The 56,600-nt window shown below is 68.8% G+C and carries 53 protein-coding genes and 2 pseudogenes (2 of these 55 running past the window's edge); 35 read left to right on the top strand and 20 right to left on the bottom strand.

All coding sequences use genetic code 11. The features are described 5' to 3' along the window. The 14 genes in view from BLV72_RS38230 to BLV72_RS38165 are tightly spaced (at most 13 nt apart) and all read left to right on the top strand, a layout consistent with a single transcriptional unit that may run on beyond the window. Positions 1-477: the end of a heparinase II/III family protein gene (locus tag BLV72_RS38230; RefSeq protein WP_093468143.1), read on the top strand. 1,500 nt of this gene lie to the left of the window's left edge; 477 of the gene's 1,977 nt are visible here — the last part of the coding sequence; its start codon lies off the left edge, out of view; the stop codon is at positions 475-477. A 7-nt stretch (positions 478-484) separates the two neighbouring features. Next, positions 485-2,002: a right-handed parallel beta-helix repeat-containing protein gene (locus BLV72_RS38225; RefSeq protein WP_093468141.1), complete on the top strand. Its 1,518-nt coding sequence runs from the start codon at positions 485-487 to the stop codon at positions 2,000-2,002. Position 2,003: 1 nt separating this feature from the next. Beyond that, a complete protein-coding gene (locus BLV72_RS38220; RefSeq protein ID WP_093468140.1) occupies positions 2,004-3,245 on the top strand; it encodes a hypothetical protein in 1,242 nt (413 codons plus the stop codon). A gap of 2 nt (positions 3,246-3,247) precedes the next feature. Next, positions 3,248-4,489 carry a glycosyltransferase gene (locus BLV72_RS38215; RefSeq protein WP_093468138.1) on the top strand — a complete coding sequence of 414 codons (1,242 nt, stop codon included), beginning with the start codon at positions 3,248-3,250 and terminating at the stop codon, positions 4,487-4,489. After that, on the top strand, positions 4,486-5,787 hold the full coding sequence (locus BLV72_RS38210) for a class I SAM-dependent methyltransferase (protein WP_093468137.1): 1,302 nt from the start codon (positions 4,486-4,488) through the stop codon (positions 5,785-5,787). Before BLV72_RS38215 ends, BLV72_RS38210 begins: the two co-directional genes overlap by 4 nt. Before the next feature lie 13 nt (positions 5,788-5,800). Further along, complete coding sequence (locus BLV72_RS38205) at positions 5,801-6,595, top strand: glycosyltransferase family protein (protein ID WP_093468135.1); 795 nt, start codon at positions 5,801-5,803, stop codon at positions 6,593-6,595. Continuing rightward, complete coding sequence (locus tag BLV72_RS38200) at positions 6,592-7,239, top strand: PIG-L deacetylase family protein (RefSeq protein ID WP_093470791.1); 648 nt, start codon at positions 6,592-6,594, stop codon at positions 7,237-7,239. Before BLV72_RS38205 ends, BLV72_RS38200 begins: the two co-directional genes overlap by 4 nt. A gap of 3 nt (positions 7,240-7,242) precedes the next feature. Continuing rightward, positions 7,243-8,268 (top strand): NAD-dependent epimerase/dehydratase family protein, encoded by a 1,026-nt coding sequence (locus BLV72_RS38195; RefSeq protein ID WP_093468134.1) that lies wholly within the window; start codon positions 7,243-7,245, stop codon positions 8,266-8,268. Beyond that, positions 8,256-9,539 (top strand): DUF4910 domain-containing protein, encoded by a 1,284-nt coding sequence (locus BLV72_RS38190; RefSeq protein WP_093468132.1) that lies wholly within the window; start codon positions 8,256-8,258, stop codon positions 9,537-9,539. The genes BLV72_RS38195 and BLV72_RS38190 overlap by 13 nt, the downstream gene beginning before the upstream one ends. A gap of 5 nt (positions 9,540-9,544) precedes the next feature. Next, entirely contained in the window at positions 9,545-10,843 is a 1,299-nt protein-coding gene (locus BLV72_RS38185) for an MATE family efflux transporter (protein WP_093468131.1), read from the top strand. Then, positions 10,840-11,787, top strand: coding sequence for a glycosyltransferase family 2 protein (locus BLV72_RS38180; protein ID WP_093468129.1), 948 nt, complete (start codon positions 10,840-10,842; stop codon positions 11,785-11,787). Before BLV72_RS38185 ends, BLV72_RS38180 begins: the two co-directional genes overlap by 4 nt. Then, positions 11,784-13,016, top strand: a complete 1,233-nt coding sequence (locus BLV72_RS38175) for a polysaccharide pyruvyl transferase family protein (protein ID WP_093468128.1) — start codon at positions 11,784-11,786, stop codon at positions 13,014-13,016. The genes BLV72_RS38180 and BLV72_RS38175 overlap by 4 nt, the downstream gene beginning before the upstream one ends. Next, positions 13,013-13,564 carry a dTDP-4-dehydrorhamnose 3,5-epimerase family protein gene (locus tag BLV72_RS38170; protein WP_093468126.1) on the top strand — a complete coding sequence of 184 codons (552 nt, stop codon included), beginning with the start codon at positions 13,013-13,015 and terminating at the stop codon, positions 13,562-13,564. Before BLV72_RS38175 ends, BLV72_RS38170 begins: the two co-directional genes overlap by 4 nt. Positions 13,565-13,571: 7 nt before the next feature. After that, positions 13,572-14,897: a glutamate-1-semialdehyde 2,1-aminomutase gene (locus tag BLV72_RS38165; protein WP_093468125.1), complete on the top strand. Its 1,326-nt coding sequence runs from the start codon at positions 13,572-13,574 to the stop codon at positions 14,895-14,897. Between the two features lie 7 nt (positions 14,898-14,904). Here the strand turns inward: BLV72_RS38165 and BLV72_RS38160 are convergent, their stop codons facing one another. Both BLV72_RS38160 and BLV72_RS38155 read right to left on the bottom strand, forming a co-directional pair. After that, positions 14,905-15,588 carry a phosphatase PAP2 family protein gene (locus tag BLV72_RS38160; RefSeq protein WP_093468123.1) on the bottom strand — a complete coding sequence of 228 codons (684 nt, stop codon included), beginning with the start codon at positions 15,586-15,588 and terminating at the stop codon, positions 14,905-14,907. Between the two features lie 162 nt (positions 15,589-15,750). Next, positions 15,751-16,683, bottom strand: a complete 933-nt coding sequence (locus tag BLV72_RS38155; RefSeq protein WP_093468122.1) for a zinc-dependent alcohol dehydrogenase — start codon at positions 16,681-16,683, stop codon at positions 15,751-15,753. 85 nt (positions 16,684-16,768) lie between these two features. Here BLV72_RS38155 and BLV72_RS38150 point away from each other — a divergent pair, with 85 nt between their 5' ends. From BLV72_RS38150 to BLV72_RS38140, 4 genes are all read left to right on the top strand, one after another. Beyond that, positions 16,769-17,554 carry a TetR/AcrR family transcriptional regulator gene (locus BLV72_RS38150; protein WP_244321223.1) on the top strand — a complete coding sequence of 262 codons (786 nt, stop codon included), beginning with the start codon at positions 16,769-16,771 and terminating at the stop codon, positions 17,552-17,554. 178 nt (positions 17,555-17,732) lie between these two features. Next, on the top strand, positions 17,733-18,326 hold the full coding sequence (locus BLV72_RS50590; RefSeq protein ID WP_280143036.1) for a serine/threonine-protein kinase: 594 nt from the start codon (positions 17,733-17,735) through the stop codon (positions 18,324-18,326). Further along, positions 18,284-21,157 carry a tetratricopeptide repeat protein gene (locus BLV72_RS50585; protein WP_280143035.1) on the top strand — a complete coding sequence of 958 codons (2,874 nt, stop codon included), beginning with the start codon at positions 18,284-18,286 and terminating at the stop codon, positions 21,155-21,157. Before BLV72_RS50590 ends, BLV72_RS50585 begins: the two co-directional genes overlap by 43 nt. A gap of 151 nt (positions 21,158-21,308) precedes the next feature. Further along, the gene (locus BLV72_RS38140) at positions 21,309-22,676 is read left to right on the top strand and encodes a protein kinase domain-containing protein (protein ID WP_093468120.1); all 1,368 of its coding nucleotides are present in this window, start codon (positions 21,309-21,311) and stop codon (positions 22,674-22,676) included. 248 nt (positions 22,677-22,924) lie between these two features. On the opposite strand, the gene BLV72_RS38135 is transcribed toward BLV72_RS38140, so the two are convergent. Next, a complete protein-coding gene (locus tag BLV72_RS38135) occupies positions 22,925-23,497 on the bottom strand; it encodes a helix-turn-helix domain-containing protein (RefSeq protein WP_244321222.1) in 573 nt (190 codons plus the stop codon). A 340-nt stretch (positions 23,498-23,837) separates the two neighbouring features. Between BLV72_RS38135 and BLV72_RS38130 the strand changes: the two genes are divergently transcribed. Together BLV72_RS38130 and BLV72_RS38125 are read left to right on the top strand one after the other, a co-directional pair. Then, positions 23,838-24,671 (top strand): alpha/beta fold hydrolase, encoded by an 834-nt coding sequence (locus BLV72_RS38130; protein ID WP_244321490.1) that lies wholly within the window; start codon positions 23,838-23,840, stop codon positions 24,669-24,671. 33 nt (positions 24,672-24,704) lie between these two features. Then, positions 24,705-25,010 carry a hypothetical protein gene (locus tag BLV72_RS38125; protein WP_208905859.1) on the top strand — a complete coding sequence of 102 codons (306 nt, stop codon included), beginning with the start codon at positions 24,705-24,707 and terminating at the stop codon, positions 25,008-25,010. Positions 25,011-25,111: 101 nt separating this feature from the next. Here the strand turns inward: BLV72_RS38125 and BLV72_RS48400 are convergent, their stop codons facing one another. From BLV72_RS48400 to BLV72_RS38110, 3 genes are all read right to left on the bottom strand, one after another. Further along, positions 25,112-25,276, bottom strand: a complete 165-nt coding sequence (locus tag BLV72_RS48400) for a hypothetical protein (RefSeq protein ID WP_167746277.1) — start codon at positions 25,274-25,276, stop codon at positions 25,112-25,114. A gap of 401 nt (positions 25,277-25,677) precedes the next feature. Continuing rightward, complete coding sequence (locus BLV72_RS38115) at positions 25,678-27,147, bottom strand: FG-GAP and VCBS repeat-containing protein (protein WP_244321221.1); 1,470 nt, start codon at positions 27,145-27,147, stop codon at positions 25,678-25,680. A gap of 354 nt (positions 27,148-27,501) precedes the next feature. Beyond that, a complete protein-coding gene (locus tag BLV72_RS38110; RefSeq protein WP_208905858.1) occupies positions 27,502-28,062 on the bottom strand; it encodes a TetR/AcrR family transcriptional regulator C-terminal domain-containing protein in 561 nt (186 codons plus the stop codon). A 78-nt stretch (positions 28,063-28,140) separates the two neighbouring features. Here BLV72_RS38110 and BLV72_RS38105 point away from each other — a divergent pair, with 78 nt between their 5' ends. The 3 genes from BLV72_RS38105 (at position 28,141) to BLV72_RS38095 (ending at position 30,278) form a co-directional block, all read left to right on the top strand. Beyond that, entirely contained in the window at positions 28,141-29,391 is a 1,251-nt protein-coding gene (locus BLV72_RS38105) for an FAD-dependent monooxygenase (protein WP_093470788.1), read from the top strand. Positions 29,392-29,660: 269 nt separating this feature from the next. Then, a complete protein-coding gene (locus tag BLV72_RS38100; protein WP_093468112.1) occupies positions 29,661-29,873 on the top strand; it encodes a hypothetical protein in 213 nt (70 codons plus the stop codon). A gap of 63 nt (positions 29,874-29,936) precedes the next feature. Beyond that, complete coding sequence (locus BLV72_RS38095; protein ID WP_143059843.1) at positions 29,937-30,278, top strand: hypothetical protein; 342 nt, start codon at positions 29,937-29,939, stop codon at positions 30,276-30,278. Positions 30,279-30,372: 94 nt separating this feature from the next. Here the strand turns inward: BLV72_RS38095 and BLV72_RS38090 are convergent, their stop codons facing one another. Continuing rightward, entirely contained in the window at positions 30,373-30,996 is a 624-nt protein-coding gene (locus BLV72_RS38090; RefSeq protein WP_093468109.1) for an NADPH-dependent F420 reductase, read from the bottom strand. Positions 30,997-31,028: 32 nt separating this feature from the next. After that, complete coding sequence (locus BLV72_RS38085) at positions 31,029-31,763, bottom strand: SDR family NAD(P)-dependent oxidoreductase (RefSeq protein WP_093459765.1); 735 nt, start codon at positions 31,761-31,763, stop codon at positions 31,029-31,031. Between the two features lie 144 nt (positions 31,764-31,907). On the opposite strand from BLV72_RS38085, the gene BLV72_RS38080 reads away from it, so the two are divergent. Further along, the gene (locus BLV72_RS38080; RefSeq protein WP_093468107.1) at positions 31,908-32,543 is read left to right on the top strand and encodes a TetR/AcrR family transcriptional regulator; all 636 of its coding nucleotides are present in this window, start codon (positions 31,908-31,910) and stop codon (positions 32,541-32,543) included. 159 nt (positions 32,544-32,702) lie between these two features. Here the strand turns inward: BLV72_RS38080 and BLV72_RS38075 are convergent, their stop codons facing one another. Continuing rightward, positions 32,703-33,611 (bottom strand): LLM class flavin-dependent oxidoreductase, encoded by a 909-nt coding sequence (locus tag BLV72_RS38075; protein WP_093468106.1) that lies wholly within the window; start codon positions 33,609-33,611, stop codon positions 32,703-32,705. A 140-nt stretch (positions 33,612-33,751) separates the two neighbouring features. Next, positions 33,752-34,489 carry an SDR family oxidoreductase gene (locus BLV72_RS38070; protein ID WP_093468105.1) on the bottom strand — a complete coding sequence of 246 codons (738 nt, stop codon included), beginning with the start codon at positions 34,487-34,489 and terminating at the stop codon, positions 33,752-33,754. A gap of 127 nt (positions 34,490-34,616) precedes the next feature. Here BLV72_RS38070 and BLV72_RS38065 point away from each other — a divergent pair, with 127 nt between their 5' ends. From BLV72_RS38065 to BLV72_RS38055, 3 genes and pseudogenes are all read left to right on the top strand, one after another. Continuing rightward, entirely contained in the window at positions 34,617-35,081 is a 465-nt protein-coding gene (locus tag BLV72_RS38065) for a MarR family winged helix-turn-helix transcriptional regulator (protein ID WP_093468103.1), read from the top strand. Positions 35,082-35,203: 122 nt separating this feature from the next. After that, positions 35,204-35,461, top strand: a pseudogene (locus BLV72_RS38060) (transposase); the annotation flags it as partial. A gap of 169 nt (positions 35,462-35,630) precedes the next feature. Next, positions 35,631-36,044 (top strand): integrase core domain-containing protein, encoded by a 414-nt coding sequence (locus BLV72_RS38055; protein WP_244321220.1) that lies wholly within the window; start codon positions 35,631-35,633, stop codon positions 36,042-36,044. 54 nt (positions 36,045-36,098) lie between these two features. On the opposite strand, the gene BLV72_RS38050 is transcribed toward BLV72_RS38055, so the two are convergent. Beyond that, positions 36,099-36,410: an ATP-binding protein gene (locus BLV72_RS38050; RefSeq protein ID WP_244321489.1), complete on the bottom strand. Its 312-nt coding sequence runs from the start codon at positions 36,408-36,410 to the stop codon at positions 36,099-36,101. Positions 36,411-37,089: 679 nt separating this feature from the next. On the opposite strand from BLV72_RS38050, the gene BLV72_RS38045 reads away from it, so the two are divergent. From BLV72_RS38045 to BLV72_RS38035, 3 genes and pseudogenes are all read left to right on the top strand, one after another. Then, on the top strand, positions 37,090-37,773 hold the full coding sequence (locus BLV72_RS38045; RefSeq protein ID WP_093468099.1) for a FadR/GntR family transcriptional regulator: 684 nt from the start codon (positions 37,090-37,092) through the stop codon (positions 37,771-37,773). Beyond that, positions 37,770-39,053, top strand: a complete 1,284-nt coding sequence (locus BLV72_RS38040; protein ID WP_093468097.1) for an MFS transporter — start codon at positions 37,770-37,772, stop codon at positions 39,051-39,053. Before BLV72_RS38045 ends, BLV72_RS38040 begins: the two co-directional genes overlap by 4 nt. A gap of 176 nt (positions 39,054-39,229) precedes the next feature. Then, positions 39,230-39,594: pseudogene (locus BLV72_RS38035) on the top strand (acyl-CoA dehydrogenase family protein); the annotation flags it as partial. 149 nt (positions 39,595-39,743) lie between these two features. Here the strand turns inward: BLV72_RS38035 and BLV72_RS38030 are convergent. The 5 genes from BLV72_RS38030 to BLV72_RS38010 all read right to left on the bottom strand — a co-directional run bounded on the left by BLV72_RS38030 (position 39,744) and on the right by BLV72_RS38010 (position 46,955). Continuing rightward, entirely contained in the window at positions 39,744-40,406 is a 663-nt protein-coding gene (locus tag BLV72_RS38030; protein ID WP_093470787.1) for an adenylate kinase, read from the bottom strand. A 469-nt stretch (positions 40,407-40,875) separates the two neighbouring features. After that, on the bottom strand, positions 40,876-43,218 hold the full coding sequence (locus BLV72_RS38025; RefSeq protein ID WP_093468096.1) for a transketolase-like TK C-terminal-containing protein: 2,343 nt from the start codon (positions 43,216-43,218) through the stop codon (positions 40,876-40,878). A 171-nt stretch (positions 43,219-43,389) separates the two neighbouring features. Then, complete coding sequence (locus BLV72_RS52240; RefSeq protein WP_093468094.1) at positions 43,390-43,947, bottom strand: NUDIX domain-containing protein; 558 nt, start codon at positions 43,945-43,947, stop codon at positions 43,390-43,392. A gap of 160 nt (positions 43,948-44,107) precedes the next feature. Beyond that, positions 44,108-45,673 carry an acyl--CoA ligase family protein gene (locus tag BLV72_RS38015; RefSeq protein WP_093468093.1) on the bottom strand — a complete coding sequence of 522 codons (1,566 nt, stop codon included), beginning with the start codon at positions 45,671-45,673 and terminating at the stop codon, positions 44,108-44,110. Positions 45,674-45,773: 100 nt separating this feature from the next. Then, positions 45,774-46,955: an LLM class flavin-dependent oxidoreductase gene (locus BLV72_RS38010; RefSeq protein ID WP_093468091.1), complete on the bottom strand. Its 1,182-nt coding sequence runs from the start codon at positions 46,953-46,955 to the stop codon at positions 45,774-45,776. A 318-nt stretch (positions 46,956-47,273) separates the two neighbouring features. Here BLV72_RS38010 and BLV72_RS48395 point away from each other — a divergent pair, with 318 nt between their 5' ends. The 4 genes from BLV72_RS48395 (at position 47,274) to BLV72_RS37990 (ending at position 50,652) form a co-directional block, all read left to right on the top strand. Continuing rightward, a complete protein-coding gene (locus tag BLV72_RS48395) occupies positions 47,274-47,444 on the top strand; it encodes a hypothetical protein (protein WP_020867429.1) in 171 nt (56 codons plus the stop codon). Further along, positions 47,383-47,937 (top strand): flavin reductase family protein, encoded by a 555-nt coding sequence (locus BLV72_RS38005; RefSeq protein WP_342030703.1) that lies wholly within the window; start codon positions 47,383-47,385, stop codon positions 47,935-47,937. The genes BLV72_RS48395 and BLV72_RS38005 overlap by 62 nt, the downstream gene beginning before the upstream one ends. A gap of 121 nt (positions 47,938-48,058) precedes the next feature. Further along, on the top strand, positions 48,059-48,412 hold the full coding sequence (locus BLV72_RS38000) for a VOC family protein (RefSeq protein ID WP_208905857.1): 354 nt from the start codon (positions 48,059-48,061) through the stop codon (positions 48,410-48,412). Positions 48,413-48,993: 581 nt separating this feature from the next. Continuing rightward, positions 48,994-50,652, top strand: coding sequence for a sodium:solute symporter family transporter (locus tag BLV72_RS37990; protein ID WP_244321218.1), 1,659 nt, complete (start codon positions 48,994-48,996; stop codon positions 50,650-50,652). Positions 50,653-50,747: 95 nt separating this feature from the next. On the opposite strand, the gene BLV72_RS37985 is transcribed toward BLV72_RS37990, so the two are convergent. The 4 genes from BLV72_RS37985 to BLV72_RS37965 all read right to left on the bottom strand — a co-directional run bounded on the left by BLV72_RS37985 (position 50,748) and on the right by BLV72_RS37965 (position 56,163). Continuing rightward, complete coding sequence (locus BLV72_RS37985) at positions 50,748-52,046, bottom strand: MFS transporter (RefSeq protein ID WP_093468084.1); 1,299 nt, start codon at positions 52,044-52,046, stop codon at positions 50,748-50,750. Positions 52,047-52,557: 511 nt separating this feature from the next. After that, on the bottom strand, positions 52,558-54,387 hold the full coding sequence (locus BLV72_RS37980; protein WP_167746481.1) for an AMP-dependent synthetase/ligase: 1,830 nt from the start codon (positions 54,385-54,387) through the stop codon (positions 52,558-52,560). Between the two features lie 391 nt (positions 54,388-54,778). Next, on the bottom strand, positions 54,779-55,327 hold the full coding sequence (locus tag BLV72_RS37970; RefSeq protein WP_208905856.1) for a TetR/AcrR family transcriptional regulator: 549 nt from the start codon (positions 55,325-55,327) through the stop codon (positions 54,779-54,781). 68 nt (positions 55,328-55,395) lie between these two features. Beyond that, on the bottom strand, positions 55,396-56,163 hold the full coding sequence (locus tag BLV72_RS37965; RefSeq protein ID WP_093468081.1) for a creatininase family protein: 768 nt from the start codon (positions 56,161-56,163) through the stop codon (positions 55,396-55,398). A 197-nt stretch (positions 56,164-56,360) separates the two neighbouring features. On the opposite strand from BLV72_RS37965, the gene BLV72_RS37960 reads away from it, so the two are divergent. Then, on the top strand, positions 56,361-56,600 hold the start of the coding sequence (locus BLV72_RS37960; protein ID WP_093468079.1) for an LLM class flavin-dependent oxidoreductase. The gene runs 942 nt beyond the window's last position; only the first 240 of its 1,182 coding nucleotides appear in the window; the start codon lies at positions 56,361-56,363; its stop codon lies off the right edge, out of view.

The following is a 56,600-nucleotide window of genomic DNA, read 5'->3' as shown; positions in this document are numbered from 1 at the left end:
CCGTTCCTGTGGACCCGGCATGCCCGCAGCCGCGTCCTGACCGCGGACACCTCGGACGCCTCCGACGGGGGGACGGCCCGCTGGTGTGCCGAGCACGACGGTTACCAGCGGTCCGTGCACCGCCGCCGGGTGGAACTGGCCACCGCGCGGCAGGAGTTGACGGTGGTCGACGAGGTGCGCGGTCCGCGCCGGAACGTACGCCTGGCGTTCCACCTCGGCCCGGCGATCGTCGCGGACCTGGTGGGGAACCGGGCAGTGCTCACCTGGACCCGGGACGGCGAGGGGCGTTCCGCGGTGCTCGACCTGCCCGGGCAGCTGTCCTGGCGGGCGCATCGCGGCGAGACCGACCCGCCGCTGGGCTGGTACTCCGCCGGATTCGGGCGCAAGGAGCCCGCCACCACGCTGGTCGGCACCGGCTTCGCCGACGGCACAGCGCTGTTGGGGGAGTTCACCACCGTGCTCAGGTTCCACGGCTAGGGGGCGCGTGGGGATCAAGAGGCGGCACTGTGCGTGGGCGGCACCGCTGGCGCTCGCCCTGCTGGCGGCGACCGGCTGTGAGAGCACGCCGGACGCCCGGGCGAAGCCGACCGCTGTGCCGTCCACGTCCGTGGCCCGGGTGTGCGCCCAGCCCGCGGCCGGGCCGGCGAAGCCGCCGGCGGGCGCGGTGACGGTCGACCCCGCGGTCGCCGGTGACCTGGCCGCGAAGACCAAGAGCAGCCCTCGGAACACCACGTTCTGGCTTCGACCGGGCAAGCACAGGCTCGAGTCGGACCGCTACGCCCAGGTCATCCCCAAGGAGGGGGACCGCTACCTCGGTGCGCCGGGCGCGGTGCTCGACGGCCGGAAGAAGAACCAGTACGCGTTCGGCGGTACCGCCCGCGACGTCACCATCCGCTACCTGACCGTGCGGGGTTTCGTCGCGCCGCACGACGAGGGCGTGGTCAACCATGACTCGGCCGACGGGTGGGTGATCGAGCACACGACGATCCGGAACAACTCAGGTGCCGGGCTGATGGCCGGTGCCCGCCAGCGGGTCCGCGCCAGCTGCCTGCGCGACAACGGTCAGTACGGCATGAACGCGTACAAGGCCAAAGGCCGTATCAGCGGCCTGGTGGTCGAGGGCAACGAGATCGTGGGCAACAACACCGGCGACTGGGAGCGGCGGCGGGAGGGCTGCGGCTGCACCGGAGGCATCAAGTTCTGGGCCGTCGACGGCGCCGACATCCGCGGCAACTGGGTACACGACAACCGCGGAACAGGGTTGTGGGCGGACACCAACAACAACGACTTCCGCATCGAGAACAACGTGCTCGAGGCCAACGACGGTGCCGCGCTGATCTACGAGACCAGCTACAACGCGGTCATCCGGAAGAACACGATCCGGCGGAACAACTGGGTCGAGGGCCGCAGGTACGCCGACCGCGGCGACACCTTCCCGTATCCGACCATCTACCTGTCCGAGTCCGGCGGCGAACCACGGATCCGAGCCCGCACGGACAACATCGAGATCTACCGGAACGTGCTGGAGAACAACTGGTCGGGGATCACCCTGTGGGAAAACGCCGACCGGTTCTGCAACAGCCCGGCCAACACCTCCTCGGGTGACTGCACGTTACTGGTGAAGGACACCGGCCGCTGCGCACAGCCGGCGATCGCCACCGCACCGCTCTACGCCGACTGCCGGTGGAAGACCCAGCGGGTGGACATCCACAAGAACCGCTTCGTGCTGGACAGGTCCGTCGTCGACTGCACGGGGAAGTGCGACCGCATGGCGGTGCTGGCCAACTACGGCACCTATCCGGACTGGTCGCCGTACCAGGGTGAGCGGGTGGCCGAGGCGATCACCCGCAAGCAGCACAACCGCTGGCACGACAACGTCTACCTCGGACCATGGAAATTCGTCGCCCACGACCCGAGCCGGATACTCGACTCCTGGCAGTGGCAGGGCACGCCGTACCAGCAGGACGCGGGCAGCACCTTCCGTGCACGGGACGGTGGTTGAGATGAGCATCGACCACGCGTCGCGCACCTCGAAGATCGTCGGGACAGTCTGGGGGCTGCTGGTCCTCAATACGCTCGGCTCCGCCGGGGCGAAGACCATCATCCCGCTGCCCCGCTCCCTCATCCAGATGGTCACCATGGGTGCGCTGGTCGCCGCGTTCGCGCTGGCGCTCGCGGTCAATCTCCGGCTGCGCATCCGACCCGGCGCCTGCTTGTTCCTGCTCACCCTGCTGCTGGTGCCGAGCGTGATCTCCAGTGCGGACCTGGAGTCCGGGTTCGGTGCGCTGTTCCGCTGCGCCCGGCTGGCTCTCTTCGTCGGCACGCTGTGGCTGCTCAGCCGCTGGTGGGACGGCAGTCTGACCTTCGCCCGCTACCACATCCGGATGTACTTCGCGGTGCTCGGGTCGGTGGCCGCCGGACTGGTCGTCTCACCGGGCGCGGCCATGCCCGAGCTCTACGGCGGGCGGCTGGTCGGCGCGTTGTGGCCGCTCACCCCGCCGCAGATCGGACAGTACGCCGCGGTGATCATCGGGCTCACCGTGCTGCTCCTACTGGGCCGCCGGACCGACAAGGCAAGCGCCGCGGTGGTCATCGTGCCGTCACTCGTCCTGCTCGCGTTGACCCATACCCGGACGGCCACGCTCGGCCTGTTCATCGGGTTGGCCTTGGCGATCGGCTCGCTCATCCTGACCAGCGCCGCCGCCCGCCGGTTCTTCGCCTGGGCGGTGCTGTGCGCCGCGGTGGCCGCGGTGGCGTTCGCCTCCGCGCTGCAAGCGTGGTTCCTGCGCGGACAGAGCAAGGAGAACTTCTCCAATCTCACCGGCCGGGCCAAGGTCTGGGACGCCCTGCTGGCCGCGCCCCGGTCGGCCTCGGAGAAGTTGTTCGGCGTGGGCCTGGGCGACAAGTCGTTCGGCGGGTTGCCGATCGACAACAGCTGGCTGGCCGTTTACCACGAGCAGGGTCTGATCGGCGTCACCGTCGTCTCGGCGATCATCCTCGTGCTGGGCGGCGTCGCGTTGCTGCGGCCACCGTCGCTGCAGAGGGCCTGCGCGATCTTCCTGATCAGCTACTGCGCCATCGCCTCGTACACCGAGGCCGGTCTTGGCGACGCCTCGCCGTATCTGCTGCATCTGGCCCTGGCCGCCTCGCTGTTGGCGGCACCCGCCGCGGCGGCTCCCCCATCGACGCCCGAACTCCCCCGACGGCACATCCCTCGCTGGGCCCGTAGATCGGAGGTTCCTTGAGCATGCACGTCCTCGTGGTGCACAACCGCTACGCCTCGGCGCAACCGAGCGGGGAGAACAAGGTCGTCGACCAGGAGGTGGCGCTGCTGCGCGAGGCCGGCCACCGGGTCGGGGTGTTCGAGCGGCGCAGCGACGACGTCGCCGCCCGGTCCCTCCTCGGCAAGGCCGCGGTGCCGCTGCTGGTGCCGTGGAACCCGGCGGTCCGCGCGGAACTCGCCGCCCGGCTGCGCGCCGAGCGGCCGGACGTGGTGCACGTCCACAACGTCTTCCCGCTCCTGTCGCCCGCGGTGCTCGCCGCCTGCGCCGACGTCGGCGTGCCCGCCGTCGCCACGCTGCACAACTACACCCAGGTCTGCCCGCCCGGCACGCTGCAACGGGACGGCCGGCCGTGCACCGAGTGCGTCGGATCGGCGCCGGTGCCCGCCGTCCGGCACGGCTGCTACCGGAACTCCCGCCTTGCGACGGTGCCGCTCGCGGTCAGCCTGTCGGTCAACCGGCGGCGGTGGTGGTCCGGCGTGGAGCGGTTCTTCTGCATCTCCGCGGCGCAGCGCGACGTCCTGGTGCGGTCCGGCATGCCGGCCGAGCGGCTGACGGTGAAGCACAACTTCGTGCCGGAGCCGGGCACTTGCCGCGTAGGCGGCGGAGAACAGCTGCTCTATCTCGGCCGGCTCGCGGAGGCCAAGGGCGTGCGGCTGCTCATGGCCGCGTGGGACGAGATCGCGGCGAGCGGCGGTGTGGGCGTCCCGCTCGTGATCGCCGGCACGGGGCCACTGGAGCCAGAGGTGACCGCCTGGGCCACGGGCCGGGACGATGTGCGCTACGTCGGCCTGTTGGACCCGGCGGAGTGCCGGAAGGCCATCGCGCGCTCGGTCGCCGTGGTGGCTCCCTCGACGTGGCTGGAGGCGTTCGGCCTGGTGGTCGTGGAGGCGATGGCGGCCGGGGTCCCGACCGTCGCCGCCGGTCACGGCGCCTTCGTCGAACTCGTCGAGGACGGGGTGACCGGGCTGCTGCACCGGCCGGGCGAGTCCGCCTCGCTCGCGTCCGGCATCCGCCGGATCACGACCGAGTCGGCCCTGGGCCGGGAGCTGGGCCAGGCGGCCCGGCGCCGTTATGAGCAGGGTTTCAGCCCGGCCGTCGGGCTGGAGCGCCTGGTGGAGGGGTACCGCACCGCGATCGCGGGTCGGTCAGCACTGGCTCACGGCGGGGACACCCGCGCGAGCAGGGGGGATGGGGACAGTAGATGACACGATGCCGACTCTGCGGCTCGGAAGCGATGGCGAGCGTCGTCGACCTCGGGGCGACGCCACCATGTGAGAGCTTTCTCGCCGCGGACCAACTGGATCAACCGGAGCCGGCGTACCCGCTGCACCTGCGGGTCTGCACGGACTGCTGGCTGGCGCAGATCCCGCCGCTGATCACGCCGGAGGAGACGTTCAAGGAGTACGCGTACTTCTCCTCCTACTCGACCTCCTGGGTGGAGCACGCGCGCACCTTCGTCGCCGACGCCGTGCGGCGGCTTCCGCTCGGCCCCGACGCCTTCGTGGTCGAAGTGGCGAGCAACGACGGGTACTTGCTGAGGCATGTGGTGGACCGCGGGATCCGCTGCCTGGGCATCGAGCCGTCGGTGAACGTCGGCGCCGCGGCGCGCGAGGCGGGTGTGCCCACGCTCACGGAGTTCCTGGACCCGGCCACCGGCTCGGGCGTCCGCGCCGACCACGGCCCGGCGAACCTGGTCGTGGCCAACAACGTGTACGCGCACATCCCCGACGTGGTCGGGTTCACCCGAGGTCTGCGCGCCCTGGTCGCCGACGACGGCTGGGTCTCCATCGAGGTGCAGCACCTGCTGACCCTGATCGAGGAGAACCAGTACGACACGATCTACCACGAGCACTTCCAGTACTACACGGTCGCTTCCGCGATCCGGGCCCTCGCGAGTGGCGGACTCGCACTCGTGGACGTCGAGTTGCTGCCCACGCACGGCGGCTCCATCCGGCTGTGGGCCCGGCCCGCCGAAGTGGCCGGTGAGCCGACCAATGGGGTATCCCCTGCTCCGGGGGCCCCTCCCGGCCGAAGGCTGGGGGAGGAGCCGAGAGCTTGGGGAAGGGTGGCGGACGTGCTGGCCCGGGAGAAGGCCGCCGGGCTGGGGGAGTTGTCAGGGTACGCCGAGTTCTCCGCCCGGGTCGCCAAGGTACGCCGCGACCTCCTCAAGTTCCTCGTCGAGGCCGCCGAGCGCGGCGAGACGGTCGTCGGCTACGGCGCCCCGGGCAAGGGCAACACCCTGCTCAACCACTGTGGCATCCGGCCCGACCTGCTCGCGTACACGGTCGACCGCAACCCCTACAAGCACGGGAGGTTCACCCCGGGCACCCGCATCCCGATCCTGCCGCCCGATCGGATAGCCGCCGACCGGCCCGACTACGTCCTCGTCCTCCCGTGGAACCTGCGGGCCGAGCTGATCGAGCAACTTTCTTTCATCCACGAGTGGGGAGGCCGGCTGGTCTTCCCCATCCCGGAACTGAGCATTGTCGAGGTCGCGTCTTGAAAGAGGTCACAGCATGAAGGTCGTCCTGTTCTGCGGCGGTTACGGGATGCGCATGCGGAGCGGTGCCGCGGACGACGTGCCCAAGCCGATGGCGATGGTCGGGCCCAGGCCGCTGATCTGGCACGTCATGCGCTACTACGCGCACTTCGGGCACACGGAGTTCATCCTGTGCCTCGGGTACGGGGCCCACCACATCAAGAACTTCTTCCTCAACTACGAGGAGACGACGTCCAACGACTTCGTGCTGCGGGGCGGGCGGACCGAGCTGCTGTCCACCGACATAGCCCAGTGGACGATCACGTTCGCGCAGACCGGCATCGAGTCACCGATCGGGGAGCGGCTGCGCCGGGTGCGGCACCACCTGGACGGGGACGAGATGTTCCTCGCCAACTACGCCGACGTGCTCACCGACGCCCCGCTGCCGGAGATGATCGAGAACTTCGACCGGCGTGACGCCGGTGCCTCGATGATGGTGGTGCCGCCGCAGTCGTCGTTCCACTGCGTGGACCTGGGCGAGGACGGCCTGGTGGGGGGCATCACCGCGGTGAGCGACATGCCGCTGTGGGAGAACGGCGGCTACTTCGTGCTCCGCCAGGAGGTCTTCGACCACATACCGGAGAACGGGGACCTGGTCGCCGACGGATGCGCCCAACTGGCCAAGCGGGGACGGCTGGTGGCGCATCGGCACCGCGGCTTCTGGAAGCCGACCGACACGGTGAAGGAGCGGGCCGCGCTCGACTCCGCCTACGCCCGGGGCGAGCGCCCGTGGGCCGTGTGGGAGCGCGACGGGGCGGGGGTGAGCGCGTGATCCGGCTCGGGGCCGGGCGCCTGGACCGGATCGTCGCGGTGGGCGCGCACTGCGACGACATCGCCATCGGCGCCGGCGGCACGCTCCTGACGCTGTGCGGCGCGCGGCCGGGCATCCGCGTCGACGCGCTGGTGCTCTCCGGCGGCGGCACCGACCGGGAGCAGGAGGAGCAGGCCGCACTCGCCGCCTTCTGCCCGGGCGCCGACCTGCGGCTGACCGTGCTCAAGCTGCCGGACGGGCGGATGCCCGCGCACTGGGAGGAGGCCAAGGCCGCGGTCGAGGAGCTGCGCGCGCGGACCGAGCCGGACCTGGTCCTCGCCCCGCGTACCGATGACTTGCACCAGGACCACCGCGGCCTGGCGCGGCTGCTGCCCACCGCGTTCCGCGACCACCTCGTGCTCGGCTACGAGATCGTCAAGTGGGACGGCGATCTCGGCCGTCCGGCGGCGTACCAGCCGCTGTCGCCGGAGATCGCCGAACAGAAGGTGCGGCTGCTGCAGGAGCACTACCCCTCGCAGCGGCACCGGCCCTGGTACGACCGGGAGGCCTTCCTGGGCCTTGCCCGGATCCGCGGCATCGAATGCCACGCCCGCTATGCCGAGGCGTTCGCCGTCACCAAACTCACGCTCGAGCTGGGGGACTGAAACGTGCGCGTACTGCTGACCGGACACCAGGGCTATCTGGGCACCGTGATGGCCCCGGTCCTCAGCTCCGCCGGACACGAGGTCGTCGGCCTCGACGCCGGCCTGTTCGCCGACTGCGTGCTGGGCGAGCCGCCCGCGGACCCGCCGGGGCACCGGGTGGACCTGCGCGACATCACGGCCGAACACGTGGCCGGGGTGGACGCCGTGATCCACCTGGCCGCGCTCTCCAACGACCCGCTGGGCTCGCTCGCGCCGCAGCTCACCTACGACATCAACCACCACGCGTCGGTACGGCTCGCCCGGCTGGCCAAAGACGCCGGAGTGCGGCGCTTCCTGTACGCGTCGACCTGCTCGGTCTACGGCGCGTCAGGGGGTGACGACCTGGTGACCGAGGACGCCCCGCTGCGCCCGGTGACGCCGTACGCGGAGTCCAAGGTGCGGGTGGAGGACGATCTGCACGCGTTGGCCGACGACGACTTCGGCCCGGTGTTCATGCGCAACGCCACCGCCTTCGGCTACTCACCCCGGCTGCGCGCCGACATCGTGCTGAACAACCTGGTGGGCCACGCGCTCCTGTCCGGCGAGGTCCTTGTGCTCTCCGACGGCACCCCGTGGCGCCCACTGGTGCACGCCGCCGACATCGCACGGGCCTTCGCGGCCGCGCTGACCGCGCCGCGGGAAGCGGTGCACGACCGGGCGTTCAACATCGGCAGTGAGACCAACAACGTCACGGTCGCCGAGATCGCCGCGCAGGTCGCCGAGGCGGTGTCCGGCGCGAAGGTGGTGATCACCGGGGAGACCGGTGCCGATCCGCGGTCGTACCGGGTGGACTTCTCCCGGTTCCGCGCCGCGATACCCGGCTTCGACTGCGAGTGGACGGTGAAGCAGGGCGCGCTCGAACTCGCCGACGCCTACCGGAAGCACGGGCTGACCCGGGAGGACTTCGAGCAGCGCTTCACCCGCCTCGCCGTGCTGCGCGCGGCGTCCGACGCCGGCACCGTCGACGACACCCTCCGGTGGCGCCGGTGACCGAGGTGAGCGAGGAGATGTACACGCTGGTGGAGCGGATGTACCCGCTGTGCCGGAGCATCACCGGCGACGGTGTGCGCGCCACCCTGGACATCGTCGGGGAGTACATCCCGCTGCAGGTGCACGAAGTGCCGACCGGGACGCAGGTGCTCGACTGGACGGTGCCGCAGGAGTGGAACATCCGGGACGCGTACATCGCCGACACCGCCGGCCGCCGGGTCGTCGACTTCGCCGCGTCCAGCCTGCACGTGCTCGGCTACAGCGTGCCGGTGTCGAAGACCATGCCGCTGGCCGAGCTCCGCGCGCACCTGCACACGCTGCCGGACCACCCGACCTGGGTGCCGTACCGCACCAGTTACTACCGGCCGGAATGGGGGTTCTGCCTGGCCCAGGAGACCCTGGACGCGCTGCCGGACGGCGAGTACGAGGTCCGCATCGACTCCACACTCGAAGACGGCCACCTCACCTACGCCGAGCATGTGGTCCCCGGGCAGGTCCCCGACGAGGTGATCGTCTCCTGCCACGTCTGCCACCCGTCGCTGGCCAACGACAACCTGGCCGGCATCGCGGTGGCGACGTTCCTGGCCCGGGCGCTGGCGCGGGAAACGCCGTACCACACCTACCGGTTCATCTACGCGCCCGGCACCATCGGGGCGATCACCTGGCTGGCCCGCAACGCGGAGCGGGTGGAGCGCGTCAAGCACGGGCTGGTGCTGGCCTGCGCCGGCGACCCGGGCCGGCTGACGTACAAGCGGAGCAGGCGCGGCGACGCCGAGATCGACCGGGTGCTGGGGCATGTGCTGGCCGCCTCCGAACGGCCGCACCACATCACCGAGTTCACTCCGTACGGCTACGACGAGCGGCAATACTGCTCGCCCGGGTTCAATCTCGGCGTGGGCTCGCTCACCCGGACTCCGTACGCCGGCTACCCCGAGTACCACACCTCGGCGGACAACCTGGACTTCGTCTCCCCGGAGGCGATGGCGGACACCCTCGCGGTCTGCCGCGAGGCGTTCGCCGTCCTCGACCGCAACCGGCGGTACCTCAACCTCAGCCCCTACGGCGAACCGCAACTGGGCCGGCGCGGGTTGTACGACGCGCTCGGCGGCCGCAGCGACACCAAACAGGCCCAGATGGCCATGCTCTGGGTGCTCAACCTCTCCGACGGCGAGCACAGTCTGCTGGACGTCGCCGAGCGGTCCGGGCTCCCGTTCGACACCGTCGCCGACGCGGCCGGCGCTCTGCACGGCGCCGGACTGATCAAGGCATGAGGCCGATGACCACCGAGGGGGAGAATCCGCGGAAAGCGGCCCCACCGGCCCGGTCCGCCAAGCGGGCCCTCGTCGGCCGGCTGTCCTGGGGACTGGCCGACCAGGCGGCCTCCAGCGTGAGCAACTTCGTGGTGGGCATCTATGTGGCCCGCTCGCTGGGGGTGACCGCGTTCGGCGTGTTCAGCCTGGCCTGGGTGACCTACGGCGTGGTGCTCAACGTCTCCCGCGGCCTTGCCACCGACCCGCTCGTGGTGCGCTTCAGCGGCGTGTCGGACGCGTCCTGGCGCGGGGCGGTGGCCCGGTCGACGGGTACCGCACTCGGCGTCGGTGCGGCCATCGGCGCGGTGTGTCTGGTGGCCGGGCTCGGCCTCGGCGGCCGCGTGGGGCCCGCGTTCGCCGCCCTTGGCGTCATGTTGCCGGGGCTGCTGCTCCAGGACGCCTGGCGGTTCGCGTTCTTCGCCGCCGGCACCGGGCGGAAGGCGTTCGTCAACGACGTCGTGTGGGGTGTCGCGCTCGTCCCGGCCATGGTGGTGGCGGCCCGTGTGGGCAGCGTGGCCGCCTATCTGCTCGCCTGGGGCGCGTCCGCCACGGTGGCCGCGGGGTACGGCTACCTGCAGTCCGGCATCCGGCCCCGGCTGACCGACGCGCGCGGCTGGCTTCGCGAGCAGCGCGATCTCGGCTACCGGTACCTGGTCGAGAACGTCAGCCTCAGCGGCGCCGGCCAGGTGCGGGCGTACGGGCTCGGCGTGATCGTCGGGGTCGGCGCGGTGGGTACGGTGCGGGGCGCCGAGCTCCTGCTCGGCCCGTTCCTGGCGGTGCTCATGGGGCTTTCGCTGGTCACCGTCCCGGAGGCGGCACGGGTGCTGCGGCAGGCCCCGCATCGACTGGGCAGGTTCTGCTTCCTCCTCGGCGGGGGGCAGGCCGCCGGAGCGCTGTTCTGGGGCTCGGCGCTGCTGCTGATGCCGGGCCGGCTCGGCGAGCTGGTGCTCGGCGGCGTCTGGCACTCCTCCTCGCAGCTCATCGTGCAGATCACCCTCAGTGTCGCGGGAGCGGGCCTCGGCACCGGCGCGGCGGCCGGGCTGCGCGCGCTCGGCGCGGCCCGGCGCAGCCTGCGCTGCCAGCTGTTCGCCTCCGCCTGCTATGTCGGCGGCGGGCTCGGCGGGGCGGCCGTCGCCGGCACGGCCGGATCGGCCTGGGGCGTCGCCGCCGCGACCGTCAGCGGCTCGGCCGTGTGGTGGCTGCAGCTGCGGTCCGCCCTGCGCGAGCGCCACCACTCCCCCATCCCCGAAGTGAGGACCGCATGACCGACCGACCCAGGCTGAGCATCGGCCTGCCCGTGTACAACGGCGAGGAGTACCTCGCCGAGTCGCTCGACGCCCTGCTCGGCCAGACCTACGAGGACTTCGAGCTGGTCATCTCCGACAACGCCTCGACCGACGGGACCCAGGGCATCTGCCGCGAGTACGCTGCGCGGGACTCACGCATCCGGTACCTCCGGCTGCCCCGGAACATCGGCGCCACGCCGAACCACAACCGTGTGTTCGCCGAATGCCGCGGCGAGCTGTTCAAGTGGGCCTCGCACGACGACCTGTACGGCCGCGACCTGCTGCGGCGCTGCGTGGAGGCGCTGGACGAGCGGCCGGAGGTCATCCTCGCGCACGCCGACCAGGCGGTCATCGACGGCGACGGCCGGCTGAAGGTCCCCTATGAGTACACGCTCGCCACCGACTCGCCCCACCCGCCGGAGCGCTTCCGGAGTCTGCTGTTCGAGCCGGGTGGCGACGACTTCTACGGGGTGATGCGGGCCGACATGCTGCGCCGGGTGAAGCCGATGGACAGCTACCACCACGCGGACCGCACGTTCGTCGCCGAGATCACCCTGCACGGGCGCTTCCACCAGGTGCCGGAGCTGCTGTACTTCCGCCGCGACCACCCCACCCGCGCCGAGCGGGCGAACCCGTCCAAACGCTCCCGGTGCGTCAACCTGGACCCGCGCCGGGCGGGCCCGCTGCACCCGACACCCCGGCTGCTCGCCGAGTACATCTGGGGCTTCGCCTCGGCGATCCGGCGGGCGCCGTTGTCCCCGGCCGACCGGCGCGCGTGCTACCGCCACCTGACCGCGTGGATGACCAGCCGGGTCCGGCCGGGCACCGGCGAGCGGGTCGAGGACCGCGCCCCGGTCGACCCGGCCCTGCGCACGGTCTCCGTCGACGCCCTCGTCGCCGGCCGCGAGGGGAGGCAGGCATGACGTCCGCGGACGGAACTCCGGTGCGCGTCGGGCTGTTCGGCCTGCTCGGCTCCGGCAACCTCGGCAACGACGGTTCGCTGGAGGCCGTCCTCGGGTACCTCCGCGCCGAGCACCCGGAGGCGGTCGTGGACGCGCTGTGCGGCGGGCCCGAGTCCGTGACGACCCGGTTCCGGATCCCCGCGACACGGTTGCACTGGTACCGCGGGGAGTACCGGACCGCGTCCCGTGCGGGCGCGATCGCGGGGAAGGGCCTGGGCAAACTCGTCGACGTCTTCCGCACCGCCGCCTGGGTGCGTCGGCACGACGTGGTGATCGTGCCGGGCATGGGTGTCCTGGAGGCCACACTGCCGCTGCGGCCGTGGGGCTTCCCGTACTCGCTGTTCCTGCTCTGCGCGACCGGCCGGCTGCTGGGCACCCGGGTCGCGCTGGTCGGCGTCGGCGCCGCCGAGATCGGCAACCGGCCCACCCGGGCCCTGGTGCGCTGGTCGGCGCGGCTGGCCGCGTACCGCTCGTACCGGGATGCCCAGTCCCGTGACGCGATGCGGGCGATGGGCGTGGACACCGCGCGCGACGAGGTCTACCCGGACCTCGCGTTCGCCCTGCCGACGCCGCGGGTGAGCACGCCCACCGGCTCGCCGGGTCCCGTCTGCCTCGGTGTCATGGACTTCCACGGTGGCAACGACGACCGCGCTCGGGCCGATGAGATATACCGGCGCTACCTCGACGGGACGATCCGGTTCGTCCGTGCCCTGGTCGAGGAGGGCAGGCCGGTCCGGCTGCTCACCGGAGACGAGTGCGATGCGTCGGTGGTCACCGCGATCCTCGACGCGGTTGACTCATCGCTGGTCACCGCTGCCGAGCCGACCTCACTGGCCGACCTGATGAAGGAGATGGCGGCCGCCGACACCGTGGTGGCGGTCCGGTACCACAACCTGATCTGCGCGCTGAAGACCGGCACGCCGGTGCTCGCCCTCAGCTATGCGGCGAAGAGCGACGCGCTCATGGACCGGATGGGCCTCGGCGCGTACTGTCACCCGGCACGCGAGGTCGATGCCGACCGGCTGCTCGAACAGTTCCGGGACCTGGAGAAGCACGCGGCGGAGCTACGGCAGACCCTCACCGAGCGAAACCGGGTCGCCGCACAGCAACTCGCCCATCAATTCATTGCCTTGACCACGACCCTGTTCCCGGCGCCCGCCCACGCCCACGCCCACCAGGAGGCTCCATGAAAGCGATCGAAGTCCCGGCGATCACGGGTGCGTACCTGTTCGAGCCGACTCCGTACGCCGACGAACGCGGCTTCTTCTGCCGCACCTTCGACACCGACGTGGTCCGCTCGGTGGGCCTCGACCCGGACGCCTTCGTCCAGGACAGCCTGTCCCGCTCGGTCCGGGGCGTCCTGCGCGGCCTGCACCTGCGCTCCGGCGCCGGCGAGGCCAAGCTGGTGCGGTGCTCGTACGGGAAGATCTTCGACGTCGTCGTGGACCTGCGGCCGGACTCGCCGACGTACCTGGGCCGGGCCTTCTTCGAGCTGTCCGGCGAGACGCAGACGACCCTGTACATCCCGGCGGGGTGCGCGCACGGTTTCCAGGCGCTGACCGAAACCGCCGACACCTCCTACCGGATCGATCGCCCGCACGATCCGGCCGAGGACGTGACGATCGCCTTCGACGACCCGGAGCTCGCCATTCCCTGGCCGCTGCCGATCACATCCATGTCCCAGCGGGACCGGGAGGCGCCGAGCCTCGCCGAGGTCCTGAAGCACCGGGAAAGTTGAGGTCCCCGTGGACACCGAAGAGCTGCACCTGCCCCTGTCCCGGACGGCGAACGAACGGTTGCACGCCATGGTCCCCGGGGGCGCGCACACCTACGCCAAGGGCGACGACCAGTACCCCGAGGACCTGGCTCCGGTCATCAGCCACGGCCGCGGTGCCCACGTGTGGGACATCGACGGCAACCGCTACCTCGAGTACGGCTCCGGCCTGCGATCGGTCAGCCTCGGCCACGCCCACCCCCGCGTGACCGAGGCGGTGCGGCGGGAACTCGACCGCGGCAGCAACTTCGTCCGGCCGTCCATCGTGGAGGTCGAGGCCGCGGAACGCTTCCTGGCCACGGTGCCGACGGCCGAGATGGTGAAGTTCGCGAAGAACGGCTCCGACGCCACCACCGCCGCGGTGCGCCTCGCCCGCGCCACCACCGGGCGCCCGCGGGTGGCCATCTGCGCCGACCATCCGTTCTTCTCCGTCGACGACTGGTTCATCGGCACCACGCCGATGTCCGCCGGTGTTCCGGCGGCGACCAACGAGCTCACCGTGGCCTTCCCTTACGGGGACCTGGCCGCCACGGAGGAGCTGCTCACCCGGTACCAGGACGAGGTCGCCTGCCTGATCCTCGAACCCGCCACTCACACCGAGCCGCCGCCCGGATACCTCGCCGGACTGCGCGAACTGGCCGACCGGCACGGCTGCGTACTGATCTTCGATGAGATGATCACCGGCTTCCGCTGGTCCGAGGCGGGCGCCCAGGGCCTGTACGGCGTCGTCCCCGACCTCTCCACGTTCGGCAAGGCGCTGGGCAACGGATGCGCCGTCTCCGCGCTGGCCGGGCGCCGCGACCTGATGGAGCGGGGCGGACTGCGTCACTCCGGCGAGCGGGTGTTCCTGCTGTCCACCACGCATGGCGCGGAAACCCACTCCCTGGCAGCCGCGATGGCCGTGCAGACCACCTATGTCGAGGAGGACATCACCGCCCAACTGCACGCCATCGGCGAGCGGTTGGCCGCCGGTGTCCGGGAGGCCGCGGCCGCCATGGGCGTCGGCGACCACCTCGTCATCCGGGGCCGAGCCAGCAACCTGGTCTTCGCCACCCTCGACGAGAACCGGCAGCCGTCGCAGCAGTACCGCACCCTGTTCCTGCGCCGACTCCTCGCGGGCGGGGTGCTGGCCCCGTCGTTCGTGGTGAGCAGCGCGCTCGGCGACGCCGACATCGATCACACCGTCGAGGTGGTGGCCCGGGCGTGTGCGGTGTACCGGAAGGCACTGGAGGCCGCTGACCCCACCCCCTGGCTGGCCGGACGACCGGTGAAGCCCGTATTCCGCCGCCTGGTGTGACATGACGTCAGCGAGGCTCCCGCCGACCGGCGTCGGCCATCCGATCGACCAGCCGGTCGGCCATCCGGTCGACCAGCCACGCGGTCGCCGGTATCACCGCCAGCGCGGTGCACCAGCCGCCGAGGACGTCGGTCGGGTAGTGCGCGCCCAGGGCGACCTGCGCCCAGCCCATGGCGGCGCCTGCGATCAGCGCCGCGGCGAGCACGAGTGACGCGCCGGCCGTCCTGCCGAGGCCGAGCCGGCCGGTCGCGAGCAGCGCCACCACGAGGGCGAGCGCGGTGAGGAAGGCGGTGTGCCCGCTCGGGTAGGAAAGGTTGTCGGCGCCGTGGATGGTGCGTCCCACCAGGGACTTGAGCAGAGTCGCGGTCCCCACGGTCATGCTGACGCCGACCACGACGAGCACCGCCGCGCGAGGACGCCGAAGCAGCAAACAGCCCGTCACGGTGGCCACGACCAGCGCCGCCGCTCCCACCGGCTCCCCCAGGAAGTCCGTGGCCAGAGCGACATGCCGCCACGGCGACCCCGTACCGTCCACCGCCGCCCAGATCCGCGTGTCCACCGTGCCGGGCCTGCTGTCGCCGGCATACCGGACCCCGAGCACGACGACCACCAGCGCGGCGAGGGCCGCGATCGGCCCGAGCCACACGCGCAGCGACGGGGGCAGCACCGCAGGCGCCGACCGGCCGGTCACCCGCCCACCGCGTCCTGTCGACCCGCTCCCGCCAGGCGATCCAACGCGAGCCCCCCGTCGTGTCCGACCCACCCTCAAGCCGCCGTCATCCTAACCAACGATCCGGTCGCGGCGACCGCCGTCGGATTCGGTGTGCTTGCGCCTGCTGCGAGCGGACCGCCGTCAGGGGTGAAGGACGACCTTGATGGCTCCGGAGGCCCGGTCACCGGCCACGCGGAAGGCCTCCGCGGCTTCGTCGAGGGGGAAGCGGTGGGTGATCACGGTCTGCGCGATCGCGGGGTTGCCGGCGAGCAGCGCCGCGGCCTGTTCGGTGTCGCGGACGCCGTCGTGTCGGCCGTAGGCGATGGAGTGGACGTAGGCGAGTTCCTTGACCAGGCTGACGACGCCCGGGATGGGAATGGTGTGCTGGTATACGCCCAGCAGCACGACGCGCCCGCCGGGGCGGGCCAGCTCGGCGCACCGGGCGAGACCGGTCTCGCTGCCCGCGGCGTCGATCACGACGTCGTAGAGACCTTCGGCCGAGCCGACTTCGAGGCGTTCCGCCGCAATCCTCTGGTGCTTGTGGCGCACCTCGATATCGACGTCGAAGCCGCGCTGCCGGGTCGCGGCCGCGGCCAGCAGCCCGATGCTGCCGCCGCCGACGACTGCCACCCGCTCCCCCGGCGTGAGCGCCGCGCCGCGGACACCGTGCCAGGCCACCGACGCCGGCTCCACGAGGCAGGCGTCGCGTACGTCCAGGCCGTCCGGAAGCGGGACGAGCATGTTCTCGGAGACCGTCACGGCGTCGCACATGCCGCCGTCCCGGAATATCCCGAGCGTTCCGTGCTCCGGGGCGACGCACCGCTGGACATGGCCGGCGCGGCATTGGCCGCACTCGCCGCAGTACACCGTGGGCTCGACGGCGTAGCACCGGCCGTCGGCGGCCGTGCCGGCGAACTCGTGACCATAGGTGTAGCCCTGAACGCCACCGGTCGCGAAGTTCACGTCGGTCCCGCAGATGCCCGCCGAGGCGACGGTGAGGCGCACCCCGGGCGCTTCCGGTTCGTCGGCCTCGGCCACGAGGATGCCCTGGTCGGTGTTGCGTACTGCGCGCATGGTGGCCCCTTCGACCTTCCCGTTATGCGAACGCCGTTAGCTTATGTTAAGTGATCAGGGTTCGCCTCACACCTATCCTTGTCCGGTGCATGAACCGACGACGAAAGCCACGGCAGGCGAGCCGCCGCCGGAGGAACCGCGGAAGAACCAGCGGGCGGAACCGAGGCCGGGCACGGCGGCCTGGTGGCTTGCCCGGGAGAACGAACCCGCGCGGCCGCGGCGGCGCAGATCACTGACCCTCGATGCCGTACTCGACGCGGCCATGGCCCTGCTCGACACGCGTGGCGCGGCCGCGCTGACGATGCGCAACATCGCCGATGAGCTCGGCTGCACGCAGGCGTCCCTCTACCGCCACGTGCGCAACCGTGAGGAACTGGTGACCCTCCTGGTCGACCGGGCAGTCGCCGTGGCGAGCTCGGTTCCGCCCGACGGCGGGGACTGGGCCGAGAAGGCGGCGTGGTCCGCACGCCTGTTCCGCGCGCACCTGCTCCGGCACCCCGGCGTGGCCTCGCTCCTTCGCGGGACCGAGCGGCTCGGTCCCAACTCGCTGGCCGGGGTGGAGTACTCCCTCGAACTGTTCATCGGCGCCGGCCTCAGCCCCCGGCTCGCGTCCGCCGCCGCATCGTCGCTGGCCACCTTCGTCCTCGGCTCGGTGCACCTCAACCTCGGCCTGGACATATCGGACCCCCAGGAGAGCCGTCACCGACGCCTGCTGTACCGCTCCCGGGACGCCGCGGCCTTCCCCCTGCTCGTCCAGCACGCCGACACCCTCGCGGAGGTCAGCAGCGACGACGAGTTCGAAGTCGGCCTCAACGCCTTGTTGACCGGATTCCGCGCCCTGATCCAGAACTCGGACCTCACACGCGACTAGGGCGCGTTTACGGGGCCCGTGAACGGCGGGCTCCCGCACCCCCGCGCTGAACCTGAGACATCGACACCAGGTTCGACGACGTCACATACTGACCCTCGTCGAAATCTGACAACGGGGCCTTCTGCGTCCGGGCCTTCCAGGACGGCGACTTCTGCCGCACTCACGATGAGGAATCGCAGTGAACGCATCTACGTCACCGGCGGTTTGGGTGACCGGCGAGACCGTCGACGGCCGGTACCGGGTGATCGGCGAGCTCGGCCGGGGCGGGATGGGCGTCGTGCACCGGGTACGGCATCTCGGCTGGGGCATCGACATGGCGGTGAAGAGTTCGCGGCCCGAGCTCTTCCGGAGCCCCGGCGATCAGGAACTGTTCGTCAGGGAGGCCGAGGCGTGGGTGTCCCTCGGGCTCCATCCCAACGTCTGCGCCTGCCATTACGTGCGGGTGATCGACGGTGTCCCCCGCGTGTTCGCCGAGTACGTGGACGGCGGCAGCCTGGCCGAGTGGATCGGCGACGGGCGCCTCCACGCCGGGGATGCGCCGCAGGCCCTGGCCCGTGTTCTCGACACGGCGGTCCAAGCGGCCCGTGGGCTCGAGCACGCCCATCGCGCAGACCTGGTGCACCAGGACGTGAAGCCGGCCAACATTCTGCTCGACGGCACGGGCGCCGCGAAGATCACCGACTTCGGTCTCGCCCGGTCCAAGGCCGCCACGGCCCGACCGACCTCCACGTGGCGCCGGGCGTCAGCGTGTTGGTGCCGTTCGGCGGCATGACGGTCGGCTATGCCTCCCCGGAGCAGCTCGCGGGCGAGCCCGTCGGGCGCCGCAGCGATGTCTACAGTTTCGCGGTCTCGGTCCTGGAGATGTTCACCGGCGGTGTGCATTGGGCGGCTGGTTCGGTCGCGGGTCTCGCCCTGGAGCAATATCTGGCCGACCCCTCGAATCCGGTCGCGGCGCCACCGGAAGTCGCCCACCTGCTCCGGCGCTGCCTGCGGCAGCACCCGGCCCACCGGCCGGCCTCGATGGCGGACATCGCGGACGTACTGGCCGGGATCTACGAGCAGGTGACCGGCTCGGCGTATCCGCGTCCCACGTCGCAGGCCGCCGATCTGCGCGCCGACGAGCTCAACAACCGTGGCCTGTCGCTCCTCGACCTGGACCGGGCCGCCGACGCCGAGCATGCCTTCGACCAGGCGCTCGCGGTCGACCCGCACCACGTCGGGGCCGTGTACAACGGTGGCCTGTTCCGGTGGCGTACGGGGGCGATCACCGATGGGGAACTCGTCGCCCGGTTGGAGGCGATCCCGCGTGGGTCCGGCGCGTCCTCCTGGCAGGTGCGGCTCTTTCTGGCCCGGGTCCACCTCGAACGCGGCGACCTCGCGGCGGCACACGACCTGCTCGACGCCCTCGCGCGCGAACGGCCCGACGACACCGACGTACGGGCGGCGCTGCGGGTGGCGGCCTCCGGAACCGTGGCCGATGCCCGCCACACCGGCACCCGCGCCTTTCGCGAGCCGTTCGCGCTGCCCTTCGCGCCGGTGAAACTGCTCGCCCGGCACGAGGTGATGGGCTACCTGCCGATCCGGTTCACTCCCGACGGGCGCCTCGCGCTGAGCGGCCACTGGGACGGCGTGCTCCGGCTGTGGGACACGGCGACCGGCGCCCAGCGATCGGCGGTCAAGGGCCACCGCACACAGGTGCTCGGCGTCGACCTCACCCCTGACGGCTCGTACGCACTGTCCACGAGCCGCGACGGCACGGTGCAGTTCTGGGATCTCAGGGCAGGCAGGTGTACCCGCGTCATCCGCTCCGCCGCACGCGCCACGGGGTGCCCGGTCAGGTTGAGTGCCGACGGGCGCATCGGTGTGTGGCAGGGCGTGGACGGGCACGTGCAGGTCTGGGAACCGCGGACCGGGACCCCCCGGTGGTCGCTCGGCGCAGCACTCGAGGACGGCGCCCTGGACGGCTCGCAGTACGAGGTGAGCGCCGACGGGCGCCATGTGCTCACCGCCGAGGAGGACGGGGCGCGGCTGTGGAGCGTGGCCGATGGCCGGTGCCGGGTGCTGGCCGCCGGCTCGGCGACGCATGCGCTGTGCTTCAGTCCCGACGGGCGGACGGTCGCGGTGGCCGGCGAGGACCGGGTGATCCGGTTGTGGGACGTGGGGGAAGGCCGGCAGGCCGGTCCGTGGCGTGCGTTGACGGGGCTGACCGCCGCGGCCGGTCACCTGGCCTTCGGCGACAGTGGGCGGCTGCTGCTGTCCGGAACCACCGGCGACCACACCGTTCAGATCTGGGAGTTGAGCAGCGGTCGGTGTCTGCGGACCTTCACCGCCCACGCGTACGGGATGCACCACGTCGGATTCCCCGACGGCGACGACCGGTTCGGCTGCTCCGTCGGCGGGCATCCCGAACTGCCCGTGCATCGCTGGCGGTTGCCCGATACCGCATACGCCGCCGAGCCGCATGTGATCAAGCCGCGCGAGTACGCGGAGGTCAGCCGGCTCGGCGGACTGGCCGAGGGACTGCTCGCCGAAGCACACCAGGCGATGTCCAACGGCCGGCACCGGTCAGCCTTCGACCTGTTGACCCGCGCACGGGAGATACCGGGATACGAGCGCGCGCCCCAGGTCCTGGCCGCCTGGCACGAACTGGGTCGCTCGGCGCGCCGCGTACGGCTGCGCTCCGCCTGGTCGCGGCCACTGGACGCCGGCCACCTCTCCTACGGCGCCATCACGGCGATCGGTGTCGCCGCGGGTGTCCGGCTCGCCGTCAGCGGGCAGAGCGACGGCACCGTACGGATCTGGGATCTGGACAGCGGCGCGTGCACGCACGTCCTCGACGATCACCCGGGCAGGGTCGGCGGGGTGGCGTTGAGCGACGACGGTCGGCACGTCCTGTGCGAGGGCACCAAGCCACTCGCGATCATTCGGCGGCGACTGGCAGACGGCGAGTGCCGTCGGCTGACTCCGGACTGGGACATGCGGAGGACCATCAGGTTCACCGGCGACGGGAGGTACGCCTGGCTCGGCAGCGGCGACGGTGTCCTGCGCCGATGGGACCTGGACGACGACCGCTGCACCGCGACGATCACTGGAAACGGCCCGGTCAACGTGATCTCCACATCCGCGGACGGGCGGCTCGCGGCGGTCGGCGACTCAGCCGGCGTGGTCCGGCTGCGAGATCTCGACACCGGAGCCTGCCTGCGGACCTGGACCGGCCCCCGGGAACCGATCCTGTCGGCGTGCCTGAGCGCCGACGGCCGCCTGGCCATGTCCACACACCAGGTCATGTCCTCGGGCGCCGAGGACGAACCGATCCGGCTGTGGGACGCCGGTGCCGGGCGGTGCGTACGCGAGTTCGCGGGGCACGAGGGCTGGGTCTCCGCCGTGCGGTTCACACCCGACGCCCGGTTCGCCTTCTCGGCCGGCCACGACAGAACCGTACGGATGTGGGAGGTCGCCACCGGCCGATGCCTGCACGTGCTCGAAGGACACCAACAACGCATCAGGCACCTCGAACTCACCCCCGACCTGCGCAACTTGCTCTCGGCGGGAGACGACGGCATCCGGCTCTGGGACCTCGACTGGGAGCTGGCGGCCGACTGAGCGGAGCGGGATGCGTACGGTCCGACGCCGCGGCTGGCACGCGCACGTTCACCGCCTCGCCCCCGAAGCACTCCCCCATCCCCACCCACACCACACCCACACCACACCCACACCCACACCCACACCCACACCCACAAGGAGACGATCGTCTGTGACGCCCTCGGCCACCATCAGGCTCACCCTTGTCGAGGGCCGGGTGAAGCCCGGCGTGTACGTCTTCGAGGAGCGCACCACCCGCGTCCTCGGCCGCTCCAGCGACTGTTCGCCGCAACTGCCCGACGACCCCGACCACAAGACGGTCTCCCGCCACCACTGCCTGCTCGACATCAACCCGCCGGACATCCGCATCCGTGACTTCGGCAGCCTCAACGGCACGTACGTCAACGGCGAGAAGATCGGCCAGCGGCGCCGCGGCCTCACCCCGGAGGAGGCCGTCGCGGATTCCTACCCCGAGCACGACCTCAAGGACGGCGACCGGATCCGCCTCGGCGACACCGTGTTCCGCGTCGACATCACGCGGCCGCGGGTCGCCACGCTGAGGCTCGCGCGCTGCGCCAAGTGCGAGCGCGAGCTGGGCGACGAGGCGGGCGGCCGCCCCGGCGAGTTGTTGTGCGCCGCCTGTCAGGCCCGGCCCGACGCCGTGCTCAAGCTGCTGCTCGAGCTGGCGCACGGCGGCCGCGCCGACCTGAAGGCCATCCACGGCTACTCGGTGATCCGGGAGCTCGGCCGTGGCGGCATGGGTGCGGTGTACCTGGCCCGGCACGAGGCCACCGGCGTCGAGGTGGCGCTGAAGGTGATGCTGCCGAAGGTTGCGGCGAGCGAGACGGCGCGCGCCCGGTTCCTGCGCGAGGTGGCGCTCACCCGGGCGATGAAGCATCCGCACGTCGTCGCGCTGCACGACGCGGGCTTCGGATACGGAACCTTCTATCTGACAACCGAGTTCTGCACCGGCGGCAGCCTCGACCGGCTCGTCGCCGAACGCGGCGGGCGACTCCCGGTCGAGGAAGCGGTGCCCCTCGCGGTGCAGGCGCTCAAGGGCCTGGAACACGCGCACGGACAGGGCGTCGTCCACCGCGACCTGAGCCCCTCCAACATCCTGCTGCACAGGGGGACCGACGGCTCGACGACGGCGAAGATCGCGGACTTCGGCATCGGAAAGGCCTTTGACCAGGCGGGCCTGAGCGGACTGACACGCACCGGCACCACCGTGGGCAAACCGATGTTCATGCCGCGCCAACAGGTCATCGACTTCCGCAAGGCCACCCCCGCCGTGGACGTATGGGCATTTGCCGCCTGCCTCTACCACACACTGACCGGAAGGACCCCGCGCGAGTTCCCGCGCGCCAAGGACCCCTGGCAGGTCGTCCTGCAGGAGCCGGCGATCCCGATCCGCCGCCGCGACCCGGCCATCCCACGACGTCTCGCGGAGGTCATCGACACGGCGCTGCGGGAGCACCCCGAGATCGGCTGCGCGAGCGCGGCGGAGCTGCGCGGGGCGCTGCAGCAGGCGGTGCGGTGAGCCCTGACCCCGGCTGGTACCGCGCGACCGCCACTGGCCGGGCTCGTGCTCCATACCGCAGGAAGCGCTCGTGGTGCTGAGCCAGTTCCGGCAGGTCGTGGACGTGCGCCGGCCTACGACGGGCCTTCTTGGGTATCTCGGGCGGCGCGCCCTGCCTTCGACGCCAAAGCCTATCCGCAGTGTCGGTGTGGCCCGGTCTCGTTCGGACCGAGTCGGTCGATGCCGCCGCGCGTCTGTGTCAGGCGTTCTCAGACGTCCGTGATGTGAACTCGTTCGCCTTGGTGCCCGTAGAGCACGATGGTCTCCGCCGGCATATCGTCCCGAGCGTTGCCAATCCAGTGAGGCGCGTTCGTATCGAACTCCGCCGCTTCGCCCGCCGTCAGTTCCGTCCGGGTATCGGTGAGGACCAGGTGGACCGCCCCATGGAGTACGTAGAACCACTCCCGGCCGGGATGCTGATGAAATTTCGGCGGCGGGAGCCGCGAAACCGGAGGATAGATCACCTTGTACGCCTGCACGCCACCTGTTTTCATGCCCAGCGGCACGAATGTCAGCCCATGTTTGCGAAAGGGGCGCAAGTGGACCCGCGGATCGGCAGTGACCGGCGCGGCAACCAGTTCGTCGAGCGGCACAGCGTAAGCGCGGGCAAGCGGCAATAGCTGTTCCAGAGTCGGACGAATGTGTCCGCGTTCGAGCCGAGAGATGGTGCTCGGCGTGAGCCCCGTGCGTTCCGCCAGATCGGTGAGGGTGACGCCGAGAGCCTTGCGGAAGCCCCGCAGCCTCGGACCGACGTTCTGCAATACCGCTTCGTCTTCCGTCACTGGCCGGCTCCTCCACTCGGATCCACCCGGGGCCTTTTTGCAATCCTGCAAAAAAGCCTGCGGAATCGCAAGGCCGCACCTGAGGATTTGCGGCATGGACCTGACCCGAAACCACAGGCGCCCTCCCCGCCGACGCCTCCTCCTCGGAGCCGGCTCGCTGGCCCTCTCACTCGCCGTGGGCAGTACTGCCGGGTGCGATGGGCCCGACGGGGCCGCCGCATCACCTCGCGCTACCGTCTCGTCGGCCGGGCCGGCGGCGTCGTACGACGCCGCGACGAAGCATGACGCAGAGTTCAACGCGACGTTCAAGCACAAGTTCTCGACCGTCCGCGGTGTGCGCATGCACTACGTCACCGGCGGTAAGGGCCCGGCCCTGGTGCTGCTGCACGGCTGGCCGCAGACGTGGTACGAGTGGCGGAAGATCATGCCGGCTCTCGCCGAGCATCACACCGTCTACGCTCTCGATCTCCCCGGCCTCGGCGACAGCAAGGGAAGCCCGGAGAGCTTCGACAAAAAGACCCTGGCACGTTACGTCCACGGTCTCCTGCGTGACCAGATCGGACTCGACAAGTTCGACCTGGTCGCACACGACCTCGGCGGTGGCGTCGGATTCCAGTACGTCTCGCAGTTCCCCGGACAGGTGAACTCTTATGTACACATGGACTATCCGCTCCCCGGGCGGAAGCTGCCCGCCGCGCAGTACCGGACCTTCTCCTGGCACATGGCCTTCAACAGTCAGCAGGCGATCCCCGAGAAACTCGTCGACAACCCGAGCGACGTGCGCGAGTACCTCACGGCGTTCTATCCACAAGTCGCCTACGGCGGCGCGTCATTCGGCGGCAAGAGGACACGGTCCCCCTTCACCGAGGCGGAAATCAACGAGTACGTCCGCACCTACAGCCGCCCGGACGTACTGCACGCGGGATTCGAGCTCTACCGAAGCCTGGACAAAGACGAACGTGACAACACCGCAGCCGCCCATATCAACACCCCCACCCTCCTCCTCACGGCAACCGGCTCACTCGCCTCCACCCGACCCACCCTGACGCCGACGTTGCGCAACATCACCCGCGCGGTCGAGATTCCCACATCGGGCCACTGGCTCGCGGAAGAGAACCCCGAGGCCGTAGTGCGTGAGATCCTCTCGTTCACCAGCAAGACCGGAACGAAGTAGTACTCAAACTCGGGATGGCAGACGCCGGGCCCGGTGCTCGATCGCACCCGCGTGCCGATCGGCGGGGGCGTCCGCTTCACCGCGAGCATCCGCAATGTCGGTGCCGAGGCCGCCCGGCCGGCGATCGACTACGTGGTCCACCACCGCAGGGCCAACGGCTCGCAGAGCGCCAGGACGTTCAAGCTCACCACCCGAACCCTGGGCCCGGACGAGACGATCGAGGTGAGCCGGGACCATTCCATCCGGCTCCTGACCACCCGCCGCTACCACCCCGGCCCGCATGCCCTCGCCCTGCAGATCAACGGCGTGCTGTCGGACCGCGTGGAGTTCGAGCCATGACCATGACCTACGCGACCAACGTGCAGGGCCGACGGCAAAGCATTCCCCCGCCGGCTCGGCATCCCGCCTGTTGGAACGGAAAGTCCGCTGCCCTGGTGCCGTCACACACCAGGGCAGCGGGGGTTTTCGGTGCGGCAGCGCTCGACGCCCGCGTGCGCCCTGCCGCCGCCTTCGGTGGCGGCCTGCCCGCCGCCCGACTGCTTCTCCGCGGCGGCGACCCGGAGAGTGCGACGGCGGGCGATGCGGCCAGTGGTGTCGGAGCGCATTTCGGGTCCCAGAGCGGTCGGTGTCGTGGTCTGCTCGGTACGACAACAACTCTGACCGGGGCCGCTACCGCACCACCGCCGTCCCGCTAACATCCGGCTAACACGACTGTGCCCAGGAAGCCGCCGGCGGCCGGGAGTTCCCCAGGCCCGGTCGGCCACCAGCCCCTCGCCACGTCGGTCGCGGCCGACCCGGTCGGGGGCCTCGCGCAGGGTGAAGGTGACGTCGACGACGCGGCCCGCGAGCTGAATGAGCCGGGCCGAGGCGGGTGCGCTCGTGCAACGGGTCATGGATGCCGACTACGCCTCCGAAGAGGAGGTGGACAGCTGGCTGATCTGGGTGACGGCCGCGTCGTAGGGCCGGCCGTACGATTCGAACGACCGTAGGGCGACTCAGTGGCTGCTCAGTGGCTGCTCAGCGGCTTGCCGTACTTCTGAGCCGTGGACAGGTACGGGAGGCCGAGCGTGCGGGGCGAGAGGGCCGTCGAGCCGGCGGCCGAGCCGCTGCGGAAGAGCCATGCGGCGCCCAGGGAGGCGTTCTCGCCAGGGGATCCGACCGTGACATCCGGTACGCCGTCGGCGTCGCAGTCACCCGAGGCGACCGCCGCGCCGAAGGTGTCGCCCGCCTCGGCGACGCCCGGGACGCCGGGCCTGTCCTGGTTCCAGGAGACGGATGTCGCAGCGCCGCCTGCGTCGAGCAGTCCCTGAGCGCTGCCGGAGAGCAGCCAGGCGGCGCCCGCCCCCGCTTTACTTCCGATGGCCTCACCAGGAGCGCCCACGATCAGGTCGTCGCGGCCGTCGCGGTTGACGTCGGCGACAGCGAGGGCGGCGCCGAAGCGGTCGCCGTCCTCGGCCACGCCCGGGACACCCTCCGTGTCCTGGTTGAGAGTCTGGGCGCGGCTGCCGAACGAGCCGCTCGCGGGGCTTCCGTAGTGGAGGTGGATGCCGCCCCCCTTGGCGAGATTTTCGGGACCGCACGGGTCGTCGATGTTCTCGTCGGCGATCTCACGGCACTCGCCGAGGGCCAGGTCGTCGTGGCCGTCGCCGTCGAAGTCGCCGGCGGCCAGGGCGGTCACGCCGGCGTTGTCCGTGTTCCAGAAGTTGGCCATCTCGGACCGGTCGGCGTCCCACTTCCACAGGCGCACGTGAGACTGCGTGTTGGGGTTGCCCGCGGTCCAGTACGCCACGGCCAGGTCCGCCGTGCCGTCGCTGTCGAAGTCGCCGGTGGTCAGAACGGGGGCGCGGCCGCCCATGGGGGCGGCGACGACGGTGGTGATCATGCTGTCTTCACCCTGGATGACACGAGCGACGACCTTGTCCGTGCCGCCGATCACGATCTCCTTGTTGTCGTCGCCGGTCAGCTCGGCCGCCGCGACCGATGTGCCGTACGCGGCCGACGGCGACGGCCCGGTCAGGACCGTCGCCCCCGGTCCCGGCCCGTCCGTCGAGCCGCCTATGGCGATGACCATGCCGGCGTCCGTACCGCGGTCGATGACATCCTCGCCGGGGACACCGGCGAGGAGTTCCGCGATGCCGTCGCCGTTGAGGTCCACCAGGGCCACGGATGCGCCGAAGCGGTCACCCGCCTCCGGGGTCCCGGGAACCTCGGGAGTGGACTGGGTGACACGGATGCTTCCGTAGGCGCCGACACCCTTCGGCCCACCCCAGACGATGTTCACGTATCCGGCCTTGGCCTGGCCGCCGACGGTCCCCTCCGGGACGCCGACGGCGAGGTCCGCGTAGCCGTCCCCGTTGAAGTCGCTCGTGGCGGTACGGGGTGCGGCAGCGGTGGCGCCGGACGGGAACACGAACCCGGCGGTGGCCACAGCGCCGGCTGCGATGGCGTATGTCAGGATGCGGCGGCTGTGTGGCACGAAGGCTCCCACTCGGTCGACGGGTGCGGGTCATCCGGTGTGACCGTCGAAGGGCGGCGCTGGTTGTACGGAGTTCACGGGTGGTTGGCGCCGGGTTAACGATAGGCGGGCCTCGGTCCGAGCGGACACGCGTCCGGGGGCAGGCCGCCCGTGCGGCAGTGGAACAACTGCGGGAGCAGATCAGCCGCTTGTCCGAGCAGCCCGCCGCAGCCGAACAGCCCCTCATCCGCCTGCGGGTCACCCACGATGATGGGCTCGTCGAAAGCGGCCGCCCCCTGCTCGGGGATGACCCCACACCTGCTCAGTGGCTCTCCCCACCCATCTGCCGCCTGACCTGCGGGACCAGCCAGCCCCCTACACCCCGGTACGGTGCACCAGGCCGTTCAGGATGAGGGCGAGGCCCGCCTCGAACGCCGACTCGTGATCGATCACCGGCACGTCAGCCGGTAGATCCGCGGTGTCACCGGGGTCGGTGTCTGCCTGCTCTTCCAGGACGCTGCCGACCGTGAAGCGGCTAGCCGCCAGCATTGCCATGTGCGCTTCCCGCTCGGGGACGCCGGAGGCGACGAGGAATTCCATCTTGCGGCGGATCCGGCCGAGGTCGCCGGTGGGGGTGCTGCCGGCGTGGAGCCGTGCGCCGTCCCGGCGCATCAGCAGGGTGCGCCTGAAGCTGCGTGTGTTGGCCAGGAACCAGTCGCGCCAGTCGTCATCGGGCGTCGGCAGTGGTGCGGTCGCATGGGGTGTCATCGCCGCCTCCGCCATGGCGGCGAGGAGGTCCTTCTTCGTGCGGAAGTACCAGTAGAGCGATGGCTGTTCCACACTCAGTCGCTTCGCCAGCCGTCTCGTGCTGACGGCGTCCAACCCGACCTCGTCGAGCAGGCCGAGCGCCTCAGCGATGACGGCCTCGCGGTTCATCTTGGTCACGTTGACAATCTATCGCTGATAGATGACTCTGAAAAGGAATCTTTCACTGATAGATTTAGGGTGATGGGCATGACAAAGAGATCAAGAACGCAGCCCCTGCGGGTCCTCGTCGCCGGTGGTGGGGTCGCGGGACAGGCTCTGGCCCTCTGGCTCACACGGGGCGGCCACCAGGTGACCGTTGTCGAACGCTTTCCGGCGCTGCGGGCCGCCGGGGCTCAGGTCGATCTCCGGGGGCAGGGCATCGAGGCCGTCAAGCGCATGGGGCTCCTCGACACCGTCCGGGGCAAGCTCGTGGACGAGGCGGGCGTCGCCTTCGTCGATGCCCGAGGCAAGGCCAAGGCGACAATCATGGCCAACACCTCCGGGCGGGGTCGGCAGACCCTCACGTCCGAGTACGAGATCATGCGCGGGGACCTGGTGCGCATCCTGCACGAGGCGACGAGGGACGACACCGAGTACGTTTTCGGCAAGAGCGTGGACGGCTTCGAGCAGGACGAACACAGGGTCGTCGCGCACTTCTCCGACGGGTCCTCCGGTGAATTCGACCTCCTGGTCGGCGCCGACGGGCAGGGATCACGCATCCGGCGAGCGGTTCTCCCGGAGGGCTTCGACCCGTACTGGCGGGTGGGCATCCACATGGCCTACTGGTTCGTTCCGCGCATCGCGTCCGACAGCAACATCCGGGACACCTACATGGTCCCGGGAGGCCGCCAGATCATGCGCCGCAGCCACAACCCGACCGAGACCCAGGTGTACTTCGTCATACGGGAGGAATCCGATGAAGCCTCAGTGATCCACCGCAAGCCCGTCGAGCGCCAGCAGGAGTTCTGGGCCGACAGGTTCCGCGACGCCGGGTGGCAGACCGAGCGCTTCATCGAGGGCATGAGGACGAGCCCGTTCTTCTACTCCCAGGAGGTCGTCCAGGTCCGCACCGACACCTGGTCCAAGGGCCGCGTGGTCCTGGCCGGTGACGCCGCGCACTGCGCCTCCCCTTACAGCGGCATGGGAATCTCCGGCGGCCTGGTCGGCGCCCATGTCCTGGCTGGTGAGATCAACCGGCACCCCGGCGACCTGCCGACTGCGCTGGCGAACTACGACAGCGTGCTGCGGCCCTTCGTCAACGAGATCCAGGGCGAGGTGAATCCGCGCCTTCTGCGCCTGGGCATGCCGATGACCCAGCGTGCGATCGATGTCTTCCAGGCCGCCACCGCGCTGGCCTGCTTCCTGCACGTCCCCGACCTCGCCGCGCGCCTTTCGAAGAAGGACCGCGGCGGCAACTGGCAGCTCCCCGAGAACCCGGCTCCGATCAGCGCCGCCTGAAAGCGACCGGGCAGCGGGAACGATGGCCGTCATGGCCAGGGCCCGCTCATCGCGGATCTGTGTGAGCTTCTCATCGGCACTGGCATGCGCCCCCGGCCGCCAGTTCACCCAGCGCCTCCACACCCCAAGGCACGCGTGTGACCACCGTGCGGCCACCACGCCGTACAACACGAAGAAGGCCGCTCTCCCATCTCCGGGAAAACGGCCTCCGACCTGCGAAAACGCTGGTCGGGACGACAGGATTCGAACCCGCGACCCCTTGACCCCCAGTGCTGGAAATCCTGACCAAGATGATCCTGTCCGCCCTCGCCGAGAAGACAGCCGAGGGCGGACAGGATGCTTTGCCGGCCGAACACACCAACCTCAACGCTCTGCTGATCGTTCAGCGGCTGCCCGGACACCTGCACGCCAGCTCCACGATGCGGTCTCTGCGCTACATCCGGCGGACGAACCTACTGGTTGCGAGGGCGATCGCGGAGTGAAACGACCAGAACAAGAGCTACGCCGACGACGCGAGCCCGTCTGGCAGAACGGCAGGCGTTCTGATGCCCAGACGAGGGGAACGCAGGTCCCGGCAGGCGGCGAAGCCGCTTGAGCGGGGCGGGCAGGTGTCCCGGATCGAGACGCGTAAGCTGATCTGCATCAATCCCAAGGGCACGGCCATGCGGCGCGTGATCCGCCCGGGGAATTATCGGTGCTCGCAGTTGGGCGCCCAGTTGGCGCACGCCTGGATCGCCCACCACCGGGCTACGGCCTTGACGAACAGCCAGACCCAAACGCGCGTGACCAGGCTGCTCGCCGAGTTCACCGACGGCTGCCCGGCGGCCCGGGGGCTGGAGTCGGCCGAAGCACGGCTGGACGGAGCGGTCATCGACCTGACGGAGTGATCTTCGCCTTCGAGAAGGACGTGCAGGTCGGCTACCCCGCCGACTCGCCACGGCCTCACTTGGCGAGTCATTCGGTCATCCGTCAACCGTTAACTCAGACGGGAAGTTCGGTGATGCTGAGGGCGAAGTCCAAGTTCCCCACCCCGTGGTTGGCGAGGCCCACCGTGACCACACCCGCTCCTTCCAGCCAGTGCGCCATTTTCAGGCCGCCGACGTCCAGCGGGCGCAGCCCGAGGGTCTCGATGAACGCCTCCACACTTGCCTTGGCCTGCGCATTGTCGCCGGCGATGAAGACGTCGGGCCGGCCCTTCTCCAGGACATGACGGAAGACGGTGTTGAACGCCTTCACCACGTTGGCGCTGGCCGGGGCCGCCTTGGCGACTTCCTGCGCGATCGAGGCCTCCTCGCGGTGGGCCAGCCCGTCGAAGGTGGAGTTGAAGGGATTGCTGATGTCGACGATGACCTTGCCCGCGAGAGCGTCTCCGTACTGTGCGACGGCCGGCACGACGCCGTCGTACAGCAGGGCCACGATGACGATGTCCCCGGCCGGGGCGGTGCCCCACTCTCCCGTCGTGGCGCCGCCGCCGAGAGCCTTGGCCAGGTCGGCGGCCTTGGACTGATCGCGGCCCATGACCTCGACGGTGTTGCCGCCCGCTATCGCCCGCACTCCGATGGTGCGGGCCATGTTCCCGGTGCCGATGATGCTGATGTTGCTCATGAGATGTCCTGCCCTGGTTGTGGTTGTTCGGTTCAGATGGCGGTGGTGCCGCCGTCGGCGACGAGTTCCATGCCGTTGACGTAGCTGGAGTCGTCGGAGGCGAGGAAGAGGGCAGCGGTGGCGATTTCGTCGGGGCGGCCCATCTGGCCGCGGGGGATGAGGGACTCGAACTGGCGCTTGGTGGCCTCGTCGAAGAGTTCTGCCTGCTTGGCGGTGGCGACCTGGCCAGGGGTCAGGACGTTGACGCGGATGCGGCGGTCCTTGAGTTCGTTGAGCCAGATGCGGGCCCAGGCCTGCTGGACGGCCTTGCTGCCGGCGTAGACGCTCCAGCCGGGGAAGGCGCCGAGGGAGGCGTTGGAGCCGGTCATGAGGATGGAGCCGCCGTCATTGAAGAGCGGGAGGGCCTTTTGGACGGTGAACAGGGTGCCGCGGGCGTTGAGCCCGAACCAGGTGTCGAACTGGGCCTCGGTGATCTCGCCGAGCGGGGCGGGCTCACCGCCGCCGGCGCTGGCCCACAGCACGTCGAGGCTGCCCTTCTCCCGCTTGACGGTGTCGTACAGGCGGTCCAGGTCGTCCAGGTCGGCGGCGTCGCCCTGGACGCCGGTGACGTTGCGGCCGATCTGCTTCACGGCCTCGTCCAAGGCGTCCTGGCGGCGGCCGGTGATGAAGACGTGCGCTCCCTCGTCGACGAACAGCTTCGCGCCGGCCAGCGCCATGCCGGTGGTGCCGCCGGTGATGACCGCGACCTTGCCGTCAAGCTTTCCCATAGTCATTCCCTTGAGTCGGTGGTGCCGTGTGCACCTGAGGCGATGGCATTATGTACACCGCCCTGTGTGCTTACGGTACGGGGCGGGCGACCGGGACGCAAACTATGTACACCGGTCGTTACCTACACGCGGTACGATGGAGCCATGACGGAGTTGGAGAAGGGCCCCACGGGCCGCCGCCGCGGCCGGGGCGCCCGCGAGCGCATCATCAGCGCGTCCCAGCAGCTGTTCCGCGAGCAGGGCATCAACCGCACCGGCATGGACCAGCTCTGCGCGGCGGCCCAGGTGTCCAAGCGCACGGCCTACCAGCACTTCACCGGCAAGGACGAACTCGTCGCCGAGTACCTGCGCCGGTTCGACCCCGCCGTTCTGTCCGGCGTGTTCGACCGCACCGACCTCACGCCCCGCGAACGGCTCCTCGCCGCCTTCGACATCCCCCCCACCACCCCCCTGTGCCCCTACATCGGCGCCGCCGTCGAGCTGCACGACCCCCAGCACCCCGCGTCCCAGTACGCACGCGACTACAAGAAAGCCGTCGCCGCGCGGCTCGCCGACACCGCCCGCGAAGCCGGCGCCGCCGACCCTGAACAGCTCGGCGAGCAGCTCGCGCTGCTCATCGACGGCGCCGCGGCCCGCACCCGGGTCCTCGACGCCGACGCCTTCCCCACCGCCGCCGCCATCGCCGCCGTCCTCATCGACAACGCCATCCCCGCCACGGCCGGCGATGACCGGCGACGGGAGGAAGTGTCAAGTCAACTTGGCACTCCGCAGCCGGGCTGAACGCGCTGCCGGTCGCGCGGCTGCACCCGCTGGGCGCGACACCAGCCGCCCGCACCTGGCCCGGACCTTGCCGGCTTTACGGAACCGGCCGCCCGCCTGCTGAAGGCCGCAGCAGAAGCCGCCGGGAAGACCGGTGACTCGTTCGGCATCCTGGTTCCTTCAATGTGAGCGGTCCGGCGCCCTGGTTGTGCTGTTCGGGGAGGTGAGTTTGTCCCCGAGGATGTCGGCGAGCAGGTCGATCTGCTTCGGGTCGGTGTCGTTGCCCACGAAGACGAGTTCGTCGAGTCCGGCTGCTTCGTGGGCGGTGACGGTTGCGTGGACCACGTCGGCGGTGGTGGCCGCTGTGTCGATGACGGTCCGGACGTAGTCGGGGCCGGCGAAGGCGTAGTAGTCGTTGACGGCGCGGGCGAGGGATCGGTGTGCGTGGCCGCCGAGGGCGAACATCGCCGTGGCCCTGGTGCGCGGACGTCCTTGCCTGCCGGCCTCCTTCCAGCGGCTGTGGAGGCTGGTGGCGAATGTGATGAACTCGTCGATGTCTCCGCCGGTTCCGGCGATCCATCCGGTGCCGTGGGAGGCGATACGCCGCAGCGTCGCCTGCGATGTGCCGCCGAACCACAGTGGCGGCCCTCCGGGGGTGACCGGGGCCGGACCCACCTCCTCTTCACCCCGCCAGATGGCGGTGACGCGTTCCACCAGTGTGTCCAGGGCACGCCCTCGAGTACTGAAGTCCAAGTGGCTCGCCCGGTAGTCGTCTTCGCGGGCTCCGGGAGCGAGACCGAGATGCAGCCGTCCGGCGCCCGCGATCCGGTCCAAGGTCGCCGCGGCCTTGGCGAACAATGCGGGGTTGGTGTGCAGCGGGGCCAGCAGCACGCTGGTGACCAACCGGATGCGTTCGGTGGCCCCGGCTGCCGCGGCCAGTGTGATCAGGGGTTCCGGAGTGGACCAGGCCAGGCGGTCGCTGGCGATCAGCGAGGCGAATCCCCGCTCCTCGGCCCGCCGCGCCCACGTCACCAACGTACGCTCCTCAACTCCGGTGACATGACCCGGCAGCCCTACGCCTATCTCCATTTGCCGTGTCTCTTCCTCGATAACGGACCGGGTGGTGCGTGTCCTTCCACCGCTGCCGCCTGTGCTTCGTCGACAGCAGCGGAAGGCGTTGCCCGCCCCGCCTCATGACGTGCGTCGGGGTATTTTCAGTTTTCGGTGGCTCAGCTTTTGAGCGTGCCGCCGTACTCCTCCGGGACGAGGTCGGCCTGCTCGGCGCCGCTCCTGATCAGACCGAGGATTGTGTCGGCGGCACCCTCGGGCGACTGGGGTACCAAGCCGCTGGAGCCCTCCATTTTCAGCGCGCCTGCGACGTCGCCGCGAACCGTCCTGACGAACTCGGTCTCGGTGATCGACGGGAACATCATCGACACGGCGATGTTGTCGTCGGCGAGCTCGACGCGGGCGATAGCCGAGAGCTTCGCGAGGGCGGCCTTGGAGGCGGAGTATGCGCCGGATCCGGGCAGCGACGACCAGATGATCCCGGAGCCCACGTTCACGATGGCCCCGGCTCCCTGCTTGCGCATCTGCGGAAGGACGGCCTGCGTCGCGGTCAGGGGTGCGACGAGGTTGAGTTCGAGGACGGCCCGGAAGTCCTCGGGGTCGATGGCGTCGACGGTCGCCTGCAGCCCCTGGCCTGCGTTGTTCACCAGGACGTCGATCCGCCCGAACTTCTCGATCGCGGCTTCTACGGCCGCCGCGACCTGGACCCGGTCCGTCACATCGCATGGCACGGCCAGGGCCACGGACTCGCCGAGTTCCTTGGCGAGCTGTCGGACGCGTCCCTCGCGGCGAGCGAGGAGCACCACGCGCGCACCGGCGCGGGAGGCGGCGCGTGCGGTGGCCCCTCCGATGCCTGACGACGCTCCGGTCACGAGTACTACGGCTCCGCTGATGTCCATAGGGGATTCCTCATCCATGAGTCGGTGGATTGCCTGAGCAGCGCCACGGCCTTCGAGGCGCGGGGGCCTCCACCATTCAATGCTATCAATTGATAGCTATCAAGCAATAGGAAGGTATCCTCGTGGCATGAGCGACGTCAAAGCCGCCAGTCTCCACGAGCTGGCCGACCTGGTCTTCGCCGTGGGGCGGCAGCTTCGGCCCCCGGCGGACCCCGCCTTCGAGCCGTGCACGCCGATCGAGATCAGCGTCATGCGGTTCATCCACCACCACCCCGGCACGTCCGCGCGAGCCGCGTCGGAGGCGACCCTGCTTCCGTCGAGCAACTTCAGCCGGGTACTGCGCGGCCTGGAGAAGAGGGGGCTCGTGGATCGCGTCGTGGACGACCGCAACGCCCGAGGCGTGCGCCTGTACCCCACCGACAAGGCCCACCAGAATCACCAGATCCTCCGCGACAACTGGGACCGGACCCTCCGGGGCATCATCGACGACCCCGCCACCATCGAGATCGTCAATGCCACGCTCCGGCGTATCGAGGATGAACTCATAGCCCGGCGCAGCGGGACGGACGCCGATGGCGCTCAATCCGACTAGCCTCGGGCTTTCGCGAGGTGGGTTGTCCGAATCTTGACCACAAACGCGAGAAGTGCTCCTGACCTGCAACGATAGGGCTTGTCGAGAGTCCTTTTGGCTGCGAGGGCAGAAGCACTTCCCAGGTGACCCAGCGCATCGGGTCCTACCCGCGTGTCCGTGCTGAGGGCGGTGGCCGGGGAGTGGTTTCTCAGGCCGGGGCCGTGCTGTTGGTGGAGACGGTCCGCAAGAGCGGGCTGGACAGCGCGATGTCGGCGGCGTTGGCGCCGTGGCGCAAGGCGCGTGCGGTGCATGATCCGGGCAAGATCCTGCTGGACGTGGCGCTCGCGCTCGCGCTGGGCGGGGACTGCCTGGCCGATGTCGAGGTGCTGCGTGCTGAGCCGGTGCCCGGCACCTCCGTGTTGGCCGCCGCGATCAGCTTCGGCGCGCTCCAGCGCAGCTTGGTGCCGTAGGCCGGGGTGTGATGCCGAGATCTTGATGCTTCGGCATCAGCTCGCCATCGTGCAACGCGACCGGCCCCGGCCTCGGTTCTCCTGGAGCGACAGGGCCGTCATGGCACGCAACTACCTCATGGACCTCGGCGGCCATGCCGAGTCGGTCAGGTTTCTCATCCGGGACCGCGGCACGTACTTCACCGACAACTTCGATGCTGTCTTCCAGGAGATCGGTGTGCGTGTCATTCCGTCACTGCCCCAGGTGCCCCGGATGAACGGGATCGCGGAACGCTGGATCGGATCATGCCGCCGCGAAGCAACCGACCGCGTCCTGATCACCGCGCAGCACCACCTACGCCTCGTCGTCAGTGAGTACGCGGAGCACTACAACAGACATCGGCCGCACCGATCCCTTGGACAACATCCACCAGACCAGTTGATCGCCGCTGAACCGCGGTCCGTCAGCGACCGCACAATGGTCTCCTGGCTTGATCGGCTCGGTGGCCTCCACGAATACAACCAGGCCGCATAGGGTGACACGGTTTCCGGCACCCACACCCCCTGACCGCCTCCACCAGGGCGTGGGCTATTGGATTTCCGCCCATCGAGTGGTCCCGCCTTGGTAGGTCGTGGTTCCGGAGCGGGCGGACAGTGCGGCGACGATGGCGCTCCCGCGGCCGCTCTCCTCGGGCTGCCGAGGACTGCCGCCGTGGTGGCGCAGCAGCGCCGGGCCCGCGTCAGTGACCTCGATGCGGACAGCACACGCAGCCCGGCCACCCTGCCGGGACAAGCACAGCGACGCAGGGGGGAGGGCGTGAACGACCGCATTGGTGATCAGTTCGGAGACGACCAGGAGCGCATCGTCCGCAAGGTCCGAGGGGATGCGCCACTGTTGCATGGCGCGGGCGGCGCGTCGGCGGACGGCGGCAAGACCTTCTGGAATGTGAGGCAGAGGGAAGACCACATCTGTCCGAGCGGATGAGACTGTCTCAAGGCTGTTGCTGAGCTTCACGGGCAGGTTGTGATTCATGGTGCTGTCCTGGGGGCGTTCCCGGTGGGGCGGGGGACGACGAGGCCGGAGAGGAACGTCTCGGGCGCGGTGTGGCGGCGCCGGGCCACCGGGGATCCGGCGGGGGTGGCCCCTCGGTCATGACGATGACGTCCGTACCGACCCTTCCGTCGTTATTGCCGACTAACGTTATGGGTGATTCACATTCAACGTATGCCCCGATATCGGCGGAGTCAAGACATGAGTGAGGTTAATGCACAGTAATGTGGCCGCTGGTGTCAGGCTTCGGCCTGCGACCTATCCGCGCACCCGGTGGAGTACTCGGCGACCCACACGGCATGTCATCTGAGCTGGGCTTCGCCTGTCTGAACGCCACAGCCGACCTACTCGCGGAACACGTAACGGCATGTTATCGGCTGCTCACCTGGGCCGAGTCGTCAAGACCCCCATCCGCGCCACCGCGATCAACGCATTCGCCGCGTCGAACCCCATGCACGCCAGGCGGACCAAGGCGGGTGGCGACCTACATCACGTACAGATGTCAGACATTCGGTGTTAGGGTCGCCTAATGAAAGATCTTCGTGCGCCGCGCCGCGTCGCGAGCTTGTCGGCGCAACTGGTGGACACCCTTCGTGAGCAGATCACATCCGGCGCGTGGCCTGTAGGGATGCGGATTCCGGCGGAACATGATCTGGTCGAGCAACTCGGTGTCGGGCGTACGACGGTGCGCGAGGCGCTCGGCGCGCTGGTGCATCTGGGCCTGCTGGAGGCTCGGAAGGGTGACGGGACGTACGTCCGGACATCGAGCGAAATGCACTCGGTACTGATGAGACGTGCCAACACCTCGAGGCGGAGCGACGTGCTGGAACTGCGCGCAGTGCTGGAAGAGTACGCCTCGGGCTTGGCCGCGTTGCGGCGTACCGAAGACGACCTGAATCGCCTGCGGCACCTCCTCGACGAAGCCGAGGCGACAGCGGATTCACCGGAGATGGCCGCCATCGTGGAGATCGATACCCGCTTCCATCAGGCCGTGGTGAGTGCCAGCGGGAACACCCTTCTTACCGAGGTGTACGACGTCCTCAGCATCGCGGTCACCGAACAGATCGGCGGCACGCCCTGGCCCAGCACGACGGCCGCGGAGCACAGCCTTCTGCACAGGCGTCTCGTTGAGGCGATCGCTGCCCAGGACGAGGTCGGTGCACGCTACTGCGCCACCGAGATCGTGAAGCTCACCGAGACCGGAACGGAATGACAGAAGTGACCACCTCGAGGAACTCCCGCGCCGGCCTCACCACGGCTACGAAGACCGACCGGATCGCAACCCCGAAGACGCCGGTTACTACGCCCGCCCTTTCGGCCGGCCTCTTGATCGCGATCCTTTTGGTGGCGGCCAACCTACGCGTGACCTTGACGGGTGTGGGCACACTGTTGCCGGCCATCGAGCACGACACCGGGTTGACTGCGTCAGGGGGTGGAGTACTGAGCACCCTGCCGCTGTTTGTGTTTGCCGTGACTTCGCCCTTTGTCGGACGCACCTCGCACCGGGTCGGCACCACCCGCCTCCTCGTGGCTGCCCTCGCAGTGCTGGCAGCGGGCACCGTGATCCGGTCCTTGCCTTCGCTTGCCTGTCTGTTCGTCGGAACCGTGATCCTCTCGGTGGCGATCGCGGTTGGCAACGTCCTGCTGCCTACGGTGATTCGCACCCACGTGCCCGGCTCGCGGGTTCATACCGTCAGCGCTCTCTACGTCACCGCTATGGGAATGGTCGCTGCTCTGTCGTCCGGTATCTCCGTACCGCTTGCCGAGGTCCTACCAGGAACCTGGCATTCCGCCTTGGCCTGGGGAGTAGTCGTCGCCGTCGCCGCTCTCGCCGTGTGGCTGCCTCGGCTACGCGGGTCCCGGCCGGACGGCGGCGTGCGGTCTCGTGGGGCACACGCTCGGACCCCATGGCGATCCTGGCTGGCGTGGCAGGTGTCCTTCTTCATGGGCCTGCAATCCCTTGCCTTCTACACCGCCGTCGCTTGGCTGCCCAGCATCCTCAGTCAGCAGGGCATGAGCACCACAGCTGCCGGCTGGATGCTGTTCTACTACCAGCTCGTCGCACTGGTCACGAGCATGTTGCTGCCTTTGATCACTCGGGGCCGCCACGACCAGCGCTTCGCTGCGGCCGCGGGCTCAGCGATCGTCGCCGCAGGCTTCGCGCTTCTGCTCCTCTTTCCAGCGCTCGCACTCGCGGCGTGCACTCTTCTCGGGTTGGGCGCCGGTGTCTGTCTCGTGCTCGCCCTGAGCTTCCAAAGCCAACGTGCCACTGGTCCCAGCGAAACCACAGCCCTGGCCGGGATGGCTCAGTCCATCGGCTATCTCGTCGCCGCGGCCGGACCCCTCCTTCTGGGCGTCCTCCACGACACCACCGGCAGCTGGACTGGTGCTCTCCTTCTCCTCACCGCATTGAGCCTGGTCATGGCCGCCGCCGGTTATGGCGCCGGACGCGACCGCCACGTTCGCACCCGGCCTGACCGCGAGACAGACTAACGCCGTCCAGAACGCATCGGACCGCATGCAGAGAACGCGAAGTCAGCCCCCTGAACCGCCGCGGGAAAGCCGCAGCTCCGCAGGCGCCCACCTCCAGTCCGTGATGGCGAAGTACTCAAGGGAAGCGCGTCCTGGAAGGGGACTGGTGATCAGGTACCAGGGAACTCAGTCCCCTCTCGGTGATGGCCGTCACCGACCCCGAGAAGCGCTCCAAGGGCATCAGCCCTTCGTCGTCGAAAAGTCCGACGAGGGCGCCTCCTTCGGCGCCCCGGAGAAAAAGCTCGGCATCAAGGGCTCCCCGACCCGCGAGGTTTACCTGGACAACGTCCGCATCCCCACGGACCGCATGATCGGTGAGGAGGGAACCGGCTTCGCCACGGCGATGAAGACACTGGACCACACCCGCATCACCATCGCCGCCCAGGCCCTCGGCATCGCCCAGGGGGCCCTCGACTACGCCAAGGGCTATGCCCAGGAGCGCAAGCAGTTCGGCAAGCCGACCGCCGACTTCCAGGCCATCCAGTTCACGCTCGCCGACATGGTGACCTGTGCGCCCGGAGAGGCGTCGACACGCGGGTCCACGAAGACCACGGCAAAGCCTCGCCACCGCCACCAACCGTTCCGGCCAAGCACTCCGCGCTGGGCATACGCCCCACGCCGCAATCGTGGTGGTGGAAGACGTGCTGGCGGCTACTTGCCGTCGTCCTCGCGCTTGAGGGCTTCCAACGCCCGCCGCGTGACCTCGTCCACCGGGCCCAGGGAGGAGATCGTGACCGCGAGGCCCCGCGTCTTGTAGTACTCGATGATCGGCTCGGTCTGCGTGTAGTAGACCTCGAGCCGCTTGCGGACGGTCTCCTCGGAGTCGTCGTCGCGCCGGTAGAGCTCACCGCCGCAGATGTCGCACACGCCCTGCTTCTTCGGCGGGCTGTACGACATGTGGAACACGTGTGCCGACCGGCTGCGGCAGATGCGCCGGCCGGCGATGCGCTTGATGACCTCTCCCTCGGGGACTTCGAGGTCAAGAACCGCGTCCAGCTTGATGGCCTCCGTCTTCAGCAGCTCGTCGAGCGCCTCGGCCTGCGAGACGTTGCGCGGGAAACCGTCGAGCAGGAAGCCGTTCTCGGCATCCGGCTGTTGCATGCGGTCCTTCGCCATCGCGATGGTGAGCTCGTCGGGGACGAGGTTGCCGGCGTCCATGGAGACCTTCGCGAGTTTCCCGAGCTCGGTCTGCCGGCTGATGTTGGCCCGGAACAGATCGCCCGTGGAGATGTGCGGGATCGACAGCTTCCCGGCCAGGCGTATGGCCTGAGTGCCCTTACCAGCGCCCGGCGGCCCGACGAGGACGATGCGCATCAGCGGAGGAACTTCGGCATTGCGCTGCTGGAGTTCATCGGCGATGGAGGCGCTTGCGGACGGCTTGGAGACGACCTCGCCGATCCTGCCACCCACGGCCTGATACCGACGACTGGCTGATGGTGCGGCTGGTCGGGGGATGGCCGGAGCCCCGGACCACTTTCGTTCGATTCCGCTCAGAGCCTTCATCACATGTCCAATCGTCTGGGTGGAGCGTCTGCTCGGCTCGCCGTGGGAAGGGCGGACAGGTTGGTTCCGGCCGTCCTGCGTCACGGCGCGGCTTGTCAGGGCGGGTGCCGCGCCGTGCGCCGGGCGGAGTGGGTGGGGAGCTGTTGCCCCATGGGCTGGTGGTACGGGTCGGCTGCGCCGGGACCGTCCGGCGGTACGTCTTTTCGGCAAGACAGGGGCGTGCCGCCGGACGGGGTATGAGAGGCGAATCCCCTGCACGCAGAGGCTGCCGGGTTCTCGCTCAATCGATGAGGTCGAGGGCGGTGGTGACGATGCTGTCCGTGTCGATGCGGTGGTAGCGGTAGACGTCCTCGATCGCCCCGGACTGGCCGAACCGGGTCACGCCGAGAGTGCTGACGGAAACGTTTTGGATCGTGCTCAGGAAAGCCAAGGTGTGGGGATGCCCGTCCAGGACGGTGACCAGCGGGGTGGCCCGGTCGAGAGGGAAGACCTGGTCGAGGATCCAGGCCGGGTCGTCCGACAGGCCGCGACGGGCCTGGAGTGCACGGAAAAGTAGGTCCGGACTGGTCACGCACACAACGTCGGCGCCATGCCCGAGGGCGGCGAGCCGGTCGGCGGCGGCCAGGGCCTCCGGGACCAAAGCGCCCATCGCGGCGAGTGTCACCACGGGCTTCTCGTGCTGCCGCAGCCGGTAGGCCCCGGCGGTCACATGTCGGCGACGGCGTTCGCGAGCGGCCGGGTCGCTGGGCACGGCGGCTGTCGACTGGTCGATGGGTCGGGTCGACAGCCGCAGATAGGCCGACCTGCCCCCTGGACTGGCCAAGTTGCCGAGTGCGGCGAGCAGGCACCATTCGGTGTCGATCGCGAACGCCGGCTCATAGGTGACGCAGCCGGGCTGTTCAATGCCCAGCGAGGGGGTGGTGATCGACTGATGTGCACCGCCTTCCGGGGCGAGGGTGACACCGGAGGGGGTGCCGACCAGGATCGACTGGCCACCGGCATAGATGCCGAACGACCAAGGCTCCAGTGCCCGGTTGACGAAGGGGTCGTAGACGACGCCGATCGGCAGCAGCGGCTGGCCCCACCGGCTCCAGGTGGTGCCCAGCTCGCCGAGGAGACCGACCAGGTTGGTCTCCGCGATGCCCAGCTCCACGTGCTGACCGGCTGGCTGCTCGCGCCAGTGCAGGATGGTCTCGGCGTCATCGGCGAACCAGTTGGGGCGCTCGGTCGGCGACCACACACCGACCTTGTTGAGCCAGCCACCGAGGTTGGTGGTGGAGCTGACGTCCGGGCTGACGGTGACGATCCGGGCGGCCGCCTCCGGCGCCCGCCGGGTGAGGTCCAGCAGGACGCGTCCCAGGGCCTGCTGGGTGTTGCCGGAGCCGGTCGGTACCGGGCGGGCGAGGTCGGCGGGGACGGCAGGGGGCTTTTGGGGCGCCTGTTCGGGGCGGTGCAGCCGCTGGGCGGCCGCCGCGCACAGGGCCGCTTCCGCCGAACCCGCACCGAAACGCGTCCACGGGTCGTCGAGATCGGTTCCCAGGCGGTCGGCCAGTGCACTCATCTGGTCGGCCGTCAGGAGTGAGGAGTGGTTTTGCGGGTGGCCCTCGGTGGGGAGCCCGTAGCCCTTGACCGTGTAGGCGAAGATCACGGTCGGTCGGGTGTCGTCGACACCGGCGAACGCATCCGACAGCGCGCCGATGTCGTGGCCGCCCAGGTTGCGCAGCGCCGCCAGGAGCGAGGCGTCGTCCAAGGGGGCGATCAGGTCCGCGATCGGCCCGGCGGTGGAGCCGGTGCCGGGCAAGCGCTCGCGCAGCTCGTCGGCGGAGCAGCGCAGCAGGCGCTGGTATTCGGGGTTGCCCATGGCATCGATACGAGCGCGCAGGGCCTCGCCGCCGGGCCGGGTGAACAACTCCTGCAGGAGACGCCCGTACTTGAGGGAGATCACCTGCCACCCGGCCGCGGCGAACATACCCTGCAGCTTGTCCGCGGCGATGCCGGGGATGACTCGGTCGAGGGACTGCCGGTTGAGGTCGACGACCCACACCACTTCGCCCAGGCCCGGCACCATCGGATCCTGGATGGCCTCCCAGATCGCACCTTCGTCCAGCTCGGCGTCGCCGAGCAGGGAGTACTGCCGTCCCCTCCCGGCCCCGCCGAAGTGGCCCTCCACATAGCGCCGTGCGAGGGCGCCCCACAGGGGGGCGGTGGCACCGATGCCGACCGAACCGGTGGAGTAGTCGACCGGGTCGGGGTCCTTGGACCGGCTGGGGTAGCTCTGCAGGCCGCCGAAGGCGCGCAGGGTGGTCAGGTAGGACTCGTCCAGCTCGCCCAGCAGGTAGTTGATCGCATGCAACACCGGTGAGGCATGAGGCTTGACCGACACCCGGTCCTCAGCAGTCAGTGCGTGAAACCACAGCGTCGTCATGATCGAGGTCATCGAGGCGCTGGACGCCTGGTGACCGCCGACCTTCAGCCCCGAAGGGTTCGGCCGCACCCGATTGGCGTGGTCGATGATCGCGGTGGACAGCCACAGCACCCGCTGTTCGACCGACTCCAGCGCGGCAAGCTCCTCCGCCTGGGCAGGACTGCCGTTGCCGCCGGCCGACCTCAGTTCCGCGACCATCACAGACCACCTCCGCATTCGGCACCATGACTTAGGAATTTCGCGTTATGCTCCGCTAGAAGGCGGATAACTCTGCGACTGCACAAGATGTTTCTTATAGATCGAGCATTCTGCTCGCATTCGGGCCACCTGATCGGCTGGCCGGGGACGCTGGACCGGTTCGTACCGGCCTTAAGACGCGACCCCATCACGCGCCGTGGCTGACGGCAGAGAGTCGACTGCTTGCAGGACATCTGTCAGCCATGCGACCTGCCCATCGAACTGCGACAGCTTCCAAGGCCGTACCCACCGGTATGCCTTGTGCTCCCAGTTGAGAGTGAGCCGTCGTTGACTGGTGCAGGCCAAAAAAGTGTGCACGGTCCAGTCCGGCCCGCCACGAGGGTCGGCGAGACGCAGCGTGGGGCCCGCGGTCAGCTGCTCCAGAGCGCGGGCGGGGAGCGAAGTCTCCTCCCAGATCTCCTGGATGGCTTGCCGTACCGGGTCGCTGTCAGCGTCCAGATATCCGGTGATGCAGTGCCACAGGCCTGCATCATGCTGGACAGATTCACTGCGCTTGAACAACCCGATGCGCCCTCGCCACATGAGGATGACAGCGACTGCCTTCCGCGGGCCCTGAGACCTGGGGCGACCGGACTCATTCAGGGACTGTGCCCTGTGTGAAACCCGGGAGACCACCCCGCGACCACCGCCTTCGGCACGGACACCCGGGGAGGACCCGACGCGCTTCATCTGGTGCCTCCTTCATGCGACGGCCTGGCCCAGGAAAAGTCCCTTGCGGGCAGGAACTCTTCGCGTTTCTGATCACCTACCGGACGTCCTGCCGCGTGGAAGCACGAGGTTTGACACTCCCCGACAATGACCTCGCGTGCCACCGGTCCGTTCACGTCGTTCACCGGATGCGGCTCTCGCTCCCGGCCCATGCCTTGTCCCGCAACACAAACTTCTGGATCTTTCCGGTGGAGGTCTTCGGCAACTCGGTGAACGTGACCGTCTTCGGCGCTTTGAACCGGGCCAGCCTGCCCCGCACATGCTCGACGATCTCCGCCTCGGTGGCCGTAGCACCTTCCCGCAGGCTCACATAGGCGGCAGGGACCTCACCCCAGCGCTCGTCCGGCACCGCGATCACCGCCGCCTCCAGTACCGCCGGATGTTCCATGATCGCCTGCTCCACCTCGACCGACGCGATGTTCTCCCCACCCGAGACGATCACGTCCTTCGAGCGGTCACGCAGCTCCACGTACCCGTCGGGGTGCAGGATGCCGATGTCCCCCGTCCGGAACCATCCGTCCGGCACCGCTGCCAAGGTGGCCTCCGGGTCGTCGAGGTAGCCGAGCATGAGGTTGTTGCCGCGCAAGGCGATCTGCCCCGTGGTGACACCGTCCGCGGGGACGTCCGTGCCGTCGTCCGCGATCACCCGCGGCACGCACGAGATCATGTTCCCGACGCCCTGGCGCGCCTTGAGCCGCGCTTGTGCTGCGGCGTCGCGGTCGTTCCACTCCGGGCGCCAGTCGCACAGCATCGCTGGGCCGTAAGTCTCGGTCAGCCCGTACAGGTGCGTGACCTCGAACCCCAGCTCCGCCGTCCGCCGCAGGATCGCCGGCGACGGCGGCGCCCCACCGGTGGCGATCCGGACCGTGCGGTCCAGTGGTGCGGCCTCTTGGGCGTACGCGATCATCGACAGCACCGTCGGCGCCCCGTTGAGGTGCGTGACGCCCTCCTCCCGGAGCAGTCGCCAGATCTCCGCCGGATTCACCTTCGGCAGACAGACGTGCGTCCCAGCCGCCGCGGTCACGGCCCATGGGAACGTCCATCCGTTGCAGTGGAACATCGGCAGCGTCCACAGGTGCACGCTCGACGGCGTCAGTCCGGTGTGTCCCACCATCGCCACGGCCTGGAGGAACGCGCCCCGGTGGTGGTACATCACGCCCTTCGGGCGGCCCGTGGTCCCCGAGGTGTAGTTGATCGACAGCAGCGCCCGTTCGTCGGTCGGGGTCAGGTGCAGCGGCTCCGCCGCGGCCAGCAGATCCTCGTATTCCCGCCCCGCCCTGATCCGGTGCGGTGGGGCGTCCAGCCGGGCGAGGGCCTCGTCCACCAACGCGTCGAACGACGGGTCTTGGATCAGCACGGACGCCTTGGAGTGCTCCAGGATGTAGGCGACCTCGCCCACCGACAGCCGGGTGTTCACCGCGACCAGCGGCACCCCCGCCCACGGCACCCCGTAGTGCGCCTCCAGCGACACATGCGTGTTCGGTGCCAGCACCGCCACCGGACGTCCCCCGGCCAACGAGGCCAGCCCGCCCGCCAACCGCTGACACCGATCACGCAGCTCCGCATAGGTCCACCGGGACCGCCCGTCCACCACCGCGACCCGATCCCCGTGCGCCGCCGCAGCACGATCCAGATACGACGTCGGGGTCAACGGCTCGAAGGACAAGGAGCCCGGGTCGCGGGTCATCGCACCGCTCCGTGTACCGGGACGCCGGTCGTGATCAGGAGGATGCCGTTGTCGTGGTGTTCGGTGAGGAAGTTGCCGGTGCCGTGGTTGTAGAGGTTGGTCATCGGCTGGTCTCCTTGTGGTGGCTGGGGTTGTGCGTGTCGTTGAACTGGCGGAGTGCTTCTTCGTGGGCGGGGCGGGCGGCTCGGATCTCGGCGAGGATGTCGTCGGCCGAGCGCACGACGTTGCGGGGGTTTTTGAAGCGGGGGATGACGTACTTGCCGAAGAGTTCGATCGAGCGCATCAGCTGGTCGTGGGGCAGGCTGTCGATACGCAGGACGAGTGCTTCGACGCCCATGTCCGCGTATCGCTGTACGTGTTCGATGCAGTGGTCGGGGTCGCCGACCATGAAGCCTTGGGAGCGTTCGAACATGTACTCTTCGTCGTTGAAGTCGATGTCCTTGACAGCGCCCATGTAGGCGTAGTCCTTCGACAGCTTCGACAGGCGCTCATATGCGTCGGTGGACAGCTTGGCCATCTCGAACAGGGGCTTCGCCTCGAGGCGGGCCTGGGCAGTGGTCTCGGCGCAGTGCATACCACCGGCGACCGCGACCATCTTGCGCGGCGTGATCGGGTAGGGGTGGTTGGTGGCGGCGAGAGTGTCGTCGTAGAGCTTGACCATGTTCTCGACGAGGTCGAACCCGAGGTAGAGGCCGCCCATGATGGCGCCGATACCCATCGAGGCGGCCGTCTCGACCGAGCTCGGGCTGCCGGCGGCAGCCGAAATGGGCGGGTAGGGACCCTGCAGGGGCTTGGGGACCAGGCTGCGCGGCGGAACCTTGTAGTGCTCGCCCACGTACGAGAACACGTCGTTGAGGAACGCGCTCCGGATCAGCTCGATGCCCTCACGCCACTGAGCCTTGTTCTCGGAAGGGTCCACCTCAAACGCGCGCAGGGCGAGCGTGGTGTTGCCGCGCCCGGTACCAAGCTCGACACGGCCGTTGGACAGGATGTCCTCGGTCGCCACACGCTCCGCGACGCGCAGCGCATGGTTCATCCGCGTCGGCAGCAGCGTCACCAGGTGGATGAAGCGGATCCGGCTCGTCAGAGCCATCAGATACGGGTAGAGCACCTCCGGAGCGGAGACCGAAGCCGTACCCACAGCAACATGCTGCTCGGAACTACCGAAGGCATCGAAGCCAACCCGCTCCGCAAGCAGAACCTCCTCCACCAGCTCCCGGTAGCGGTGCTCATGCGTAAGCCCGACCGGGGTGTCCCCCTCAGACATGAGGATGAAGTCCATACCGACCCTTCCGTCAAATGTTAGTGGGCGATAACGTAGGGCGTGACCCAGCCCAGGTCAAGGCCCCCGGAAGAGCGACGGGCGTTACTTTGTGATAACTACGGAGGTCGACCGGGCGCGCACGGGAGGGGCCGCGACCAGAGCGACCCCGGTCACATCGCGACCGACAGCCACACAGGGCCGCACAGGCGGCCGCGGACTGACGCGACTCCCGCTTCGTTACTACGCACTAACGGATTCACCTCTCCAATCGGAGGCTTGACCGCACCCAAGCCACGTCATATGTTATTCGTCAATAACATTCGAGGAAGGATCGACATGGACGTCATCGTCATGACTGAGGGGGACATCCCGACCGGGCTCGCACGTGAGCACCGCTACCGAGGGCCGGTCGAGGAGGCGCCACTCGCGGCGCACGTCGACGTTGATGCCTTCGGCGGCTACCACGACCCCGCCGTCCGAGCTGTCCGCGAGGTGTGGAATGGCTGATCAAGTCCAGGGGCTGGACGCGGCTGCCTTCCGTTCGGCGTTGGCCCGCTTCCCTGCCGGCGTGACGATCGTGACGACCCGGAGCGCCGGGGGCACCCCGCATGGGTTCACCGCGAGTTCCTTCGCGGCGCTGTCGCTTGATCCACCGCTTGTTCTGGTTTGTCTGGACCAAGGAGCGGACTGCTTCCCAGCTTTTATAGCGGCTGAGCAGTTCGTCGTGAACATCGTGACGCCCGCGCATGCGAAGTTGGCCATGAAGTTCGCCACGAAGGGCGAGGACAAGTTCGCACACGGGAGCTTCGAATCCGACGAGGGCGGACACCCGATACTGCCCGACGCCGCGGCGGTCATCCGCTGCGAGCTGGAGCAAGTCGTACCCGGCGGAGATCACGTCATTCTCATCGGTCGTGTGCACGAGGCACGCATAGGTAGCGGCAAGCCGGTGATGTGGTACCGCGGTGATTTCCTCTACCTCGGACAGAGCGTTACATGAATGACATCGCGCCCGGCTCGTCAGCTCCGGTGGATCGCACGAGTGGTTCATCCACGCGCGGCGCGCGGTGTGGTGGAACCCTCCGCTCGGGCCGTGCTGCGGCCGTCCGGTGAGTGATTCCGTGGAGATCGACCTCGTGAAGATCGGGAACGTGCTGCATCCGGTGGCCGACATCGACGCCGCCGTGCGCTTCTACACCGACACCTTCGGCCTGGCCACGAAGTTCGTCGACGGCGACCGCTACGCCGCCCTCGACGCCGGCAGCACCACGTTGGCCCTGACCGGCCCGGCCGAGGACGTCACCGGTGGGGTGCCCGCGGCGTCGTTCAAGGTCCCCGACGTGACCTCGGCGCTCACCGCCCTCGTACAAGGCGGCGGATCCATAGTCCGGGAGCCCGAGCAGGGCCCGCACGAGGTCCGGGCCGTGGCCCGGGACCCATGGGGCAACACCGTAGTGATCTACGGGCCGCGGTAGCGGTCAGTCCAGTAGCGGGTCGGCCTCCGCCATGCCCCGGACCGAGACGTCGTCGGATGCCCTTGACATTCCTGTTCGTGTCCCTCCCCGGCCGTCGGCCAGATCCTCGACCTTTTGCGCGCCGGAACAAGCTGCGCGTCCGAGGCGCCAATGCTCGCCGGCCGAGTCACCCGCCCTCGAAGCCCGGAAGGTTTCCGTGCACCCCGTCTTCTCCTCGCCCTCACCGGATCACCCGCCGGCACCGGACCCATCGCTCGATGCCCTCCGACTGCGACACGGTGAAAGTCTCCGCGGAACCACGCGTCGTGCCCAGCGTGCATTCGTCGCCGCCAACGCTGTCCCTCTTGTCGTCGGCATCGCGCTGTCCTTGCTGACCGCCGTTCCCGCAGTTCATGTGTACGGGCACATCACTCTCGGCCTCGTCTGGGGCATCCTGCAATGCGGCCTCTTCGCCGCCACCGTGTGGGTGTACGAGACGCGATGCACAGCCTGTGATCCCGTCGAGCGGCCCCGGACCTCCGGCATACCCCAGGCCGAGACGTCGGGTGCGTCCCCCGTCGATGATCCCTGGCGGTGAAGCGGTGACCGTGCACATCTTGAGCGCAGGTGTACTCGACCCGATCGGTTCAGACGCCAGAGGCCCCGTGATCGTCGCCTTCCTGGTATTCATCGGGCTGTCTGTCCTGTGGCTTTTCACGCTTGCCTCGAGTCAGGAACACGAGCCGGAAAGGCTCTACATCGCGGATCGGTCACTCTCTCCGGTCTTCAACGGGTTCGCCATGGCGGGCGAGCAGATCACGGTCGTCACTCTGTTGGTGACGTCCGGGTTTATCGCTCTGTACGGCTACGACGGGTTCAGCATCGCCATCGACCTCATGCTCGCCCTCGGTGTACTGCTGCTCCTTGCTCAAAAAATACGCGACAGCGGACTTTACACTCTCGGTGACCTCTTCTCCCTGCGTGCTGCGGGGCGCGCGTCGCGGACTGCCGCGGCTCTGGTGACACTTGCGATCACCATTCCCCTTCTCATGGTCCAACTGCGGGCTACCGGCATCAGCGTGGCCCTCCTGATCGGCCGGTCGAACCATGGAACCCAAGTGGTCTGCACGGTACTGATGGGGCTTCTCGTCGGCTTCTTCGCCGTCGTGGCAGATCTGCGAGGCACCAGTTTCATGCAGGTCGTCAAGGTGGTCGTCACCCTGATCACGCTTTCGCTGATCACGCTGCTGGCCCTCAGCAGATTCGAGTGGAACCCCGGGTATCTGCTCTCCGCGGCGGCGGAGAAGAGCATGTCGCCGAACGGATATCTGAGCCCTGGACTCTGGCCGCGCACCGCGAACCTCGGATCACTCAACGCGGTCGGCGAACACATCGTCGTTATCCTCGGTACGGCCGTGCTGCCGAACCTGATCCTGCGTGTGAGTGCCTCCCGCACCGGGCGCTCGGCACGTCGATCCATGAGCATTGCCTCGGGACTGGGTGCTGCCTTTGTCGTCCTCCTGAGCGCGGCGGGCTTCGCGGCCGCGGCCGTGGTGGGAGGCGACGTCATCCGAGCGGTTGACGACGTTGGGCAGGGGTCCCCTATTCTGCTGGCTTCGGAAGTACTCCCGCACGGCTCAGTGGCGCGGGTTGCGCTCATCACGGCCATGGCGTCCGTGGCCTTCCTCGCCGCACTCACGACCGTGTCAAGTGTGGCCTTCGCTGCCGCTGTCACCTTCGCGCGTGATGTGTTCGCTCAGGGCAAGGGCCCGCGCACCCGAACCGGAGAAGCGCGAGTACTGCGTCTGGCCCTCGTCGCCCTGGTCGCCGTGAGCCTGTCGCTGTCCACAGCCATCAGCCGGTATCCGGTCGAGTCCCTGGTCATCTTCGCTCTCTGCGTTGCGGCGTCGGGTGTATTCCCGGCGCTGATCTACACTTTCTTCTGGCCCAAGTTCAATCGCCGGGGGCTTCTCTGGTCCGTCTACGGAGGACTGCTGCTGTCCATCGTGCTCACGGTCTCCTCACCCGTCGTCACCGGTACCAAGAACTCACTATGGCCTGAGTTGAGTTTCAACTGGTATCCGTACTACAACGCGGGCATGGTGTCCGTGCCGGCGGCACTCTTCCTCGGGTGGATCGGCAGCCTCACCTCACCAGAGAGTTCCCAACCGGTTGTCGGTGCAGTGAGTACGACGGGAAAGGACGTCGGGCGGAGGAGTACAGCCCGCCCGCGGACAGCACGCGGTCGGCATGCGGGCTGATTCGCCGCGGTTGTGGTATCCGCAGGCTCGACGATCTCCTGCACCCGGGCGGCTTCCGCACAGCGTTGCAGGAGATCGTGGACCTGGCTGTCCGCTTAGGCGGGTAGCGGCTTCGACGCGGTCTTCGGCAGTCGCGCGACGGTGATCACTCCGATGAGTGCTACGGCGAGGATCCAGTAGACGGGGCTGGTTCTGCTTCCGGTGCCGGCCACGAGGGCAGCGGCGACGAGTGGCGTGATGCCGCCGATGATCACGCCCAGGTTGTAGCCGATCGCGATGCCTGAGTAGCGCACGCTTGCCGGAAAGAGCTCCGTGGCCAACGGCCACGTAGGTACCTGCGCCCACCCGGTGAAGAACATGAAGACCAGATAGACGGCCCCGACGGCCCAGAGGTTGGTTGCCGCGATGAGGAGTGCGAAGACCGGCCAAGCGATGACGGCGAAGATGATGTAGGACGCCAGCAGGATGGGTTTGCGGTCGTAGCGATCCGTCAACTTGCCCGCCCATGGATAGGTGAAGGTGGCCAGGGCGATGCACAACGCTGAGGTCCAGGCGACGCCTGTGGCGGAGAATCCTTCCTCCTGCAGGAAGATGGCGAAGTAGGCAACGCCGAAGTAGCCGGTGCCGTTGAACGCGATAGCCAGGCCCGCCACGCGGGCAACCGACAGCGGGTGGCTACGCAGAGCGGCCAGCATCGGACTGCGTACGATCGCGGCCTTCTCCTTCAGCTCTTGGAACTGAGGCGACTCCTCGACCCGCAGCCGGGCCTGCAGACACACCACAGTGAGGACCAGCGAGAGGAGGAACGGAATCCGCCAGCCCCACGTTGCCATCTGGTCGGCCGGAACCAGCAGACGGACCAGCCCTACGACGCCGGCGGCCACGGCGAACCCGAGAGTGGACCCCATGGAAACCGTCGATCCGTAGAAACCCCTCTTGCCGGGCGGCGCCAGCTCGGCGATGTAGGTGGCAGCGCCACCGATCTCACCACCGGCAGCGAACCCTTGGGCGAGTCGCACGACGATGAGTGCGATCGTCGCGGCGACTCCCATCTGTCCGTAGGTGGGCAGCAGGCCCATCACGCCGCATGCCACGCCCATCATCACGATCGTCGCGACGAGGGCTGTCCGGCGGCCGCGGCGGTCGCCGAGGCGACTGAAGAACCAGCCACCGAGCGGACGGATGAGGTAGGACGACGCGAACACCGCGAGCGCGGACAGGGTTGAGACCGTCGGATTGTCGCTGGGGAAGAACAACGGTCCGATGGTGAGCGTCAGAAACCCATAGACACTGAAGTCGTAGTACTCGATCAGTGTCCCGACGCCGCCCGCCAGCGATGCACGCCGGGCGGACCTCAAGCTGATCGTCTTTTCGGAATGTTGTGCCGTCGTCATTGACTCTCCTTGTCACACCAGGATGGAAAGTGCGCCGGTCGGCCGCCCTCGCCGCGCGAGGTCGGCGCCGTCACGTTGCTCGGCGCGATCAGAAGGTGGGTACTGACTGGACCCCGTCCGCCGGGTCAGGCTCCGAGGCACTATGGCGAGGTCGATAGTCGCCGGTGCCCGGTGCTGCGTCAGAGGGTTCCTCACGGGTCAGCAGAAACTGCGTACGCGCACACTCACTGCACTTCGCATGTGCTGACTCTGGCCCGTCGTGCACAGACGCGCAATGCACTGATACGACTGGACTAATTCAAATTCCACAAGTATGGATGCAGAAGAGACATGATCTGGGAGTGGCGCGCAAGAATGGAATTGAGTCAGCATTGCCGAACCACTCAAGCCGCAGACGTGGTCCGGGTAAGGGATCTGTTGTCGTATCAGATCGGGAGCTGCATGAGTCCACCCATTGCTGTATGCGCGTCAGCAGATGTAGGAGCCACGGCCAACTCGTTAAAGTTCTTCGCTAATGCGACCGCGGCCGTAGGTGGTTCGCGATCACTGTGTCGTCATTCTCGCCGTACATTTCGTCGATCAGCGTAGCGAATGAATTCGCTACCGAGTTCCGCTTGACCTTGCCATTCGCGGTCCGCTCGCCGCGTTCGGCCTCGAGGGGCCGAGGCAGCACACGGAAGTCCTTCAGCTGTTGCGCGCGCGCGAGGTCCGTATTGACTCGCCCGAGCTCGGCTCGCAGGCGTTCGGACAGCGCCGTCGTAGTCAGCGCCTTGGCCTGTGTGCTCGGCTCGAGCAGCACGGTGAGGCACTTGCGCGCGTCGCCCACGACGATTGCTTCGCTGATCAGCGAGCTCTCTTTCAGCCGGGTTTCGATCGGCTGCGGATTGATCGTTTTGCCGCCGCTGGTGATGATCACGTCCTTCTTTCGGCCGATGAGGCGGATCTCACCGTGCGCGGTACGCTCAATCAGGTCACCGGTACGGAACCAACCGTCCTGCAGAACGGCATCTGTCTCTTTGGGGTTGCGCCAGTATTCGCGAAACAGCAGTGGTGCGCGGACCAGCATTTCACCATCATGCGCGACCTCGACCTGGAAGCGTGGGTCCGAGAATTCGCGACCAATATATCCCGGGCGAGGAAACGTCTGGTCGAAATGAGCAACGGGGCAGCCAGCTGTTTCGGTGAGACCATAGCTTTCGCGTAGATCCAGCCCCCAGATCTGCCACAGCGCGATGACGTTCTCGGGCGTCGCGGCAGAGGCGGTGAAAGCGACACGAAGGCGGTCCAATCCGACGCTTGCCCGCAGCGGCAGGAAGACACGGTGAAGCACTGCGGTGTATGCGATCCGCAGCAATACCGAGGGATGACCACTGGACCAACGGCGCTCGGCCATTCGGCGACCGACCCACATCGCGCCTTTGTAGGCGTACCGGCGCACCCGCGGCCAAGCCTGCGTTCGTGCGATCAGCTCGCCGGCGACCTTCTCGTAGAAGCGCGGGGGCCACAGCAGCGCGGTCGGTCGCACGGTGCGCAACGCGTCCTCGTAGTCCTCGATGCGGCAGTACGTCACCACGAGACGTGAGAGCAGCGGAGTGAAGATCAGCAGCAGCGCCGGCGCCACGTGGGCCAGCGGCAGGAAGCCGACGATGGCGTGCTCACGGCTGTCGAGCTCCGGATAGAGGCCGACGACGGTCTGGACCGAGTGCTGAAGCGTACGGTGCGAGTGCATGACGCCTTTCGGCGCTCCTGTGGAGCCCGACGTGTAGAACAGAACGGCAGGGTCGTCGAGTGTCGTGGCAGCGACCATCTCGACCAGACGGTCGGATAGGACGCTTGGATGCCGCGCTCCTTCTGTGCGCAGCTCCTCCCACGTTGTCCCGGTGATTTTCTCAGGTAGCGCCGGCGGGGCGGTGTCCATGCCGACGACGAGCCGCAGCTTCGGTGTGCGGGCCGCGATCTCCGCCACCTCGTTGAGCTCCGTGGCTGTCTCGCCCATAAAGGCCACTGCCTCGCTGTGCGCCAGGATCTGCTCGATCTCGGCGGGCGAGTTGGTCGGGTAGACACCGACCACCACGCCGCCGACACTCTGCACGGCCAGTGCGGCGAAGGCCCATTCGGGGCGTGCGCTGCTCATCACCGCGACGCGATCGCCGTGCTGCACTCCGTGCTCGACAAGGCCGAGCGCGATCTCGCGTACTCGATCTCGATACGTCCGCCATGTGATCGCGTGCACAACCCCTTCGCGCCAGTGGCGCAGCGCAATAATGTCGGGCTCGGAGCGCGCACGATCAAGCAACAGCTGCGGATGCGTCCGGATCGGTTCAAAATTCATCAGATCCATCACACGGCCTCTCCGCAGATCCACCAGAGCTGACGAGCCGGGCCCGATGAGTTTCATGTAACACCCTGCCCGAGGTTGAGGAAATCACCGCGGCACCACATCACCGGCTCGCAGCGGATGACCTCTGCGTCGTCGAAGGGGAGCGGGCCAATACGGTGCTCATAGCGAGCCCGACCGGGGCGCCGGTCAGTCTGGAGTCACGCAGGAGGGAGGCGGTGGCGCGTAGTGCCCGATCGCCCCCCGCGGCGCGCGATGTGGAGGGCGACGCTCGCCACCAGCGGTTCGCCGACATCCGGGTCATCCCGAAGCGCCGGGTCACCTCCCGGTCACCAGCCCCGGCCCGGATCAGGTCAGCGGCTACGAGCCGCGCCCTTGAAGACCCCCACTCTTGTCAGATCGCGTCCGCGGGGACGAGCAGCGCGTTGATCGCGGCGGTGCGGATGGTCGTCGCGACGATGTCGGGATCGAGGCCGCTGTTGAACTGGGGTACCGCGTTGATCATCGAGAAGACGGCGTGTGTGAGAACGCGGGTCTGCGCGTCTGACAGGTCGGGCCGCAGCCGGGTGACCAGTCCGCTCCACTCTTCGGCGTAGAGGCGCATCATGCGTCGCATGCGATGGCGTTCGTCCTCGGGGACGTTGTGTTCGTTCTTCAGGAACACCAGCGTGGACGGAACGTTCTGGAGACTGCGTTTGACGTGGTAATCGATCATCTCCTCGAGTGCCTTGCGTGGATCCGTCACCTCGGCTGCCGTCTTGCGGGCATGAGCCAGTAGTTCGTTGAGCGGATCCTCGAGCACGGCGATCAGCAACGCCTGCTTGCTCGGGAAGTGCCGGTAGAGCGCGGGGCCGGTCACACCGGCACGCGCGCCGATCATCTCAGTGGTGACCGCATCGAAGGCACGCTCGTTGAACAACTCTCCGGCGACCTTGATCAGCACCTGCCGGCGGGTGGCGCGGGGAGATGCGGTACGGGGGGTAGGTGAGCTCGACACGCGTAAAGTCTAGTCTAGGTGAGCGGCCGATAACGTGCCATTGCGTGTTCCGCGAGCAGGTCGGCCACTGCGGTCAGACAGGCGAAGCCCAGCTCAGACGACATGCCGCGCGGATCACCGAGCACCCCGCTGGGTGCGACTGCCTTGACACCATCAGTGAATACTCTGGCCAGCAACGCGTCATCCATGGACCCGGTGAAACCTGCGGCGGCACGATCGTTCCTCACGGCGTCCGGCCGCACGGCTAGCATGATCGAACTTTCGGCCACGTCGGCATGGCCTCCGACGTGGTCGGCGAGGCCGGCGACGCGTTGAGCAGCATCGCGCCACGAGCGGAGGACCGCTGCCGAGTCTGCGAACGCGATGACATCCAGGTCGGAGGGAAGCCGCGCGGCGAGCTTCGGCTCGATGTCGCCGAGCACCGGGTAGTTGCCGATATGCGCCGAGAAGATCAGCACCCGACGGAAGCCGTGCACGGCAAGGCTCGCGCAGCAGTCGGCGCAGATCGCTTCGAGCGTCTCGGCCTGCAGCGAGAGGGTTCCGGCGAAGCCTAGGTGGTGCGACGAGCACCCGATCCGCACCGTCGGTAGCACGAGCGCGTCGCCAAGCCGCTCGGCGACAAGAACACCCAGTCGATCGGCGTGATCACTGTCGACCGACATCGGCAGGTGCGCACCATGCTGCTCCGTGGCGCCCAGCGGCAAGACCGCCGTACGCATACCGCTCGCGATGGCACTCGCGATGTCAGGCGAGGTCAAACGCTCAATCCGCAACTCGCTCATGTGTGGTCACTCCTCCTCCTGTGCCTGCTCGACCCGTACCTCGCGGATGCGTCACTACTCGACGGATGGGGAGCGGCTCGCAGTCGAGGCTCACCCACGTTAATCACAACTAACGCCTTCACTCTCTCTCATGGCCTTGACCAGGGTTGGGCTACGCCTTACGTTATCGCCGAATAACATTCGACGGAAGGGTCGGTATGGACTTCATCCTCATGACCGAGGGGGACACCCCGGTCGGGCTCACCCATGAGCACCGCTACCGGGAACTGGTCGAGGAGGTACTGCTCGCCGAGCGCGTCGGCTTCGACGCCTTCGGCAGTTCCGAGCAGCACGTCGCCCTCGGGACGGCCTCGGTCTCCGCTCCGGAGGTGCTCTACCCGTACCTGATGGCTCTCACCAGCCGGATCCGCTTCATCCACCTGGTGACGCTGCTGCCG

It is taken from the genome of Streptomyces melanosporofaciens (assembly GCF_900105695.1).
GTDB classification, from domain to species: Bacteria; Actinomycetota; Actinomycetes; order Streptomycetales; family Streptomycetaceae; genus Streptomyces; species Streptomyces antimycoticus.
This window is presented reverse-complemented; position numbering and strand designations above follow the sequence as displayed.

What these genes read in the sequence shown, in the direction of transcription:
- BLV72_RS38170 (WP_093468126.1), top strand. Translation starts at nt 13,013, where the DNA reads ATGAAAGCGATCGAAGTCCCGGCGATCACGGGTGCGTACCTGTTCGAG.
- BLV72_RS38155 (WP_093468122.1), bottom strand. Translation starts at nt 16,683, where the DNA reads ATGCGCGCAGTACGCAACACCGACCAGGGCATCCTCGTGGCCGAGGCC.
- BLV72_RS38005 (WP_342030703.1), top strand. Translation starts at nt 47,383, where the DNA reads ATGCCTTCGGCGGCTACCACGACCCCGCCGTCCGAGCTGTCCGCGAGG.
- BLV72_RS38045 (WP_093468099.1), top strand. Translation starts at nt 37,090, where the DNA reads ATGAAAGATCTTCGTGCGCCGCGCCGCGTCGCGAGCTTGTCGGCGCAA.
- BLV72_RS38080 (WP_093468107.1), top strand. Translation starts at nt 31,908, where the DNA reads ATGACGGAGTTGGAGAAGGGCCCCACGGGCCGCCGCCGCGGCCGGGGC.
- BLV72_RS38175 (WP_093468128.1), top strand. Translation starts at nt 11,784, where the DNA reads ATGACGTCCGCGGACGGAACTCCGGTGCGCGTCGGGCTGTTCGGCCTG.
- BLV72_RS37985 (WP_093468084.1), bottom strand. Translation starts at nt 52,046, where the DNA reads ATGACGACGGCACAACATTCCGAAAAGACGATCAGCTTGAGGTCCGCC.
- BLV72_RS38185 (WP_093468131.1), top strand. Translation starts at nt 9,545, where the DNA reads ATGACCACCGAGGGGGAGAATCCGCGGAAAGCGGCCCCACCGGCCCGG.
- BLV72_RS38040 (WP_093468097.1), top strand. Translation starts at nt 37,770, where the DNA reads ATGACAGAAGTGACCACCTCGAGGAACTCCCGCGCCGGCCTCACCACG.
- BLV72_RS38030 (WP_093470787.1), bottom strand. Translation starts at nt 40,406, where the DNA reads ATGCGCATCGTCCTCGTCGGGCCGCCGGGCGCTGGTAAGGGCACTCAG.
- BLV72_RS38050 (WP_244321489.1), bottom strand. Translation starts at nt 36,410, where the DNA reads ATGCAACAGTGGCGCATCCCCTCGGACCTTGCGGACGATGCGCTCCTG.
- BLV72_RS38095 (WP_143059843.1), top strand. Translation starts at nt 29,937, where the DNA reads ATGCCCAGACGAGGGGAACGCAGGTCCCGGCAGGCGGCGAAGCCGCTT.
- BLV72_RS38220 (WP_093468140.1), top strand. Translation starts at nt 2,004, where the DNA reads ATGAGCATCGACCACGCGTCGCGCACCTCGAAGATCGTCGGGACAGTC.
- BLV72_RS48395 (WP_020867429.1), top strand. Translation starts at nt 47,274, where the DNA reads ATGGACGTCATCGTCATGACTGAGGGGGACATCCCGACCGGGCTCGCA.
- BLV72_RS38055 (WP_244321220.1), top strand. Translation starts at nt 35,631, where the DNA reads ATGGCACGCAACTACCTCATGGACCTCGGCGGCCATGCCGAGTCGGTC.
- BLV72_RS38130 (WP_244321490.1), top strand. Translation starts at nt 23,838, where the DNA reads ATGCACTACGTCACCGGCGGTAAGGGCCCGGCCCTGGTGCTGCTGCAC.
- BLV72_RS38110 (WP_208905858.1), bottom strand. Translation starts at nt 28,062, where the DNA reads ATGAACCGCGAGGCCGTCATCGCTGAGGCGCTCGGCCTGCTCGACGAG.
- BLV72_RS48400 (WP_167746277.1), bottom strand. Translation starts at nt 25,276, where the DNA reads ATGCGCTCCGACACCACTGGCCGCATCGCCCGCCGTCGCACTCTCCGG.
- BLV72_RS38210 (WP_093468137.1), top strand. Translation starts at nt 4,486, where the DNA reads ATGACACGATGCCGACTCTGCGGCTCGGAAGCGATGGCGAGCGTCGTC.
- BLV72_RS38015 (WP_093468093.1), bottom strand. Translation starts at nt 45,673, where the DNA reads ATGACCCGCGACCCGGGCTCCTTGTCCTTCGAGCCGTTGACCCCGACG.
- BLV72_RS38070 (WP_093468105.1), bottom strand. Translation starts at nt 34,489, where the DNA reads ATGGACATCAGCGGAGCCGTAGTACTCGTGACCGGAGCGTCGTCAGGC.
- BLV72_RS38010 (WP_093468091.1), bottom strand. Translation starts at nt 46,955, where the DNA reads ATGGACTTCATCCTCATGTCTGAGGGGGACACCCCGGTCGGGCTTACG.
- BLV72_RS38215 (WP_093468138.1), top strand. Translation starts at nt 3,248, where the DNA reads ATGCACGTCCTCGTGGTGCACAACCGCTACGCCTCGGCGCAACCGAGC.
- BLV72_RS38205 (WP_093468135.1), top strand. Translation starts at nt 5,801, where the DNA reads ATGAAGGTCGTCCTGTTCTGCGGCGGTTACGGGATGCGCATGCGGAGC.
- BLV72_RS52240 (WP_093468094.1), bottom strand. Translation starts at nt 43,947, where the DNA reads ATGAAGCGCGTCGGGTCCTCCCCGGGTGTCCGTGCCGAAGGCGGTGGT.
- BLV72_RS38180 (WP_093468129.1), top strand. Translation starts at nt 10,840, where the DNA reads ATGACCGACCGACCCAGGCTGAGCATCGGCCTGCCCGTGTACAACGGC.
- BLV72_RS37980 (WP_167746481.1), bottom strand. Translation starts at nt 54,387, where the DNA reads ATGGATCTGATGAATTTTGAACCGATCCGGACGCATCCGCAGCTGTTG.
- BLV72_RS38025 (WP_093468096.1), bottom strand. Translation starts at nt 43,218, where the DNA reads ATGGTCGCGGAACTGAGGTCGGCCGGCGGCAACGGCAGTCCTGCCCAG.
- BLV72_RS38105 (WP_093470788.1), top strand. Translation starts at nt 28,141, where the DNA reads ATGACAAAGAGATCAAGAACGCAGCCCCTGCGGGTCCTCGTCGCCGGT.
- BLV72_RS38075 (WP_093468106.1), bottom strand. Translation starts at nt 33,611, where the DNA reads ATGGAGATAGGCGTAGGGCTGCCGGGTCATGTCACCGGAGTTGAGGAG.
- BLV72_RS37965 (WP_093468081.1), bottom strand. Translation starts at nt 56,163, where the DNA reads ATGAGCGAGTTGCGGATTGAGCGTTTGACCTCGCCTGACATCGCGAGT.
- BLV72_RS38065 (WP_093468103.1), top strand. Translation starts at nt 34,617, where the DNA reads ATGAGCGACGTCAAAGCCGCCAGTCTCCACGAGCTGGCCGACCTGGTC.
- BLV72_RS38090 (WP_093468109.1), bottom strand. Translation starts at nt 30,996, where the DNA reads ATGAGCAACATCAGCATCATCGGCACCGGGAACATGGCCCGCACCATC.
- BLV72_RS38085 (WP_093459765.1), bottom strand. Translation starts at nt 31,763, where the DNA reads ATGGGAAAGCTTGACGGCAAGGTCGCGGTCATCACCGGCGGCACCACC.